Here is a 54257-nt window from a genome sequence, read left to right on the forward strand (position 1 = left end):
GAGCCGCTGGCGCTGCGCCGGATCGAGATTGCCGCCGACGCGATGCGGATGCGCGCCGAGAACGACCTGGCCGGCATCGCCGCGCTCCAGGGCAGGGCCGAGGGCCGCGGCCTCATGGACACGGTGATGCGCAATCTCGACCAGTTGAGCGCGGGGGAAGAACGCCTGCTCAAGGCGCGCTCCCAGGATTCGCGCCGCACCGGCATCGTGCTGCTCGGCATCGACGTTGCGGGCGCTGTGCTGATCCTGCTCCTCGTCGCGCTGGTCATGCGCGAGAGCCAGCGCGCGACGGGGGAGCTCCAGAGCACGCTGACCGAGACCACGGCCGCCAAGGAAGCCCTCGCCGCCGCGGTAGCCGAGCGCACGGAGCATCTGGTCACCGCGCATGACGAGTTGCGTTTGTCGGTCAACGTGTTGCAAAGCACGTTTCACAGCATGGCGGAGGCGGTGCTGGTGATCGATACCGACGGCAATGTCCTGCTATCCAACCCGGCCGCCGAGCGCATGCTGCTGCATCGCACCGGGATGAATTTGCGCAATTTGCGCGCGCTGTCCGACGTCTATCACGGCGACGGCGTCACGCCGCTGAAATCGGACGAGCTGCCCTCGGTGCGCGTGCTGCGCGGCGAGCAATTCGAAGACCTCGAGATGATCGTCCGCCCGCACAGCGGCGATCTTGCCCGCCATCTCATGATCAGCGGCCGGCCGATGCGAGATGGGCACGGCAACATCTCCGGCGCGGTTCTGGTCTATCACGACGCAACAGCCTCGCGGGAGACCGAGCGGCAGCTTTACCAGTCGCAGAAGCTGGACGCCATCGGCAAGCTGACCGGCGGGGTCGCGCACGACTTCAACAACATGCTGACCGTCATCTCCGGCAACACGGAGACGCTGGTGGAGAGCCTGAAGGGCCAGCCCGAGCTCCAGCGCACGGCGCGCCTGATCGACGACGCCGCCGAGCGCTGCGCCGAGCTGATCCAGCATCTGCTCGCCTTTGCGCGCCGTCAGCCGCTCGAGCCGCGCAACGTCGAGATCAACGCCGCGGTGGCGGACATCGCAAAGCTCCTGCGCCCGACCCTCGGCGAGCAGATCCAGATCGAGACCGTGCTCGAACCGGGCCGGATGACCGCCCACATCGATCCGTCCCGGCTCACCAATGCCGTGCTCAACATGGCCATCAACGCGCGCGACGCCATGCCGAACGGCGGCAAGCTGCTGCTGGAAACCCACCGCGTCGTGCTGGACGAGGCCTATGCACAGGCCAATGCCGACGTGACAGCCGGGCCTTACGTGATGCTCGCGGTCAGCGACACCGGCACCGGCATGTCGGTAGAAACCCAGCAAAAGGCGTTCGAGCCGTTCTTCACCACAAAGGAGGTCGGCAAGGGCTCGGGCCTCGGGCTCTCCATGGTCTACGGCTTCGTCAAGCAGTCCGGCGGTCACATCAAGATCTACAGCGAGGAAGGCCACGGCACCACGATCAAGCTCTATCTGCCGCCGGGCGAAGGTACGACGGACGTGGCAGCGGCCGTCGCGCCGCAGGCCGAAGGCGGCGCCGAGACCATCTTCGTCGTCGAGGACGACAATCTCGTGCGCAACTTCGTCACCGCGCAGCTCCAGAGCCTGGGCTACAAAACGGTGGCGGCGTCCGATGGCCCAAGCGCGCTGGAATTGATCGATGCCGGCGAGCCGTTCGACCTGCTGTTCACCGACGTCGTCATCCCCGGCGGAATGAGCGGGCGCGTGCTCGCCGAAGAGGTGGCCAGGCGCCGGCCCGGCGTGAAGGTGCTCTATACCTCCGGCTACACGGACAACGCCATCGTCCACCACGGCAAGCTGGATGACGGCGTGCTGCTGCTGACGAAACCCTACCGGAGAAACCAGCTCGCCGAGATGATCCGGAAGGCGCTGGGCTAGCTACCGCGTCGCCAGCACCACCGCCGCCAGCGTGAAGATCAGCGCCGCGATCTGTCCCGGCCCGAGCGGCTCGTGCAGCGCGATGGCCGAGGCGACGACGCCGATGACCGGCACCGCCATCGTCCCGATCGCGGCCACCGAGGCCGGCAGCCGCGCCAGCGCGGCGAACCAGCTCACATAGGCGATGCAGAACTGCACCACCGTCGAATAGACCAGCAGCCACCAGCCGAGCGGCGTCACGTTCGACAGATGCGTGGTCTCGACCAAGAGGCCGATGATCGAGATCGGCAGGCAGCCGATCCCGATCTGCCAGGCCGCGGCGGTGATCGGCGGCAGATGGATCGGGTACTTCTTGGAGAACACCGTGCCGACGGCAAAGCCGAACGCGCCGGCGAGCGCCATGATGATTCCAGGCAGCTTCTCGACGCTGGCGGTGATGCCGTTGCCGCCCATGATCGAGGCGAGCCCGACAAAGGCCATGACGAGCCCGAGCGTGCGGATCAGCGTCGGCCGCTCGCCCAGCACCGGCCAGGCGATGATCGAGGCCCAGACGGGCATGGTGTAGGCGATCAGCGCCGCCTCGCTCGCCGGCAGCCAGAGCAGCGCCAGGCCCATCAGCACCATCCAGCCGGTGACGTTGAGCGCGGCGGCGGTGATGAGGCGCGGCCAGATCGCCGGGTCGACCTTCAGGCTCTGCCGGCGCATGACCGCGAGCAGTGCCAGCAGCACCGCGCCCAGCACCCCGGTGACGCCACGGAGCGTCAGCGGCGGCAGCTCGGAGAGCAGGAATTTGGTCACCGGCCAGTTGAAGCCCCAGCCGATCGAGGTGATCGCGAGGAACATCAGGCCGGCCGGGGCGATGCGCGCTCGCGCATCCCGGCGGGTCGAATCAAGCATGAGGGCAGTCCGGCAAAATGGAACGTCAGCTTGGCGCGGATTCGCCGGGCAAACCACCACCCTGCCGGACATGCCTGCCCTCGCCTTCCGTAGGGCTACGTGAGTCCTGCTGTGGCAACCCCATCGCCTAAAAATATACCTGCCCTGTGAACAGCGGGATGAAGGCTCCGCATCACCACGGGATGCAAATTTTTTCAGTTGGGAATCCCTGAGGACTCACTGATACTTGGCTCCAGAACAGGCGCGGGCTAGCCCCCTGTTATCCCCCACAATCCACCATATTTAGTATTTGATTCAGGAACTCGCACTAGTTCTTGACGGGCGCAGCGGAGAGTCCTAGCTTTCGGTCCGTTCGGCGCGAGTGAGTTTGCGTCCCGCCGGCACTCCCCCAAAGGGTCTCGCAAATCGACACTCCGCCCGCCAGCCAAAGGCAGCGGATGAGGGCTTGTCTGCCCTCGGATAGCGGGGCTTTTCGGGCGCCAGAACGGGCCGGCAACAGGCTCGCATGGCAATTGTTGAAGTGACTGTGGGGCGTTGAACGCATGTCGGGCCCATCCCTTTGGGGGCGGATGTGCCTGGACATGCCGGCGGATGATCGATGCACGCATCGAAGAATCGCGTCGGGAGAACAAGGGCCGGGTCCACCGGCTGAACTGCGATGCCCGAGGCCGAATGGCCGAAGGAATTCGCGAAACGAAATGTCGACCCGGCACGCCCTCAACGAGGGGCGGGACCGGTCCAGAAATAAGGACGGGGCAAGACCATGCGGATTGAGCGGCGCCACACCAACTCGGGACAGTCACCTTACGCGGGAATCGATTTCCGCCTGACCACGTCGGAGATTCGCAATCCCGACGGCTCGGTCGTGTTCAAGCTGGAGAATGTCGAGGTCCCGACCGAATGGTCGCAGGTCGCCTCCGACGTGCTCGCCCAGAAATATTTCCGCAAGGCCGGCGTTGCCGCGCGCCTGAAGAAGGTCGAGGAGGAATCCGTCCCCTCCTTCCTGTGGCGCTCCGTGCCCGATACCGAGGCCCTCGCCGCGCTGCCCGAGAAGGAGCGCTATGTCAGCGAGCTCAGCGCAAAGCAGGTGTTCGACCGCCTCGCCGGCTGCTGGACCTATTGGGGCTGGAAGGGCAAGTATTTCTCGACCGACGAGGACGCCCAGGCCTTCTACGACGAGCTCCGCTACATGCTCGCGATGCAGATGGTCGCGCCGAACTCGCCGCAATGGTTCAACACCGGTCTGCACTGGGCCTATGGCATCGACGGCCCCGGCCAGGGCCATTATTACGTCGACCCCTTCACCGGCAAGCTGACCAAGTCAAAGTCGGCCTATGAGCATCCGCAGCCGCATGCCTGCTTCATCCAGGGCGTCGGTGACGACCTCGTCAACGAGGGCGGCATCATGGATCTCTGGGTCCGCGAGGCCCGCCTGTTCAAGTACGGCTCCGGCACCGGCTCCAACTTCTCGCGCCTGCGCGGCGAAGGCGAAAAGCTCTCCGGCGGCGGCCGCTCGTCCGGCCTGATGAGCTTCCTCAAGATCGGCGACCGCGCCGCCGGCGCCATCAAGAGCGGCGGCACCACGCGCCGCGCGGCCAAGATGGTCGTCGTCGACGTCGATCACCCCGACATCGAGACCTATATCGACTGGAAGGTGAAGGAGGAGCAGAAGGTCGCCGCCCTCGTCACCGGGTCCAAGATCAACCAGAAGCACCTCAAGGCGGTGCTGAAGGCCTGCGTGAACTGCGAAGGCTCGGGCGATGATTGCTTCGACCCCGAGAAGAACCCTGCCCTGCGCCGCGAGATCAAGCTCGCGCGCCGCAGCCTCGTGCCCGACAACTACATCAAGCGCGTCATCCAGTTCGCCAAGCAGGGCTACAAGGACATCCAGTTCGAGACCTACGACACCGACTGGGACAGCGAAGCCTATCTCACGGTCTCCGGCCAGAACTCCAACAATTCGGTGTCGCTGAAGGACGATTTCCTCCGCGCCGTCGAGACCGACGGCGACTGGAATCTCGTCGGACGCACGACGAAGAAGATCACCAAGACCCTGAAGGCGCGCGACCTCTGGGAGAAAATCGGTTACGCCGCCTGGGCGTCGGCCGATCCGGGCCTGCACTTCAACACCACCATGAACGACTGGCACACCTGCAAGGCGTCCGGCGACATCCGCGCGTCGAACCCGTGCTCGGAATACATGTTCCTGGACGACACGGCGTGCAACCTCGCCTCGGCGAACCTGCTGACGTTCTACAACACCGAGACCAAGCGCTTCGACGTCGAGAGCTATGAGCATCTCTGCCGGCTCTGGACCGTCGTGCTCGAAATCTCGGTGATGATGGCGCAATTCCCGTCGAAGGCGATCGCCGAGCTCTCCTACGAGTTCCGCACGCTCGGCCTCGGCTACGCCAACATCGGCGGCCTGCTGATGACCATGGGCCTGCCCTATGACAGCAAGGAAGGCCGTGCGATCGCCGGCGCGCTGACCGCCGTGATGACCGGCATCACCTACAAGACCTCCGCGGAGATGGCGGCCGAGCTCGGCACCTTCCCCGGCTACAAGAAGAACGCCGCGCACATGCTGCGCGTCATCCGCAACCACCGCCGCGCCGCCCATGGCCAGTCCAACGGCTACGAGGCGCTCAGCGTCAACCCGGTGCCGCTCGACCTCGTCTCCTGCCCGCAAGGAGATCTCGTCGGCCATGCCCAGGCGGCGTGGGATGCGGCGCTCGAGCTCGGCGAGAAGCACGGCTATCGCAACGCCCAGACCACGGTGATCGCGCCGACCGGCACGATCGGCCTCGTGATGGATTGCGACACCACCGGCATCGAGCCCGACTTCGCGCTGGTGAAATTCAAGAAGCTCGCCGGCGGCGGCTACTTCAAGATCATCAACCGCGCGGTCCCCGCGGCGCTGCGCGCGCTCGGTTATCGCGAGAGCGAGATCGCGGAGATCGAAGCCTACGCCGTCGGCCACGGCTCGCTCTCCAACGCCCCCGGCATCAACGCCTCGACCCTGAAGGCCAAGGGCTTCACCGATGAAGCCATCGCCAAGGTCGAGAAGGCCCTGCCGACCGCCTTCGACATCAAGTTCGCCTTCAACAAGTGGACCTTTGGCGAGGACTTCATCCGCGACCAGCTCGGCATCGGCGCTGAAGCCATTGCCGCTCCGGGCTTCGACCTGCTCCAGGCCGTCGGCTTCACCAAGCGCGAGATCGAGGCGGCCAACGTCCACATCTGCGGCGCGATGACGGTGGAAGGTGCCCCGCACCTCAAGGCCGAGCACTATCCGGTGTTCGACTGCGCCAATCCCTGCGGCAAGATCGGCAAGCGCTATTTGTCGGTCGAGAGCCACATCCGCATGATGGCAGCTAGCCAGCCCTTCATCTCGGGTGCGATCTCCAAGACCATCAACATGCCGAACGACGCCACGGTGGAGGACTGCAAGTCCGCCTACATGCTGTCGTGGAAGCTCGCCTTGAAGGCCAACGCGCTCTATCGCGACGGCTCGAAGCTCTCCCAGCCGCTCAACTCGCAGCTCATCAGCGACGATGAGGACGAGGACGATGCGGTCGAGAGCCTCTACGAGAAGCCGATGGCGGCGCGTGCCACGCAGGTCTCGGAGAAGATCGTCGAGAAGCTGGTCGAGCGCATCATCGTGATGCGCGAGCGCGAGAAGATGCCGGACCGCCGCAAGGGCTACACCCAGAAGGCGGTCGTCGGCGGCCACAAGGTCTACTTGCGAACCGGCGAATATGACGACGGCCGTCTCGGCGAGATCTTCATCGACATGCACAAGGAAGGCGCGGCGCTCCGCTCCTTCATCAACAACTTCGCCATCGCGGTGTCGCTCGGCCTGCAATACGGCGTGCCGCTCGACGAATATGTCGACGCCTTCACCTTCACCCGCTTCGAGCCGGCGGGCCCCGTGCAGGGCAACGACAGCATCAAGTACGCGACCTCGATCCTCGACTACGTCTTCCGCGAGCTCGCGGTGAGCTACATGTCGCGGTTCGACCTCGCCCATGTCGATCCCAACGAGACCGGCTTCGACGCGCTCGGCAAGGGCGTCGATGAAGGCAAGGAGCCGAACGAGGACGGCGGCCACCACGCCACCCGCCTGGTCTCGCGCGGCCTCACCCGCTCGCGGACCGACAACCTCGTCGTGATGCGCGGCGGCAGCACTGCGGTCACGCAAGGCAACGACAGCGCGCCCTCAGGCGGCAGCAAGGTCACGGCGATGGCCTCGCATGGCGCGAGCGCCCGCGTCGGCGATGTCCTCGAAGGCGCCGTCGCCCTGAAGCAGGAAGTCCAGCACGACCTCTCGCCGACGGAGAAGCTGGAGGCCCTGCAATGGAGCAAGGCCGGCACCGCCGCGACCGCCGTCCCCAGCAAGGCCGAGCGCCGCGCCGAGGCGAAGGCCAAGGGCTACGAGGGCGAGATGTGCTCGGAGTGCGGCAACTTCACGCTGGTGCGGAATGGGACGTGTATGAAGTGCGATACGTGCGGCAGCACGACGGGGTGTTCGTGAGGGGCTTGGTTTCACTCCAACCCCGACCCGCCGCTTGATCTACACGCTCGCCATCACCTAAAGTTGTGGCGAGCGTTTTTCTTGAGCGTGAGGAGTGGCATGTCGCGGGCATTCGAAGACAGCACGTTATGGCGTTCCGCCTTTGGATCTCGATCTAAAGATCGACTAGCGGACGACAGAAAATCGCTCGAACTGGCATATCGACAATTCCGAGAAGGCGTCCTTCCACTACTTCGACAAACTGCGATTGACCTCCCCGCGCTCACCGTGCACGACGAAACGCACGTTGACCAACTCTGGGACGTTGCCTCCGAGATCTGCGGCGAAGCGTATCCTCTAAATCCTTTGGAGGGGCTAATACTTGGCGGCGCATTTCTTCTGCACGACGCAGCCCTCTGCTTGGCGGCATATGAAGGTTCGATCAGCGGCTTGCTACAAAGTGATGAATGGAACGACTCAGTTGTCAGACTTTGGAGAGCGCATGGCGTGGAGCAGCCAAGCGCGGATCAAAGAACATCTCCGCCCGATGATATCAAGAACGCTGCTATCTTTGAGGTATTGCGAACCAAGCACGCACATCAGGCGTCCCGCCTCCTCGATAGGACTTGGCCTCACCCCACAACAGGTCGCCCAATTTCCCTTCTCGACAATAATCAACTGAACGAGGACTATGGGCCGCTTATTGGGCTAATTGCCGCCAGCCATCACTGGCATATCAAGCTCGTCGAAGACACCTTTGTAAACGTCATCCCCGCATCTTCGCGCTGGCCCAGAGAATGGCAGGTCGATCCATTGAAGTTAGCTTGCATCCTGCGTTGCGCAGACGCGGCTGCAATCGATGAGCGTCGAGCGCCGAGTCGACTGTTTGCGCTAAAGCCCCCAAGCGGAACTTCCCGGCGTCACTGGGCCTTCCAGAACAAGATGTATCCGCCACGTCTTGAAGATGAGACTTTAGTCTTCTTCTCCAAGATTGCCTTTGGCTTGGATGCTATGGACGATTGGTGGCTATGCTACGACGCGGCCAATATCGTCGATGAAGAGCTTCGGGCCAGCAACGCGCTGCTGGCTGCACATCGACGCCCCCCCTTTTCTGCCAGGCAGGTCTTCGGCGCAAGGATCGCCGAGGATTTTTGCAAAAAGGTCTTAGTGAGTGGCTGGACCCCCGTCGAGACCAGCCTTCGAATTACAGACATTCCTAGCATAGTAAGCCGCCTCGGAGGCACGAAGCTGTATGGCGAAGACCCAGAAGCTCTGCTTCGCGAAATGATTCAGAATGCGGCTGATGCAATCAGGGCGCGTCGGCGCCGAGACCATAGCTTTGCTGCTAAAGGAAAATATCCCGGAAAGATAAAAATCCGAACAAGGATTGAGGCAGACACAGTACACTTTTTTATCGAAGATGATGGCCTGGGCATGCCGGCAGCTGTCTTGACCGGCCCGTTGCTTGATTTCGGCACATCCTTTTGGAACTCCGAACTTGCCGCTGTTCTGTATCCTGGCCTGCAGGGCGACACCGAATTTCGCCCCTCGGGCAAGTACGGCATCGGGTTCTTCGCAGCCTTCATGTTCTCTAATCGAGTTACTGTGATCTCGAAGCCCTTCGCTAAAGGACGTGACGATTACCTTGTGTTGGCATTCGAACGCGGACTGAGTGGGAGGTCCCAACTTAGGAAATATGATCCACACATTGATGGCGAGCTTGGAGCGAACGTTTCAACAATCATCAAGACTCAACTTCCGCTCGATAGGCTCACTCGCTCGTTGCAATCATTCGCGCAAGCAAACCAATCACGATTTTCCCTTCATAAGCTGCTCTCCAGCCAACTTTCGCAATTGTGCTTCGCCTTGGATGTCTACGTCTCTCTCGAGTGGGAGGACGGCACTTCCACTTCACTCAACACACCACATTATCGAGACTGGACGAATGAGGAATTTGTTGTAAGGCTAGATCAAACATTTGGCCGAGAAGGCGCAGGAACGGCTAAACATTTTGCCAGTTGCGTCGAGCCTTTGATCAATGACGATGGACGATTTTGCGGCCGCGGGTATGTGTCGCCTGGATTTTCAGCTAGGATCCCAATTCGGGCCACTGACGGCTTCGCAAGAACGAACCCTGGCTACGTAATAGGAACTGGAGACCTATTCGAAGGGGTTGTTGAAGAGCGCCCTGTTATCGCCAGCCGGCGTTTAGGAGAGCTTACTGCAACTCCTACAGCGTGGAAGAAATGGGCCTCACGCCAACTGGAACATCTTACTCGAGAAAGGAGCAACCTTTCGGGGGAGGAGCTGTATTTTGCCGCCTGCCGTTTGGCCGAACTTGGTGTTGATGTCTCTTCGATTGCTCACTGCTATCTAGTAGATCGATACGCTCCAATTGCTGATTGCATAGATATTCTAAGAACCCGCGGCCAGATCGCATTTCTTGCGAAAAGACAATTCAGCTTCGTTGAGGAAGATGCGCGAGCATCGCGCGAGCTCGCAGCGATTGGAGATTTCTGTCGCTCAGTCAAAGATGGTGATGGGGAGCTGGTGCACTCCCTTCAGTTTATTCAATCGCGATCCTTCCAGCTTTCCTTTGAAGACTTCTCCGATGATCTTGAGGACACCCAATCTAACAATGTGCTGGCGTACTTTCTGAAGTTGCTCAATAAGCAGGGACTGAGCTATGCGGTTTCCTTCAAGGCTCGACTTCCTATCGGAGAGTATTCGGGGTATTCGACGAATTCCATCAAGGATGGTGACACTCTCTATTGTAGCGCTGTGCTCGTGGCGCTTCTGGATGGAAAAGCAAGCCAGTAACTACTCGACAACGAGAGAGCTGCTCGGCTGCGAAAGGCTCCTTTGGAGCGTCCAAAATCGTGACAATGCTCTGCACCCTAAATCAAGCGGCTCACGTACACCCCGTCACGCTGGGACGATAGCTGCAATCCCCAGACCGCAGCCATCCCCTCTCCGATCACCCCGCTCGCTTCACGGCGCCTTCGCCTGCTCCGGGAGTTAGTGACAGTGCACGAAATCAACTCGCTCTGGCCTGCGCCTCCGCCTCTTGCTTGGTGAGCGAAGTCAATCTCGTGCGTTGGCGCCGCAATTTCCAACCACTTTTGGCTTAGCTGCCCACAATCAAGCTCGTGCCCACAATCAAGCTCCAGACAAATTGCCTTTGCGGTCGCCCCCTTCCCCCCTAAACTCCCGACCACCGCCGGCATGAGTTCCGGCGGCCCCCCGGTAGAAGCGGAGTCACCTTATGCCCAAGCCGGAAAGCTTCCCGATCGAGACCATCTTCGTTCCCACGAAGCAGAAGAAAACCCTCAAGCCCGAGACCGTGGCGGAGATCGCGGAAAGCATGCTGGACATCGGGCAACAGACGCCCATTTCCGTTCGGCGCGACGGAGACCGCCTCGTTCTGGTCGAAGGATTGCATCGGCTGGAGGCCTGCAAGGCCCTCGGCGAGACGACCATCCTCGGCGTCCTGGTCCCGGCCGAGCTTGCTCAACACAAGCCGCTTCTCGCCGAGCGACCCGAAGTCGAGGCAGAGCGCATCAAGATGGCGCGATTGAAGCAGTTGCGCCTGGAAAAGGAAGCCGCGGAGGCATCGGCTTCTGCCTTGAGGGGCGCCAGGCAGGCGGAAGCGCCGCGCGCCCGTCCGGCGAAAGGCGTCCGCGACAATCCGAAGGCATCGCCGGGCCGGGCTGCGAAATCGGCACCGAAATCATTGTCGGCCTGGATCACGCAGCAAAAGAGCAGCGGCGACCGCTATTGATGATGGACGCCGTCATTCCGGGGCGCGCCCGCTTGGGCGCGAGCCCGGAATCCATCTGATGGCACGACGAGCGGCGCAATGGATTCCGGGCTCGCGCTTCGCGCGCCCCGGAATGACGGTGATTTCTTGCGTAGTTGCCGCGGCATGACGGCCGCAATCCTTCAATCGCGGCCACCTCCCCCTCGCCGATCAACCGCCACGCTCGTGCCCATGCGGGCCGAGATCGCTGATCCAGCTGCACTGCACAGTCTCCGTGTGGGTGCCTGCAAGCGCACGGCGTAGTCCATCAGGTCCTCTAAACATGCTAGCAGGAAGCTCCTGTTTAGATGCGAGGTCCCATGTTGAACTTTCAGCTCCCGTGGCACGAGATCTTTGCCCCGACGCATTCGCTCTTGGAAATGCTCGTGCGGGGCACCATCATGTATTTCGGCATCTTCGTGTTGATGCGCCTCATCCTGAAGCGACAGACCGGCGGGATCAGCATCCCGGATGTGCTCCTCGTCGTCCTTCTGGCCGATGCCGCACAGAACGGCATGGCAGGTGAATACCGATCCATCACGGAAGGTCTGGTGCTCGTTGCCACCATTATCTTCTGGAACTTTGCCATCGATTGGCTCGGCTATCACGTGCCCTTCCTGGAGCGGCTTGTTCGGCCCCCGCCGCTCCTTCTGATCAAGAACGGCCAGGTCCTTCGCCGCCATCTGCGACAGGAGCTGGTGACGATGGACGAGTTGCTGAGCAAGCTCCGGGAAGAAGGCGTCGATAGCCCTGCGGACGTGATCGAGGCCTATATCGAAGGCGACGGCAACATCAGCGTGAAAAAGAAGGAGAAGTGACGCGCGAGGTCGCGGCGGCCGGCGAGGCCGTCTCCATCGCGCGCATGTAGCGGTCGAGCAGGGTTTCGCGCTCGTTCTTGTCTTCCTTGCGCCGCTTGATGATCTGCCTTGATTTCACGTCAGCCGCCCTTGGCGCCAGCGCTCAAATTCGGGGCCCGGCATCGCAACGCGTCGAGATCTGAAGCTCCATCAGCGCCATGCGCTGCAGGACGATTGGGTCTCGCTCGCCCTCCTTCGCGGTGCGGAGTATCGATTCCGCGATCGCCTGAACGTGCGCGGAGCCGACCGGTGCAGGGAGTGACGCAACCGCCGCGTCCAGCGCCGCGTTCATCACCTCGATCGTTTCAGGCGAAAAGGATGCATTCGAGAAGTCTAGCATGGCGTCGATCCGGGGGTCACCGCGCGCGCCTGCGTCTTGCCGGCGCGCGACGTCGCTGCTTCAACATGGCTCACCAGCGTCGCCCCCAACTCCCGCGCCAGCTGCTTCCCCATCCACCGCCACCGCGGAGCAGGCGGACGACGAGGAGCAGCAGGACGGCGCCTATGGTGGCGTTGACGATGGCGCTGATGATACCGCTGCCAAGATGCACGCCGAGCTGAGGGAACAGCCAGCTGCCGAAAAACGCGCCGAAGATTCCGACAACGATATCACCGACGATCCCAAAGCCGGTGCCGCGGACGATCTGGCCCGCCAGCCAGCCGGCGACGAGACCTACAAACAGGATGATCAAAAGGCTTTCGCTCGACATATGCATTTTGATACCTCAATGGTTCGGTCGAATGACAGTTGAGCTGCGCAAAGCTGGCCGACCAGGCTCGTCGGGCGTTGGGGCCATTGGTCGTGTCCAGCCGAGCTTTCCTTCCAGATCACCAGGCCGAAGCCACGGTTGATCTGAACGGCATTGCCGGGCTGTTCGGACAGTTTCCGGTTGGTGCGGACGGAGGATTCAGGCGCCGTGCCGGACCTGGCAAGCGAGTGCGATCCTTGTGTCGCTGCAGGGAGTCAGGATCGACGTTCGATCCCGCTTGCGTACATATTTCAACATGCGCAAGGGCCGACGGTTCCTCTCGGCACAACTTATATTTGAATATTCTGATGGCGCTAAAGCCAGCGCCCAGGAATGAGACCGCGAATGCGCTGTTTTTTCGGCTTTTGCAGACATTTCCGATAAGGACGCATCAATCGTCATTAAACCACAAATAGAAACGGAACTTCGACTGGCCCGGCCCGTTTGCTCTCCATGGCTGACTCTCGTCGGCATCATACTTAGTCGAATTGGAAAATCAGATGAAACATACTTTGATGGCTTCTGTCGCCGTTGCGGCCTTGTTTGCAGCGACCGGTCTTGCGATGGCTCAAGGCGGAGCAAAGGCTCCTGAGTCTCCCGCTGCCGTTGCGCCGAAAGCCGACAGCGCGGCACCGATGAATGCGCCCGCAGCAAAGGGCGCGCCCGATGCAAAGCAGCTCGGCGACGCAAAGGTCGATGGCAAGCCGAAGGCCGCGGAAGGAATGGCCCCGGCGACCACGTCGAAGGACGTGAAGAATTCGGCTTCCGAAACCAAGCCGACCGCCGACAGCAAGATGACCGGCGAGATGAAGGCCGATGGGAAGGCCGATGGGAAGGCAAAGGCGACTGATTCCGCCACCACGTCCAAGGACCTGAAGACGCCAACTGCGGAGGGCAAGCCTGCCGCACCGGACGGCAAGACGACCGGCAATGCCGCGACCACGGCGGTCGCCGCGCCTCCCGCCGAAAAGCGTACCCAGATCACTTCGGCCATCAAGCAGGAGAAGGTCGAGGAAGTCACCAACGTGAACTTCAACCTGTCTATCGGCACCGTCGTCCCGACAAGCGTCCGTTATCACCCGTTGCCGAGCCGTATCGTCGAAATCTATCCGGCGTGGCGCGGATACGAGTTCATCCTGGTGCAGGGCAGGTACGTCATCCTTCGTCCGCACACCCACGAGATCGTCTATATCATCGAGGGCTAAGCGCAGTCCGACGGATCACGCACAAGACCAAGAGGGCGGCCCATGGCCGCCCTTTCGTCGTTCCGCCCGAGGCGATCCACCAGGCAGCTCCTGCCAGGCCGCGAAGCGATAGCCGCAAGCCACCGATCGCGGCGACCTCTCCTCGCCGATCAACCCGATCGTCTCACGCCGCCTTGGCCTGCTCCGGCGACGCCGTCTCCATCGCGCGCATGTAGAGGTCGAGCAGGCTTTCGCGCTCGTCGCGCTCGTTCTTGTCTTCCTTGCGCAGCTTGATGATCTCCTTGAGGATTTTCACGTCGAAACCCTCGCCCTTGGCTTCCGCGAAGACTTCCTTCTTCTGCTCGCTCAACTCCTGCATCTCCGTGTCGAGGTTCTCGATCCGCTCGACGAAGGAACGGATCTTGCCGCCGGGAATGGTGATGTCGGACATGGTGCCTCCTCGCTGACTGAGGTCGCGAAAATGCCCGCAAAGAAATAACCAATGTGTTAACCTCAGCCTCCTCCGCATTGTCCTGTGGAAAAGCCGAGGGAGCCGTTCCATGGCCGAGCTTCGCTTCGATGACGGTGCCGCCTATGAGCAGATGATGGGCGTCTGGAGCCGGTCGGTCGGCGAGATCTTTCTCGACTGGCTGAAGCCGGCACAGGGGCTGCGCTGGATCGATGTCGGCTGCGGCAGCGGCGCCTTCACCGAGCTCATCATTGCGCGCTGCGCCCCCAGCGACGTGCAGGGCATCGATCCCTCCGAGGGACAGCTCGCCTTTGCCCGCACGCGGCCCGGTGCGCGCGGCGCCGTGTTTCAGACCGGCGATGCCATAGCACTGCCATTTGAGGCGGCAAGTTTCGTTGCCGCAGTGATGGCCCTGGTTCTCGTCTTCGTGCCGGACCCCGCGAAAGGTGTGGCTGAACTGGCGCGGGTCGTTCGTCCCGGCGGGCTGGTCGCGACCTACATGTGGGACATGCTGGGCGGCCAATCTCCGCTCGATCCGATTCTCGACGAGATGCGCGCGATGGGGCTGTCGCCGACGCGTCCGCCGCATATGGAAGTGTCGACTCTTGCGGCGCTGCAGGACCTCTGGCGCGCGGCCGGGCTGCTGGAGCTCGAAACCCGCGAGATCACCGTGCAGCGGAATTTTGCCGATTTCGACGAGTTCTGGGCCGTGCAGACAAAGTCGCCCACCACCGCGCCCGTCATCGCGGCGATGCCGGCGGCCGATGTCGCCGAGCTCATGCGGCGCGTGAAGGCGCGTCTTCCCGCTGACGCGGACGGCCGCATCACCACCAGCGCCCGTGCGCACGCGATCAGCGGACGCAAGGCGGGATGTTGATAGCAGACGATTACGATGCTCGACCGGCTCGGGCGGTGCCGAAGGGTGGGCAAAGGCGCGCTTGCGCCGTGCCCACGAACTTTTCGATCCGGCCAGCGACGCGCGGGCACGCTTCCGCCTTCGCTCTTCGAGCTACGGCGGACAAGTCGCTTTGCCCACCTACGCGCTGTTGATTCCTACCACCAATACGGCCAGCGCCAGCCCTCGTAGCGGACATAGGACGGCACCAGCGGCGGGCCGTAGGGATCGACCTTGTCGTGTTCGGGGCGATAGCGATACCGCGGAACGACATTGTAGTCCCACGGCGTCGGCCGCAGCACGGGCGCGGTGACGATGAGGCGCTCTTGCGGCGCGCGGACGACGACGGCCTTGCGCGTCTGCGCTTCGGCGCCCGATGTTGCAAGGCTGCCCAGCACCAGGGCGGTTCCGAGCGCGCAGGCGGCGGTCATTTTTGCCATGCATTGGTCTCCTTCGTAGCGAGAGTGCAAAAGGACGCCGGGCAAGGCAAGCGAATTTCGTGTGAGACTTTTTCCGCGGCCATCCTTCGAGACGCCCGCTTTGAGCGGGCTCCTCAGGATGAGGGCGGAGTGCGCGGCAACAGCTTCGACAGCCGCGATGGCTGCTTAGCCTCATCCTGAGGAGACCGCGAAGCGGTCGTCTCGAAGGACGAGGCGCGCGCTCCGACGCTTGGGCGAGCGTAGCCCGCTTACGCCGTCTCGACCTCCTCCGGCACGGGCCCCGCCACGAGCCCGTCGAGACCGACCATCAGCAGATCCGCAATGTGCATCAACTGGTACAACGGAATGTCCGCCTCGCCCTGCTCGGCCAGCGCCACGAAGGCTGGCGTGACGCTGAGGCGCTCGGCGAGCTGGGCTTGCGTGTAGCCGCGGGTCTCGCGTGCGGCTTTGACGCGTGCGCCGATGCCGAGGCGATGCCGGGCCTGCTCGTCCGCGGTCATCATGGCGGCATGCTCGTCCACGCTGGCAAAGCCGTCCGCGAACGCAGCTCCGATCAGCCTTTCCTTGCGCCAGGCAACGCGGCAGGCCTTGCGCAGGCCGCTCGTGAAAACAAGCGTGAACTCGTCGGCGACCCATGCCGAGCTGTTGAGCTGAAGGCGCGCGCCGCTGCCGGAAACATCGCGGATCGTGCAGGGCACGCTGACGATGCTGCCGCTGCCGTTGTCGAATTCGACGATGCCGGTGCGCAGCGTGTGATGCCTGGCGGCGGCGCGATGATCGCTCATGACAGCTCCCGAATGCCCGCGGCGGCGTCGCATGGCGCATCCGACGCAGCCGCAATCGGGGCGAGACTATCGCAGAATTTTTTCCGCAGCTCCCAAGCTTGCTGCAGTCTGGTCGCGACCGGACGCCATGGTAAAGGAATTCCTCCCGGGCGGCGCCTTGTGCGTTCCTGTCTGCCGATCACTCCCGCGCGCGGCGCAGAGCCTGCTGCAGCTTCATCCGCTGCTTGTCCCAACGGGACTGCTCGGCCTCCGCGCGTTCCTCGAGCGCGGCGCGCTCGGCTTCGATCTTCTCCGCCTTCGCCTCGTGCTCCCGCCTCGCTTTGTCCAGCGCCACCTCGGCGGCGGCGACTGACTTGTCCCGGTGCGCGCGCGCCTTGGCGCGGGCCGCCTCCTCCCTGCGACGCTCGGCCTCGCGCCGCCGCTCCTCCTTCTCGAACGCGGCGGCGGCCTTGCGCGCGGCTCGATCGTCGATCTTGCGCGACGGCTTCTTCGCCGTCTTGGCCGGACGCTGCTTCGATGCCGGCTTGCCCTTGGCCTTACGTTTCGGCTTGGCGTCGTCATCGGCGAGATCAGTCGGCAGCGCGGCGCTCTCCGTGAACGGGCCATTCGAGCCGACCGGACGCCTGAGCACGACGCCCGGCTTTGCCATGGTCGCCGCGACGATGCCGGGGTCGTCAGTCTCCGTCGCTGCGCCCTGATGGAACAGATTGGAGCTGGCGCCCCAGGCCTCGAGCGCCGCCTTCATCGAGGGCGCGGCGATCGCCTGGTCGAAGAAACCGAGCGAGGTCTGGTAGGTCTTCAGTTTCCTTGGCATGTCGTCCCGTCAGCGAGCGCCGATCGTCGCCCGAACTACGAACTTCCCAACAACGCGTCATACCCTTTCTCGCTGAACGCCAGCAGACAAAATCCGTGCCCGAACGGGTCCCCCAGCATCGCGATCCGTCCATAGGGCGCATCGATCGCCGGCACTTCCAGGATCGCGCCGGCGCGCACCGCGCGTTCGACGGCAGCATCGACATCGTCGACGACGACGTCGATATGCACCGGCGTCCAATGCCGCTCGTAGCGGCGGAGGTCGCCGCCCGCACCGACCGTTCCGATCCGCTTGGTCAGGAGATAGACAGACGCGGGCCAGCCGAGCAGCTCGACGAAGTCAGCGCCGAAGCGGCGGCCGACCGTGAGGCCGAAGGCTTCGGTGTAGAAGCTGGTGGCTTTCGCAACGTCGGGGACGTCGATGTTGAGAAGGAAGGTCATGGCGGGCTCGTCACACGCTACGAGCGGAGGCTACGCATCGAGCGCCTGGACGTCGAGAGGGCTTTCACCGTGGCATCATGCGCCTGATTTGCCCGACGGCGCAAAGAGACTTCGGCATCGCCGAATCAAAATAAAATCTCTTGCAATTCCAATGGGATGCCTACTGTGCATGGGGTTGTTTTCGCGAAATTTGGTTTGGCCGGCCCCTCATCTGCTCTTCAGGCTCAGGATATAGGCCGAAAGCGCATCCGCCTGCTCCGGCGAGATCACCAGATTCGGCATGTTCCGGTGGCTGGTGCGCCAGAACACCTTGAGCGACAGCGCGGTGGTGCCGCTGCGGTCGGCGATGGCCTGGAAGCTCGGGGCCTCGTCGAAGAAGTCGGTGATGCTCCGCTCGACCGCGTGACACGACTGGCACCACGCCTGCGCCAGGCGCTGTCCTTCGGCAGTGCGCGAGGCAGGCCTCGGCGCCCCCGCGGCGGTGTGGACGACGCTGAAGAGAAACACCGCCGACAGGATGATCAGGATGACGATGCCGATGGAGATTCGAACACTGTGCGACATCGCCAGACCTCACCGCGATTGACTCATCGCGCCAGCCTAGATTTGCAGCGCAAGGCCAGGTTGATCTGCGTCAAGCATGGCAGCCTGGGCTGGCTCTACGTGATCTTCGTCGCACTGTTTCGGTGACATCGCACCGGCAGACGATGGCGGCGCGATGTGCCGGCAGCTTTCCCTTGCTTTCCTGTTCTCGGCCCCTACGGTCGCGCCACGAACGAGGCGCCGAGACGAGATAAGGGTGAGACGAGACCTGCCATGACCGACACGATGAAATGCCCCGCCTGCAACTCCGCGCACGCCTATCAGGACCGCGATCTCTGGGTCTGTCCGGAATGCGGCCATGAATGGAGCGGGGCGGCGGAGACGGCCGCGGATGCGTCGCAGGACGCCGGCGTGCGCGATGCCAACGGCAATGTGCTCGCCGACGGCGACAGCGTCATCGTGATCAAGGATCTCAAGATCAAGGGCTCGTCCTCGGTCGTGAAGGGCGGCACCAAGGTGCGCAACATCCGCCTGCAGGACGCCAGCGACGGACACGACATCGCCTGCAAGATCGACGGCATCGGCGCAATGAACCTGAAGTCTGAGTTCGTGCGGAAGGCGTAGCCCGCGCTAGCTTTGCCGCTGCGCGAGGTAGAACCCGCACAGCACGGTCACGAGGCCCGCGGTCTGCAACAGCGTCGGCGGCTCGCCGAGCAGCAGCCAGCCGGTGAGCAGCGTCAGCGCCGGCACGCAGGCCGGAAACACCGCGGCGCGGGCCACGCCGAGGCGTTGGACCGAGACGGCGTAGAGATACAGCGCGGCGGGGCCCGCGAGCACGCCCTGCGCCAGCGCCTGGATGGCGTTCTCGGTAAGGCCGATCGCCGCGACATGGGCAAGGCCGACGGTCGCGATGTAGACCGGCAGCAGCAGCAGCGACAGCACGTTGATGACCAGCGCAGCCGAGACGGCGGAGACGCGCCAGTGCCGCAGCGATGCGCCGAAGCCGGCGAACATCAATCCGGTGAGCACGAAGATCAGATCGCCCAGCACGCCGTCGGCACCGATATGGCCGATCGATTCCGCGCCGATCACACCGAGGCCGCCGACGATGACGATCGCGCCGGCAAGGCGCGAGACGGAGATATGCTCCTTCAGCAGCAGTGCTGCGAGCAGCAGGCCGCCGAGCGTTGCGCAAGAGGGCTGGATCACGCTGCCATGGCCGAGCGGCACGAACAGGAAGCCGGTGTAGGAGATCAGCGACATCACGGGGCCGCCGAGCACCATCAGCACGAGGCCCCTACTCCAGCCGATGCCACAGAGATCACTGAGGCCGGCGCGCAGCACCAGCGGCAGGAACGCGATTCCCGACCAGACATAGCGATGCACCAGCAGATCGACCGGCGTGAAGCCGACCTTGAGCCCATGCCGCGTGCCGGCAAAGCCGAGCGCCCAGAACAGCGCTGCGGCAAGGCCGCAAGTTACGCCGAGCAGGGCCGGCACTGCATCGTCGTTCCGAGAAAGAGCGCCAGCGCCGCTCGTCCGCTGATCCATGGATCAAGCGTTATGCCGGCGCGCCGGCCGGCTCAACCCTCGCGGCTGCAGGGCTGGCACGCGACGAAATAGAAATACAAGGCTTCTGCAGTCCGGCTGCGCGCGCGGAGAGCTTGGAAAGATCCCGGGCTGCGAGTCTCAAATCGGGTATCGGTGTCAATCACTGCGCCGGGACATTGAGCACGATCCTGCACCCGCGATCCGCGAGCGGCGCCGATGTGGAAGACGTCGGGCGAGGCAGTGGGTCCCGCTCTCCGCGGAACCCACCTGCCGTCACGCGACGTCAGATCAGCGGGTAGCGCCCGTGGTGACGTCGGCGGTCTTCACCTTGCGCGGGCTGAGGACCTTCGCCTGGTGGACCGAGGCGACCGTGGTCGGCGCAGCAGTCTGCTCGACATGCGCGGCGCCGAGCACGCGAACCTGCAAGGGCGAGACTGCAAATCCGTTGGCCTCGTAAGTCGGCAATTCGGCGGCGAAAGCCGCGGTGCTGCCCGCGATCGTCAGGATGGCGGCGGCGATCGACAGAGTTTTCTTGTTCATTGGTAGTGCTCCTGAGTGGAAGAGTCGGAGCATATTTAGGCGCGATTTGCTGCGTTGCGACATGCTTTGTTGCATTGCAACAGCGCGCGCGATGCATGGCGATATGTTTAATGCGTACAAGGCGTTGGCCGAATCGTGATCTGCGGCGACATGACGGTCTTATGGACAGTGCTCAGCCGCCGAGCACGTTGCCCCAGCCATCGAAGAGATAGGTCTTCCAAGCCACGGTTCCATCGCCACTGGGGCGGCTGGCCCGCCTGTAGTCGTCCGCCTGATCGGCGGTCCAGGTGATGATCGTGTCCGTGAGGCGATCGTGCAGGATAGCGGGTTCGGTAGGGTCGAAGGCGTCCATGGGACGAAGCGAGGGATGCGTCATGGGCCACCAAACGCCCCAGCCGCAACAAAGTTGCGCGCAACGCACAAGCAAAAACTCACTTGGGAGCAAACGGGAACCTTCGTGGCAGCTGTGCAACACCTCCTCGAAAAGCCCATTTTCGCCGATTTACGCCATTGCGCCGCCACACCATGCTCCGAACAATCGAGGCGCTGCGTGCCTTTCCATGCAAGACTGTTTCGTCAGACTGTTTGCATCATCACTGTCCGGCAAGTCGGGTTCGGGCAGAACCGTTTGGAGGCAGGGATCATGAACGATCGGCGGTCTCTTCTGGTGGCGGTCGCGTGCCCTTCGGCCGTGCTCGCCGGCTGGCTGGCACTTTCCCTCTCCGCCTATGCTCCTGCCCTGATCGAGAACAGCAGCGCCAATGCGGCTGCCGTCTCGCGCGCGAAGGATCTCAGCCGGCTCGACGTCGCCGACGTGCCGCGCGCTGCCATGATCGAGGACGGCATCGCCTTGACTGCCGAGATCGCCGCGGCCGTCGCAGCGGCACCGGCCCCGATGATCACTGAGACCGCACCTGAGACGCGCGCCCCCGCCGTCAGGCTCGCTGCGGCCGATCCGACGCTGATGCTGCCGACCGAGGCACCGCCCGCGCCGCAGATGTCGCCTGAACCGGAGCCCGTCGTCAGCGAGGCTACGCCGGCCGCGACGCAGGAGCCGGTCAAACTGGCATCCGCCGATCCCACCGAAATCGTGACGACGGACGCGCTGTCCTCCGCCGCGATCGCGAGCGGCCCGGTCACGGCTGCGAGCAAGGCATCACCTCCAGCCGATACCGTCGCCGTGCTCGACGAATGCTTCGTCATGGATGCCTGCATCGATCGCTATCTCTGGGAGCTCTATCAGCGCACCGCAAAGGAAGACTCGCTCAAGGTCCAGGAGCGCCGCGCCGTCACCGTCAAGCGCAAGGGCAAGACAGTCACGGTGATGCGCAGCTTCACGAAGCTGGTCGATCAGGATTTCGGCTGGAAGGATCCGAAGGCGGCCGAGCGCGCTGGCATGTCGATGATGGATTATGTCATCGGCGGCATGGACAAGAGCTTCAAGCGAAAGCTGTTTCGCACGCTGCTCGCCGCGGAAGCCGCCGGCCTCTCACCCGGCATCACCAGCGCGTTCCGCGACGACTATCGCCAGTCGATCGCGAGCGGCCTGAAGGCCGCCTCCGACCGTTCCTATCATGGCGGCAGCACGCGCGGCGGCTACGGCCACGGCATGGCGGCCGACATCGTCAGCACCCAGGGCAGCAACCGCGCGCAGCGCTGGGTCTCGACCGAAATCCTGTGGAAGTGGGTCGACGCCAACGGCAAGACGTACGGCATCGGCCGGCCCTATCTCGGCCGTGATCCGCCGCATGTCGGCCCCGTCGACGGCCAGGAGTACATGTCGCGCCGTGGCACGGGCGACGGGAAGCAGATCGCCAGCGCGAAGTCCAGGAAGGTGGTGCGCGCCGCGGCCCATGCGAAACCGCCGAAGGCCCAGGCCGTGCACGAGCAGAAGGGTGCCGCGAAGCCGCAGAAATCGGCGCAATCGACCGGCAAGCGCGCGACCTGAGACTTACGGCGCGCGGCCCGGCGTTGGCAGCGGCACGAGCCGCATCTCCGCCGTGCCGGCCTCCTGCGTACGCACCAGCACCGCAAAAACCGTGTCGACCGCAAGCCGCACCGCGGCCTCGATCGCTTGGCCCCTGGCCAGACGGGCCGCGATCAGACCGGTGAGGAGATCGCCGGTGCCGTAGGGTCGGATCGGCAGGCGCGGCGTCGCGAAGCGCGACAACCGGCCGTCGGCGCACAGGATCGTCTCCACCTGTCCCGCCGCCGTGTCGTTGAGCGTACAGCCGGTTGCCACGACGTCGATCTGGCCGGTTGCAGCCAGTGCCGCACACGCGGCCCGCAAGCCCTGCGCATCCGCAATCGTGAGGCCCGAGAGCAGCTCAAGTTCGAACTGGTTCGGCGTCGTCAGGTTTGCTGCCGGCAGCAGCCGGTGGCGGACCACGTCCAAAATGCCGTCGGCGACATAGACGCGGCCGTCATCGCCAATCACGGGATCGCAGAGATAGACGAGCTTCGCATTCCGCGTGAGCGCCCGCTCGACGAAATCGGCGATCACGGCGGCATTGCCGGGCGAGCCGAGATAGCCGGTCACCAGCACGGCGGCCTCGTCGACGAGCCCGCGCTCTTCCACACCCTTCAGGAGATCGGCGACGAGCTCGGTCTCCAGCACCCGCCCGCGCAGGCTCGGGTAGCGCGGATGGTTGGACAGCAGCGTCGTCGGCACCGCCGCAACGTTCACGCCCTCCGCCTGCATGGCATAGGCGGCCGCGCTGTTGCCGACATGGCCGTGGACTACCTGGCTTTGAATCGAGATGACGAGCATGAAGGAGGTCCGTAGGGTCTATTGTCGAGCGACACAAGCACGCATCGTAGCTCGTATGGCGCGCAGCGTAATCCGAGAATCGCGCGGCGGCGTCATGCCGCGTTTCCGCCAACGTCGCAGGCCCGTCACTCACATGTGATACCTGCTGCCGGCCAAAGCCGAGCGCCGCATGCTAAACATACCGTGCGGTATCTTTCTTTCGCACTAGGCCGACCATGACCTCCGCCTTCAATGCCTACGCAGCGCTCGCCCTCGCCATCGTTTTCGAGGTCACCGCATCGGCCTTCCTGCAGCAATCCGCGCAGTTCACCCGGCCGTGGCCGACACTGGCCATGGTGCTGTTCTATGTCGCCTCCTTCTACGCGCTGTCGGTCGCGATCCGCGTCATCCCCTTGAGCATCGCCTATGCGATCTGGGGCGGGGTCGGCATCATCCTGACCGCCACCGTGTCCTTCGTGCTGTTCCGCCAGATGCTGGACGCTGCGGCCTTCGTCGGCATCGCGCTGATCGTGTCAGGGGTCGTGATCATCAACCTGTTCTCGCAGACCACGGCGCATTGATGCCGGAAAACCGCTACACCCGCGCCAAGCAGCCCGAGCAGGTCCGGCGCGCCCTGCTCGACCACGCCGCGGCAATCGCCATGGACCATGGCGTCGCCGGTGTCACGGTGCAGGCGGTCGCAGCGGCGGCCGGCGTCACCAAGGGCGGGCTATTTCACCATTTTGGCAGCAAGCAGGCGCTGATCGAGGGCCTGTTTGCCGACCTCCTCGCTCGCGTCGATGCCGAGATTGACGCCGCAGTCGGATCCGATCCGAAGCCACGCGGCAGCTTCACGCGGGCCTATGTGAATGCGGTGTTCACCGGCAAGGCGTTCGGATTCGCGACCCCGTGGGCGGCATTGAGCATGGTCGTCGTCACCGATCCGCCGCTGCGCCGGCTCTGGAACGACTGGATCAAGGCGCGCCTGAAGCGTCATCGCACGACCGACGGCGCACCCGATCTGCACATCGTGCGCCTGGCCGCCGACGGCGCCTGGCTCTCCTATGTCACGACGGGACAAACGCGCATGAGCGCCGAGCTTCGCGCCGTGCACGCAAGGCTGCTTGCACAGACCTATCGACGCGGACAGTGGGGCCCGGCAGCCTAGCGGCCCTGCTCCGGCCTGGGCAGACGCGGTCGAAATAGCGATCTCAAATGTCGTCCGCTCGCCCAGCCCGCGGTCAGGCCGCCGACAGCTGATCGAACTCGGGCGGTGCGTAGGCCTTGCCGTCCTGATCGGTGATAACGACCCGCCACCCCTCGCTGGCCCACACTTTCGCCTTCGCCACGATGAGCAGCCGGCTCTCGCGGGCGAAACTGTACTTTTCGTTGTCGCGTTCTGCGATCATCTTGTAGGCCAATTCGCGTCCCCTTGCGTCGCCCTGCACCCAGCCTCCTCGTGGCAGCGGGCTTTGGCGGCAATTCGCCGGGAGCGTGGCAATTTGGTGCCATCCGCACAGCATGGCGGTGGCGGGCGGCAAAGCGTGCCCCGCAGGAATCCGATTCCATCCCTCGCAGGCTTGCCCGCCTGCGACGGCACGGGGCCGTCTTGATGTCGTCCTCGATCAGCCGCCGGGCGGTTCGTCCCGTCACATCAGCAATGAAACCGATCGTCCCACGCCCGAACTCCGCTAGTGCACGCGGATGATGTGGGGGCGGCCCAGATCGATCAGCCCCTGCACCGCCGAGAGGCGATCGTCGAGGGCTGCGATGGTGAGCAGCAGATTGTTGCGGCGCTCGTCGAGCATGCCCATCTCGGCGCCGGTGAGCTTCATGCTCGTCCGTTCCTTTTGAATCCCTTCGAGGGACTCGCGCAATCCGGCAATCAGGCCGGTCAGCTGTTTGGCCTCTTTCGTCATCGAACGCTTCGCGACATTCTGGCGGCGCGAGTCCGCCTGGCTCTGTCTCATGTCATCCTCCCGTGCCCCGCTGCCCCGAGTGGATACTTACAGCTTTGGATAGACATGTTACGATCGATGAAATCTGCCCGCGAAAAACCGACTTAAATTGTCGCGACCTCGACCTGGCGAAGAAAAGCCCGGCGCGGTGGCCGGGCTTTCCTTGGCGACGCTAGTGCTTCTGATGGCCACCGCCGGGGCCGCCGGCCGGTGCACCGCCGCCACGAGGGGCGGCATTGATGTGGGCAGCACCGCCGCCGCCGCCATGCGGCATTGCAGGTGCCGCCGCGCGCGGCGCCGGCATCTGCGCACGGGCATTCATCGGCGAACCGTGGCTGACACTCGGCTGGGCGACGCGGGGCGTCGCAGGCCGAGCCGCAGGCGTGGCCGAGACGCGCGGTGCCTCATGCCCACGCGTCATCGGCTGCGTGCGCACGGCGGTGCGGCCTGCAGCATGGTCGTGCATCATGCGCCCCTGCGCCTCACGTGGACCGCGGGTCTGCACGGCAGTGCGCTCGTTCACGATACGCTCGCTGCGTCCGGCGCGAGTCCGGTCGACCGTCACCGCAGCATCGCGCTTGGAGATGGCAGCATCCGGCCGCGCCGTCGCGGCATCACGTCCGGAGATCGCCGCCCCGGCCTTGCCGCGCACGCCGCTGCGTTCGAGCGCTATCGCCGCGTCGCGCGTTGCCGCGCGACCGATGCGAGCCGCGCGCGGATCGATCGTCATCCGCGTCGCGACGCTCCGATGCGAGCTCCAGTAATTATTCCAATAAGCGTGGCGGCGATACCAGGGACGTCCGCCATAGTGGCTCGACCAGTACGACGTCAGCACGAAGGGGACGACAGGAACGTCGATCACATCGACATAGTCGGGGAGATAGACGTAATGGTTGCGATAGAGATATTCGAGATATTGCGACGACACCCAGCCGCGATCGTCTGAGAAGCTGACGTCGCACCAGGCATTGCCGCGCAGGCAGCCATGGATGTTGACGCGGGCGCCGCCGGGGATGCGATCGACCAGCGGAAAGCCCGTGCCCGGCCCGGCCCTCAAGCCGGTCGAGACGGTGACGATGCCCGGCGCGGCCAGTGCGGCTGTTGGCGCGAGCAGCAATGCGGCAAGTAAAACACTCTTGAATTTCATGGCGTGTTCCTCCTCTTTTGAATCGGAACGCGCAAGCGGAACGGGCGTTCCGTTTCCGTAGGTCTCATCCGTCGAAAGACGAAGCACAGGCTCCGCGCGGTTCAATATTCATCCGCCGTTCATCGGCCCGGCGCCGGCAATGGTGCTGCCGGATCTCAGCTCACCTGCAGCATGAACCCGTCGAAATACGATGCAAGCCCGGCAAAATCATCGAGCGGCAGCACGGTCGCAACATACTGGTCGGGCCGCACCACGATCATGCAGCCGGCTGTCCGATCGATGCCCCGCATTGCGAAAACGTCGTGGCCGCTCTTGAGGTCAGGACAGAACATTTTCTCGTAGTCGCGCAAACCATAGCGCCCCTTGCGCGGGAGCAGCAATGGCGGCATTGCCTCGATGGCGAGTTCGCGATGGCCCTGCTGGAATATCGCGCGCAGATCGATCACGCTGTCGATGTCGGCGCCGCCAGGCGTATATCGCCGGACCGGCGACTTCGGGGACTCCGCGAGGAAATTGCACAGCGCGCGAATGGCCGAGCCTGCGGCGGCAGGATCTTCGGCGGGCGAGAACGCGTAGATGCGGAAGCGGCCGTCGGCGTGCGCGGCGTGACCGAGATGGACCGGCTTTGCATCGGCAAGCCGGATCACCGGGGCGGAATGGAAGCGCTTGCCGATCACGAAGCCTTGCGCGAGGTGCTGATGCGACCCGGCGCCGGTGAGAAGCGACGGCTTGTAATGCGTGGCCGTGCCGGCGGTGTAGCGGCCGTGCCTGACGAAATAGTCCTGCGTCCTGGCGGCATCGGCGCCGCCGGCCTTGGCGGCGGAGGCGAGAATTCCTGCCCACTCGCGGTCGAAGTCGATCAGCTCCTTGGCAACCGCCTGGCGCTCCTCCGAATAGGAATGCATCAGGTGTGGCGCGCACTGCTTCCGCATGACGGCGGCGAGCTTCCAGCCGAGATTGAAGGCATCCTGCATCGAGACGTTCATGCCCTGCCCCGCCTTCGGACTGTGGGTATGGCAGGCATCGCCGGCGATGAAGATGCGCGGTAGACGCGTCTCGATCGCGGCCTCCGGCACGTCGTCGAACTTGTCGGTCAGGCGCTGGCCGATCTCGTAGACCGACCACCAGGCGATCTCCTTCACCTCGAGCGTATGCGGCTTCAGGATTCGCTGCGCCTTGGCGATCACGTCATCGGCCGTGATATTGCGGTTGGCGACGCGTTCACCGGCCTCGAGCTTGGCGAGCTCGACATAGATGCGGACCATGTAGCCGCCTTCCCGCGGGATGATCAGCAGGCTGCCATCCTTCGCCGACTGGACGAGCGACTTGAAGCGGATGTCCGGAAAATCGGTCACGGCCAGCACGTCCATCACGCCCCAGGCGTGGTTGGCGGAATCGCCGTGCAGCTCGCGGCCGATCGACCTGCGCACGGTGCTGCGGGCGCCATCGCAGCCGACGACATAGCGCGCTCTGATCGTCTCGATCTCTCCTTCATGCGCGGTATCGATCCGCTCGAGCCGCACGGTCACGGCATGATCGTCGACAGCCGCGAACTGGTCGACCTCGAGGTTGATGAGGCGGCGGCTGTAAAAGGGCTCCAGCTTGGCCGGCGATTTGCGCATGACGTCGAGAAAGCCGTCATGGATGCGTGCCTGGTTGAGGATGACGTGCGGAAATTCAGATAGCCCGTCCTCGACGTCCTGCACACGGCCGCTGCGGATGACGGTCTCGGGCGAACGTTCGTCCGGCTTCCAGAACGTCGTTTCGTTGACCCAATAGGCCTCCTTCAGCACGCGCTCGCTGAAGCCGTAGGCGTGAAACATTTCCATGGTGCGGCAAGCGATGCCGTCGGCCTGCCCGACCAGCAGCCGATCGGGCTTCTGCTCGATGATGCAGGTCTTGATATCGGGGAACTGCGCAAGCTGGGCGGCGAGTGTGAGGCCCGCAGGGCCACAGCCGACGATGAGGACATCGACTTCGTCGGGCACGGCGCCCGTGGCGCCCGAGGCCTGAACGCGCTCGGCGGGATCGGCGAATTCAGGATCGCCCGGCTGAAATCCATTCAGATGGAATTGCATGAGCTCTCCCGTCAAACATTCTTGATATTGATCAGTATGCTGATGATCAGTATACTTGTCAACGATCGTACACGTCGCGCCCGGTCTGAGGAGAATGCGGTGAAAGACAACAACGACATGCCCGGGCATCTGGCGCGCCGGTTCCAGCAGATCGCGGTTGCCGTGTTTCTGGCCGAGGTCGAGGATGCCGGCTTCGACCTGACGCCGGTGCAATACGCCGCGCTGGCGACCATCAAGGCCAATCCGGGGCTCGACCAGGTGACGCTCGCAGGATTGATCGCCTACGACCGCACCACCATCACCGGCGTGATTGATCGCCTGGTGCAGAAGGGGCTGATCGAGCGCCGCGCCTCAAGCCGCGACCGCCGCGCCCGCGAGCTCGGGATTACCGACGAGGGTCGGCGTACCCTGCGCAAGGTCACGCCGGCCGTGGAATCGGCCCAGCGCATCATCCTGCGCGGCCTCAGCGCAAAGGAGGGCGAGGAATTGATGCGGCTGCTGCACAAGGCGATTGCCGCCGGCAATGAGCTCAGTCGCGCGCCGCTGCGCGAAGTGCAGGTCTGATTTCAGACGCGTCCGCAATTGTCGCGGCGGGCTAAACCAGGAACTAACTTTCAGCTGCTAACGTCGGCCGCATTGCACGCTTAACGCGCGATTAACTTTTGCGGGACGGAGTTCCGGATGTTCAGGTTCCTCGTTATGGCCGCAGCCATGACGCTCTCGGCCAGTCATGCTGTGGCGGGCGGCCATGGCGGCGGAGACCCTCCTCCGCCGAAGGTCGAGGCACCGGTGGCTCCAGCCAAAGTCATCCTGACCAAGCAGGGTCCCAAGCTCGTCAATCTCAACGGAATGACGCTCTATACCTATGAGCGCGACACTACCGGAAAGACGTCGAGCTGCAACGGCAAGTGCACCGAGAGCTGGGTGCCGCTCGCCGCTACGGCCGACGCCAAAGCCGTCGGCGACTTCACCGTGATCAGCCGCGACGACGGCAGCAGGATGTGGGCGTACCGCTACCGTCCGCTCTACACTTCACCGGCCGACAAGGCGCCGGGCGATGCCAACGGCAACGCCATGACGCTGCAATGGCGGGTCGCTCGGCCTGAGAACTAGCGCAAGATCGTCGCGCGAGAGTCGCAGCGCGCACGAATTTCCTTAGCCTCGCCAGCCTCCGCCGGCCTCCGCTCGCGCGCTCTGTCCGGGCGGCAGCACGACGACCATCGAATTGAGCTTCACCCGATCGTACAGATCGATCACGTCCTCGTTTCGCATCCGGATGCAGCCTGACGAGATTGCCTGCCCGATATATTCCGGCTGGTTGGTGCCGTGGATGCGGTAGAGCGTGTCCTTGTTGCCGGTATAGAGATAGATGCCGCGCGCACCCAGCGGATTGGCCGGACCGCCGGGAACGCGCGCCGGATAAGGTCCGAGCCGCGCCTGGATGTCTGCCGTCGGAACCCAGTCGGGCCATTCCGCCAGACGGCCAACCCGCGCAACGCCGGAGAACGCCATGGCTTCCTCGCCGACCGCAACGCCGTAGCGGATCGCCTTGCCTTCAGGCAGCACGTAATAGAGGTAGCGCGCGTCGGTATCGACGAGGATAGTGCCTGGCTGCTCCTTGCGGTGGTAATCGACGACGTGGCGGAGATATTGCTCGGGCACGTTCGCCTTCGCGTAAGGCGTATGCGCGAGCAACTGCCGGTCGCGCGGCGTCATGCTCGCGTCGCTCGACGGCGAAAGCGTTGCCTGCATGCAGCCGCCCAGCGGCAGCAAGGCAACAACGAACAAAGCGAGTATGGATCTTGGCACCCCCGGCCCCCGAATAGCGATAGCAACGCCCCCAGCCTCCCCAGATGCTGACAAAATCGTGCTGAAAACAAGGCGGCGCGGAACACATGCGCGTGTTCGACAAATTGGGTTCCATCACCACAAACGGCGGAAGAGCGTCGCATCATCTCCATCCCCTCGCCTTGCTTTGGTCAAACCCGGCTGGACTCGTGCGTCATCGGGCCGGGCTGATCGGATTTGCCCGGCTCGCCGCACCAGATCGGCTCGCGCCAATGCGACCAGGACTTAACACCCGGGCTTCAAGCACCCGGGCTTCAAAGGAGCTGCGATGCTCGCGACGCTGAACCCTAAGCAAATCGTCGATGAGATCGTGAAGGACACGGTCAAGGACAACGATCCGCACGACGCGATTCAGATTTCACCCGACATCGTGCGGGCTTCGCGTCCCATCAGCGTTGCGCCCGCGCTGGCACCTGACGTCACGACGCGTCCGGAACCGAAATTCGCGCCGGAGCCCAGGTTCTCGCTTGAGCGCAAAATCTCTCTGGAGCCCCGGTTCAGTCCTGTCTCGGAGCCGCCGGCGGCACCCCCACCCTCGGTTGATACTGCCGTACGCGTCGCAGCGAACGACGGTCATGGCCCGCGGAAGCGATCTGCCGTAGGCAACTGGATGCGCGGTGCATTCGTCACGTTCCTGTTTGCCGGAGGAAGCGTAGCCGCCACCATCGCGTGGGAGAAGCACGGCGATACCGCCAAACAAATGCTCGCCGAATGGACCCCGGTCTTGGCGTCGCTGCTGCCTCTGACATCGCAGTCCGCCACATCGCAGACCGCGCCGGTCGCCGCCGCCCAAGCCGCGCCGGCCGCGGAGCAAGCTGCCCCGCCTGCGGCACAAGCGGCGGTCGATCAAACGGCCGTTCAACCCATAGCGCCGCCTGCGACCCAGGTTGCAGCCGCCGCGCCTGCGGCAACACCATCCGATGCCGCGCAGTCGGTGCAATCGATGACGCGCGACCTCGCCGCGATGGCGCAGCAGATCGAGCAGCTCAAGGCCAACATCGCCGAGTTGAAGGCCGGACAGGAGCAGATGGCCCGCGAGATGGCAAAGCCGCCCGCGCCGAAGCCGACAGCGGAGGTCAAGCCTCTCGATCCGCGCGCACGCGCAGCTGCGCTGCCGTCACCGCCGCCGGTTCGCAAACCGAAACCGGTCGTGTCGCACACTTACATGCCGGCCTCTTCGCCTGCGCCGCTCGCGCCTCCGCCGCCGCCCTCGCGAGCTGCCGCGATTCCGCCGCCATCGGCCGCACCTGTCACCACGACTGAAGCCGTTGCCGATGACGACGGACCAATCGTGCGTCCGCCGATGCCGTTGCGCTAGAGGCACGCAACAGCACGGCGCCGCTACGACGTCGCGTAAGCTGTCCGAGTCGATGTCGTGCGTTGAGTCCGGGCAATTACGGAAAGCGACGCGCAGGTCATCTTTCGCTCAAGAGAAAAGGCCGTCGGGAGCTATGCCGGCGGCCTTCTCTTGCAGCTGCCGGTTCCCGGAGCCCGGTTCTGCTGCAATTCCATGCTTCATGATCACGCCACGTATTTAATAAATTCTTAATGGACCAACATGCTGCACATCATTTCTGCGCCATAAGCACAGAGATTGCGCGGCCTGTTCATCCGCTGGATATCGACTCAGTGGTACCATCCGACATGTGTTGAGACTTCCACCGAAGCTCAGCTCCTCACACCGGGGGAATTCTGATGCCTTACTACTCCTTCGATCTTGTGGTTGGTGAAGAGTTCAGGAACCAGGGCGGAATCATTCTCGAAGACATCGAGGTTGCCTCCGATCGAGCCGATCAACTGGCGACCGAGCTGTCGCAGGTGAAGCCGGAGCTGCAGCAGAAGGGCTGCGCGGTGCGAGTCACCGATCGCGATCACAACGAGCTCTATCGGACACCGCTCGATCCGGTGCCGGCCTGGCGACGCTGACTATTCAGCAAAGGACGGCGGCTCGAACCAGTTCGTCAGCGACAATCCGCCGTCGACGACGAAAGCCGCGCCGGTGACGTAACCGGAGAGCTTGTTCGACAGCACCGCGAGCGCCATCGGTGCGAGGTCATTGGCCTCACCGAGGCGCCCGAGCGGAATGTGCCGTGCCAGCGCGGGATCCGCAACGAACCCGCCGGCCGCGATCGCGCCGGGCACCAGCGCGTTGACGCGGATGCCGTAGCGGCCAAACGATTTGGCCAGCTCCTTCACCAGCATCGCCAGCCCCGCCTTCGCCGTTGAATAGTGCGGCAGGTTGCGCGGCGTGCCCGCATGCAGCGAGGTGAGAAACAGGAACGAGCCCGGCCGCTTCGCCGCGATCAGCCGCTTTGCGAGTTCGCGCGCCAGGTGAAAGCCGGCATCGAGATTGACGGCATGCATCTGCTGCCAGATCCTGCGATCGACCGCGAACACATGATCGGCCTCCCGCCGCGGTGGCGACGCGCTGTGGACCAAATGCGTGATCTCGCCCAATGCTGCGTTCGCGGCGGCAAGCAGCGCGTCGCACGCATCCAACTCGGCGAGATCGCCGACCCAGGGCACCGCCAATTCAGGCCGCCGGCTGGCGCCGATCGCGGCCGTCACCCGCTCGGCGTTCACATCGGCGAACACGGTCCGGACGCCCTCGCCGACCAAGGCCTGCGCGATCGCGCGGCCGATGCCGTTGCCCGCGCCGGTGACGAGTGCGGTGTCACGGGCAGGATCGAACGGGGTGCTGAACAGGCTCATGTCACTCTCCGCGGCCGGATTTCGGGCCACGATAGCGCACCGCAGGGGGAAGCGACAAATTCGCCCCGGCACCATTGCCGAGCGGCCCGCCGGACGCTAGCCTCTCAAAAAACGGAGGAGATACCTGAGGATGCGCTACGGTTTGCTGATCGCTGGCCTGTTGCTGATCGCCGCTCCGGCCCAAGCCGATGACCACACACGCTCGACCTATGTCACACTGGTCTTGCAGGCCTTCGCCGCCAAGGTCGAATGCCCGGGCACGGACGTGGCCTACCAGGACCTGGTGCAGAAGGCGGAGCAGATGCACCTGCCCCAAGGCACCACCGAGAAGGTGCGCAAGGCGATTGCATGGATGCACACCGGCGGCAAGATGGGAGAGAAGCAGGACGACGATTTGATGGCCGAGGTCGCCGTGGCGACCCAGGCGACCGATCTCAACCAGCGCCGCCTCGGCATGCCCAATTGGTGCGAGACTCAGAAGAGCAACCTCGCCGGCCTGATCCGCGCCAAAGGCGGCTAGCAGGCAGCTTTCGCGGCGTTAAGCACGCCGCAGGGAGATTTTGCGCCGGCCAAAAATTGTTCACAATTCTGGAAAGCATGCGGGCCTCTTCGAATTCGAACAGGAATCTCTCATGCGGATGATCCATGTCGTTTTCGCCGGCACGCTCGCGGCCGCCACGGTGCTGACGGGCCCTGTGCTGGCGAAGAATTCAGACAGCCAAAAAGCCGAGGGCAATTCGCCCTCCTCGAGCTGCAGCGCCTATCAGCAGGCGCCTGACGGGACTTGGGAGCAGCTTCCCTGCAAGGAGGCAGGGGACCGCAGCCAGCCGCAAACCCGCAGATCCTCATCGCAGGGAACCGAGCACGACGGCCGTTGAGGCGCCTGCCCCTGCAGGTGGTTCAGCTCTGGTGAGGCCCGCGTATGATCTTCATGGCATCGGCGATGTGACGCCACTCTCTGGCCTCTTCGCCCTCGCCGCGGCCCTCGCAGGCCTGGGCCTGCTCGGCGGCCTTGGCGATCGCAGCAAAACCGTGCTGTTCGAGCATCTGCCGCGCAACGGTATGGACCTGAACCTCGGACATCATGGGCGCTCTCCGTCTGATGAGGCCGCGGGGTCTGGCTCGACTCTCCCGCGGTCTCAGATAATGATCTTGCCGCAGGTCCCGTTCCGCCCGCCGTCGATCACATCGGCAGGCCGGGGAACGTAAGCGACACGAACGACAAAGGCGGCCCGCCATGCCCGGCGGACCGCCTTCTCACCCACCCCAAATGGGCCGCCGTCAGTCGCGCCCCCTACGCGACCGCCGCTTTCTTGCGCTCGAAATCATTGGGCACCTCGATATCGACCTCCAGGGTCGACACATCGTCGCCGCGCTCGAGCCGCACGATGACCTTGGTCGGATCCAGCGTCACATGCTTGGAGACGACAGCGAGAATTTCCTCACGCAGCACGCCGAGCAGATCGGGCTGGCCACGCATTCCGCGTTCATGGGCAAGCAGGATCTGCAGCCGTTCGCGCGCGACGGGTGCAGAGGCCTTGTTCCCGCGGAGAAGTCGGAGCAGACCCATGCTCATGCCGCCCTCCGTCGCAGCAGACGATCCATGAAGCCCTTGCGCTCGGTCGGCACCTGCATCGGAACGGTGTCGCCGCACAGCCGGCGCGCCGCGTCGATATAGGCCCGCGCCGGTGCGCCGTCCGCGTTCGACAGCGTGACCGGCGTGCCGACGTTGGAGGCGCGCAGCACGTCCTGGCTCTCGGGGATGATGCCGAGCAAGGGTGTCGCGAGGATCTCGAGGATGTCCTCGATCGTCAGCATCTCGCCGCGCGCGGCGCGTGAGGGATCGTAGCGGGTGATGAGAATGTGCTTCTCGACCCGCTCGCCCTTCTCGGCTCGCACGGTCTTGGAATCGAGCATGCCGATGATGCGGTCGGAATCGCGCACCGACGACACTTCCGGATTGGTGACGATCACGGCCTCGTCGGCGAAGCGCATCGCCATGGAGGCGCCGCGCTCGATGCCGGCCGGGCTGTCGCAGATCACCCAGTCGAAGCGGCCGCGCAAATCCTCGATGACCTTGCCGACACCCTCTTCCGTCAGCGCGTCCTTGTCGCGGGTCTGCGAGGCCGGCAGCAGCCACAAATTCTCCAGACGCTTGTCCTTGATCAGCGCCTGCGGGAGTTTGGCAACGCCCTGCACCACGTTGATGAGGTCGAACACGACGCGGCGTTCGGCCCCCATCACGAGGTCGAGGTTCCGCAGGCCGACGTCGAAATCGACGACGACGACCTTGTCGCCGCGCTGCGCGAGCGCGGCCCCCAGCGCGGCGGTGGTCGTGGTCTTGCCGACCCCGCCCTTGCCTGATGTCACGACCAGTACCTTGGCCATCTCGAAAATCTCCTTCTGGTCAGTTCAGCGCGGTAATTCGCATGGTGTTGCCTTGCAGGAAGGCTTGGGCCGGCCGCCCGCGAAGAGCGGCGTCGATATCGTCGGCGGTCTGATAAAATCCATCGATTGCAAGCAGTTCGGCCTCGATCTTCTGACAATAGATGCGCGCACTCGTGTGCCCGTTCACGCCCGCCATGGCGCGGCCGCGCAGGGCGCCGTAGACGTGGATCGAGCCGCCGGCGACGACTTCCGCGCCGGAACCGACCGAGCCGAGGATGGTGACGTCGCCTTCGGGGAAGATCACGGTCTGGCCCGATCGCACCGGGTTTTCGAGCAGCAGTGAGGTCGGCTTGGCCTCGGTCTTCGCCTCAGCCTTTTTGGGCGCGTTTGGCTCGACCACGCAGCTGCGTCCGCCCGACAGCAGCGGCGGCATCATCGGGGTCAACCTGGCCTCCTCCACGCCCTCGATCCCGAGCACGCGGATGTTGCGGTCCTGCAGGCTGGTGAGCAGATGGCCGATGCCGGACTGGCTGAGGTCGACCGAGGACAGGTCGATCACCACGGGCCGGCCGGCAAAGAAGCCCGGTGAGCGGGCGATGGTCGCGTCGATCTCGTGCAGCCAGTCCAGAACCGGAACCGTCGGCGTGAACACGAAGGCCACGTAGGAGCGCCCGCGCAGGCGCACCATTTGGCGTTGAGGTTTGACTGCAGCCTCCATAGCGGCCGACTCGTTCCCTGTTATTGAATGGTTAACGATGCGGCGGATATGGTTAATGGCCGGTTAATTCTCCGTGGGAATACCTGGGGGATGGGCAGGCTGGAGCCGCTTTCGTGTCCCGGACGGGCTGCAGCGTGCAACGCTGCTGCGCAGAGCCGGGACCCACGCCTCCCGGATCATGCTCTCGGTAAAATGGGCCCCGGCTCTGCAGCGCACCGTCTAAGGGACGCTGCGCTACGTCCGGGGCAGGTGCGGAGAACGGGGCAACGGCTGCCCCTTACCTCTTCACCTTGCTCGCGTCCATCTTGATGCTCGGATCCAGCATCTTCGTCGTGAACGCCGTCGTCACGTCGAATGGCTTCTCCATGCCGAGATAGGTGTGGACCAGATCGTAGTCCTTCTTCATCCGCTCGCCGTCGATCCAGCCGAGACCCTTGGTGGTGGTGAACTCGTCCGTCATCAGGAACTTGATGCGCTCCCACTGGCGCTCCTGGTTCTCCTTGTCGAGACCGGAGACCTGGTCGAGCAGCGCCTTCAGGCACGGCGTGGCGTCGGCGACGCAGGCGGCAAAGGCCTTCTGCGTGACACGCACGAAGTCTTCGACGACCTTCGGATTCTTCTGCAGGTAAGCGCCGTTGACGATCAGCGAGTTGCCGTAAGGATTGAGCCCGATGTCCTTCCAGTTGACGTAGCCGAGGTCCTGTCCGAACTCGATCACCTTCAGATCGTGCTCGTTGTAGAAGTCACTGATGATGTCGACGGTGTGGCTCTTCAACGCCGCGATCTTCGCGGTCGGCCCGACATTGACGAAGCCGACGGCATCGGGTGCAAGGCCTGCGGCCTTGGCGAAGGCCGGCCACATCACGCGCGAGGCATCGCCGGGCGGATTGCCGATCTTGTGGCCGGCAAAATCCTTCACCCCGTTCACGCCGTAGCTCTTCAGCCAGTAGAAGGTCTGTCCGGTATTGGCGTAGACGCTCATCACGGCAACGGTGTCGGCGCCCTTGCTCTTGGCCACCAGCATGGTGGCGAGATCGGCGACGCCGAAGGGCGAGCCGCCGGAGCCGACCTTGGCGGCGGAGACGCCGGAGCCCTTGCCGACCTCGATGGAGAGGTCGATGCCCGCCTTCTCGTACCAGCCCTGCGCCTTGGCGTAATAATACGGCGAGTGGTCGGCCGTCGGCGTCCAGTTGAGGATCAGGTTCACAGCCTCGCCCGCGCTCGCCGGCACCGCCGGCAAACCGAGCGCCAGCGCCAATACCAGGGCAGAGCCCGCCGCTTGCAAATGCTTCATCGCACCTCTCCTCATTGCCGCGACCCGGCTTGTCGCTCTCCCCATGGAAGGATACCAATGCAACAAGCCCGCCCTCAACTTGTCAACTGTTTGGTTGGAAATGACCGCAAAACGATCTGGCGACACCGTGCCGCAGCGGCGCGACCCCGTCGCCACCCGCAAGAAACTGCTCACCGCGGCGCGGCTGGAATTCGCCCGGCATGGCCTTGCGGGGGCCCGCGTCGACGAGATCGCCGAGCGCGCCGGCGTCAACAAGCAGCTCGTCTATCATTACTTCGGCGACAAGGACGCGCTCTACCTCGCCGTACTCGAATGGGTCTATGAGGACATCCGCGAGCAGGAGCGCCGGCTCAATCTCGAAGGCCTGCCACCGGAGAAGGCGATCCGCAGGCTGATCGAAGCCTCGTTCGACCATCTGGCCGCAAACCCCGATTTCATCGTGCTTTTGAACGACGAGAACCGCAGCGGCGCCCGCCACGTCCGCGGCTCGACCCGGCTGGAGGCGATGCATTCCCCGCTGGTCAAGAGCGTCTCGCACATCCTCAACGAAGGCGTGCGCGCGGGCGTGTTCCGCAAGGGGATCGATCCGGTCCAACTCTATATCTCCATTGCCGGCCTCAGCTATTTCTTCTTCTCCAACACGCCGACGCTGTCGGCGATTTTCGGCAAGGACCTGTCGAGCCGCGCCCAGCGCCGCGCCCGTCGCAGGCACGTCGCCGACCTCGTGCTCCACTCGCTCCGGCCATAATCAACCAACTGGTTGAAACTTTCCTCAAGGGCGGTTAGGCTTGCGGCTGCTTAGGCTGAAGATTTGCGGCATCGCCGCCGCGCCAACAGGGAGCAACCGGTGGCAGGAGACAGCGCACGCGCCTCGCGCAGGTTTGCGATCATCCTGATCGTGCACCTCGCCGTGCTCGTGCTCTGGCAGGTCCTGGTCGACGCCTTCCACGTGCCGAAATTCATCCTGCCCTCCCCGCTCGCGACCGTGCAGACGCTGGGAACCGCGAGCTATGCCTGGGGCGCCAACACGCTGGTGACGGCGATCGAGATCCTCGGCGGCTTCGCGCTCGGCGCCTTCGTCGGCGTCGCGCTCGCGGTGATCTTCAGTTGGGCGCCGCTGCTGAGCCTCGTGCTGCTGCCGCTGTTCGTGACACTGAACATGATCCCGAAGGTCGCGCTCGGCCCGCTCTTCATCGTCTGGTTCTCCTACGGCATCGTGCCGAACATCCTGATCGCCTTCAGCATCTGCTTCTTTCCGATCCTGCTCACCACCGCGCGGGGCCTGCGCGAGGTCGAGCCGGACCTGCTCGACCTCGTGAAATCGCTGCGCGGCTCGCGCTGGACGTTGTTTCGCAAGATCCAGCTGCCGGGATCGCTGCCTTACATATTCTCCGGCATGAAGGTCGGCGCCATCCTCGCGGTCGCCGGCGCCATCGTCGGGGAATTCATCGCCTCCGAGCGCGGGCTCGGCTACCTCATGATCCAGGTGCAGTCCTCGCTCGACACGCCCGCGATGGTGATGGCGGTCGTGCTGCTGACACTGCTCGGGGTCGCGCTCTACGGCCTGGTGCTCGCCCTCGAACGCATGTTCGTGGTCGGCGACGCAAGACAGACCTGACAACGACAGAACTAGGACCGGGGACCAGATCCATGCTGCTCACACGCCAGACGCTGCCCAAGACCATCCCCGATATCGCTGCCCTCGACGATCTCCTGTGCCGGCCGAGCCAGGCGCTGATCGACGACCTCAAGAAAGTCGAGGGCGACATCATGATCCTCGGCGTCGGCGGCAAGATGGGGCCGACGCTGGCGGGGCTCGCAAAAGCCGCCGTCCCGGATCGCCGCGTGATCGGCGTCGCCCGCTTCAGCGAAGCCGGTGTTGAGGAGTGGCTGCAGGCGCGCGGCGTGGAGACCATCAGTTGCGACCTGATGGACGAGCGCGCGATCCAGGCGCTGCCGAAGACACCCAACATCATTTTCATGGCCGGTAGAAAATTCGGCGCCGAGGGCGATCTGTCGCTGACTTGGGCCATGAACGCGCACGTGCCGGCGCTGGTCGCGCAGGCCTTCCCGTCCTCGCGCATCGTCGCGTTCTCGACCGGCTGCATCTATCCGTTCGTGCCGGTCGACGGCAAAGGCTCGACCGAGGACATGGCGCCGAACCCGCCCGGCGAATACGCGCAATCCTGCGTCGGCCGGGAGCGGATGTTCGAGTATTTCTCGCATAAGTTCGCAACGCCGGGACGGCTGTTCCGCCTCAATTACGCAATCGACATGCGCTACGGCGTCCTGCACGACATCGCGACGAAAGTGCTCGCGGGTACACCGATCGACGTCAGCCTCGGCCATGTCAATTTCATCTGGCAGGGCGACGCCTCGGCGCAGGCACTGCGCTGCCTCGCGCATTGCACGACGCCGACCTCGCCGATCAACGTCAGCGGCCACGAGATTTTGGCGGTGCGCGATCTCGCCCAAAAATTCGGCGCAAGGTTCGGCCGCGCACCGGTGCTGACAGGCAAGGAGGAGCCGACGGCGTGGCTGACCGACACGTCAAGGGCGGTCGAACTGTTCGGCCTGCCTGTCGTCGACACCGAGCAACTGATCGCCTGGACCGCGGATTGGGTCTCGCGCGCCATGCCGAGCCTCGGCAAGCCCACCAAATACGAGGTGCGCGATGGCCGTTACTGACGCCCCGCCCATCCTCAAGCTTGGCGTCGACGACGCGCTGGCAGGGCTCGCGCTATCGACGGAGGCGCACTGGAACCAGATCGAGGACGATTGGCGCATCTTCCTGCGTGAAGGCGTCGTGTTCGGCATTCGTGACGGTGCGCGACTGGTCGCGACCGCAGCCCTGCTGCCCTATTCCGGCAACAACGCCTGGATCAGCATGGTGCTGGTATCAGGCACGCATCGCCGCCGTGGCCTTGCCACCCGTCTCGTCGACGCCTGCCTGGAAACCGCGCGCCAGAACGGCCTGACCAGCTGGCTCGACGCCACGCCCGACGGCGCCGAGGTGTACGGACCGCTGGGGTTTACACCGACGCTGCAATTGCGCCGCCTGAAGCTGATGAAACCCGCGCGAGCCGAAGCGCCGCCCCCGTCATCCGCAACACTCGATGCGCTTCGTATGCGGGACCGGCGGGCCACAGGTTTCGACCGGTCTGCCCTGCTCTCCGCCTTCGCACAGCGCACCGGCTCGCGGATCGTGTCCGCGAACGGCGCCATCGCGCTGGTTCGCGACGGCAGAACCGCCCGCCATATCGGCCCGTTGTTCGCGGACGACGCCGCGGCAGCTCTGGCCTTGGTTGACGCGATCGTGCGCTCCGAGACCAGTCCGATGCTGCTCGACGCCGTCGCCGCGCAAGGCGTACTCCTGGATGGATTGCTGGCTGCCGGCTGGACCATCGAGCGTCCGTTCCAGCGCATGCGGTTCGGCGCCGCCACCATCGCCGCCGAAGAAATGCCATTCGCCGTCGCCGGCCCCGAATTCGGATAGGACATCATGCATCACAGCCAGATCCACAGCGACATCCGCAAGCTGATCGCCGACGGCACCGTGATGCCGGCGCATCCCCTCGCCCTCACCGCCGAGCGCCAGCTCGACAAGACGCATCAGCGCGCGCTGACGCGCTATTACATCGACGCGGGCTCAGGCGGCCTTGCGGTCGGCGTGCACACCACCCAATTCGCGATCCGCGACGTCGGCCTCTACCGCCCCGTGCTCGAGCTCGCCGCCGAGACGGCAGCACACTGGACCAAGCGTGCGCTGGCAATGGTCGCAGGCCTTGCCGGCCCAACCAGCCAGGCAACCGCCGAAGCCCGCACCGCGCGCGACATCGGCTATCACGCCGGCCTGCTCAGCCTCGCCGCGATGAAGAGCGCCTCCGAGGACGAGATCATCGCCCACTGCACGGCGGTCGCCGCCGAAATCCCGCTGATCGGCTTCTATCTTCAGCCGGCCGTCGGCGGGGTTGTCCTGTCGAGCCGTTTCTGGCAGCGCTTCGCCTCGATCGACAATGTCATCGCCATCAAGATCGCGCCTTTCAACCGTTACCGGACCCTCGATGTGCTGCGCGGCGTCGCGGCGGCCGGCGCGCTCGACCGCGTCGCGCTCTACACCGGCAATGACGATCACATCCTGCTCGACCTGATGCTGCCGTTCGACCTTCGCGAGAACGGCAGCACCACGCGGACCTATTTCAAAGGCGGCCTGCTCGGCCATTGGTCGGTTTGGACCGCGAGCGCGATCAAGCAGTTCGAGCGTTGCAAGGCAACGCGGCACAAGGACAGCGTACCCGCGGACCTGCTCGCGCTTGATGCCCGCGTCACCGACTGCAACAGCGCTTTCTTCGACGTCGCCAATGATTTTCACGGCTGCATCGCAGGCTGCCATGAAGTTCTGAGGCGCCAGGGCCTGATGAAAGGTCTGTGGTGCCTCGATCCGAACGAAGGCCTCAGCCCCGGCCAGAAGGAGGAGATCGATCGCGTCACCCGTGAGCACGCCGACCTCAGCGACGATGCCTTCGTCGCCGCCAACCTGAATAAATGGCTGGCATGAGCTCGGCCCCCTTCATCAGCCTGCAAGGCGTCCGCAAGGTCTATCGCAGCGGCGGCGCCGAGTTTCTCGCGGTGTCCGACGTCACCATGGACGTGCAGGAGGGTGAGCTGGTCTCACTGGTCGGCCCGTCCGGCTGCGGCAAGACCACGGTGATGAAGATCCTGGCCGGCCTGCACGACGCCGACGGCGGCACCGTGACGATCGGCAACGCGAAGAGCCCGTTCGACCCGACCCGCGACGTCGGCATGGTGTTTCAGCAGGCGCTGCTCCTGAAGTGGCGCACCATCCTGGACAACGTGCTATTGCCGGCCGAGATCGTCGGCCTGCCCATGAAGGCCGCGCGCGAGCGGGCGCGCGATCTGCTCAACCTGGTCGGGCTCGCCGGCTATGAGCAGAAATATCCGCAGCAGCTCTCCGGCGGCATGCAGCAGCGCACCGCGATCGCGCGCGCCTTCGTCCACGATCCCAAGCTGATCCTGATGGACGAGCCGTTCGGCGCGCTGGATGCGCTGACGCGAGAGCAGATGAATCTGGAAATGCTGCGGATCTGGCGCCAGAGCGGCAAGACCATCATCTTCGTCACGCATTCGATCCAGGAGGCCGTGTTCCTGTCCTCGCATTGCGCCGTGCTGACCGCAGGACCTGCGAAGATGGCCGACTATTTCCCGATCGACCTGCCCTTCCCCCGCGACCTGCCGCTCAAGACCACCGACGCATTCGGTGCCTATGCGCGAAGGATCTATGCGAAGCTTGGATTGGGAGCGGTGTAAGCTGCTCCCTCCGCCGTCATTCCGGGGCGCGACGAAGTCGCGAGCTATGATGCGCAATTGCGCATCTGAGAATCCACCGGGCAACACAACGCGCGGTGAAATGGATTCCGGGCTCGCGCCAAGCGGCGCGCCCCGGAATGACAGTGTCCTTTTGGATCACGCCCGAGAACACCGCGCCCCTGTGCCTGTGCTCAGCTCTTGTTGCGCATCTTGCTGAGCAGGTAATTGTCGTAAAAATTCTCCGCGATCTGCGTATAGAACAGCAGCTCCTTCATATACGCGTCGTGGCTGTCCTTGGTCCGCTTGAACAGCTCGCTCTTGGCGGCGAGCTCGTTCAAATGCTCCTGGGTCGCGTTATAGCAGGCCTCCAGCACCGGTTGCGGGAACGCTTTCAGCTCCGCGCCGTTGGCGAGCAGCCGCTTCAGCGCCGCCGGATTCACGCTGTCGTATTTCTCGAGCATCCAGGCGCCGGCCGCCGCGCCCGCCTGGTTGACGATCGCCTGGTACTGCTTGGGCAGCGAGGCCCATTTCTCGTCGTTGACGATCATGTGCAGCATGGCGCCGCCTTCCCACCAGCCGGGGAAGTAGTAGTACTTGGCGACCTTCTGGAATCCGAGCTTCTCGTCGTCATAGGGACCGACGAACTCGACCGCGTCGATCGTGCCCTTCTCCAGCGCCGGATAGATGTCACCGCCTGCGATCTGCTGCGGAACGACCCCGAGCTTTGCCAGCACATGGCCGCCCATGCCGGCGATGCGGAATTTGAGACCCTTCAGGTCGTCGACGGTCTTGATCTCCTTGCGGAACCAGCCGCCCATCTGGGTGCCGGAATTGCCGCAGAGAATCGCGTGCGCCTTGAACGGTTTCAGCGCCTCATTGGTGAGGTCGGCGCCACCGCCGAAGTGCCACCACGATTCCTGATGGCGATGGTTCATGCCGAAGGGCGCGCCGGTGGCATAGGCCAGCGCAGGCTCCTTGCCGATGTAGAAATAGAGCGGGGTCTGCGCCATCTCCACCGAGGACGTGCTGACGGCATCGAGCGCCTGCAAGCCCGGAACGATCTCGCCGGCGCCAAAGGTCTGGATCTGAAATTTGTTGTCCGTGGCCTCGGCGATATATTTCGCGAAGGTCTGCGCCGTGCCGTAGATGGTGTCGAGCGATTTGGGGAAGCTCGAGGTCAGGCGCCATTTGATCTCGGGCATGCTCTGCGCGATCGCAGGTGCAGCAACCAGCGTCGTCGCGCCGGCGGCCGCGCCGCCCGTGAGAAATGTACGGCGTTTCATGGTGGGTTCTCCCTGAAAGCAAGTTTGAAACTTATGGGCTTGCGGCAACGGTCTTTGCCGACCGTTTGCCCGTTCCTGGAACGGAGTTCAAGTTGTGAAAGCCTAGCCTATAGCTCCGATGGAGCGCCGCTAGAGCAGCTTCGCGCTCACGAACAGCGCGCGCACGGCGTTGGTCGCCTGCACCGCCAGCATCGCGTTACCGGCCGCGCCTTCGAGGGCCGCGACGGCGTCCTCATGCAGGGAACGGAATTCCATCCACTCGACCGACTTGAAGTTGGTGAGGAATTGATAGGCCTGGCCGACGGTCGCGATCGCCAGCGTGTCACCGTTCAACTTGATCTTGAACGTCGTACGCAGCGGGGTCTCGGAATTCGTTGGATCACTCATGGGCTGCTTCTGGACGATGACGGCTTAACGAACGGGAAACGGCAGCCCCGCCGCAGCAGGCAAATATCAGGAGTTGGTGCTCGCGCGCTGCGAGGCGGTCGCCGATCCGCTCAGGCTCGGCACCACGACGAGGCGATTGAACTCGCCATTGTCGTAAGCTTTGAGGAAACGATCATAGTCCTTGATCGAGACGCAGCCGTTGGAATCGCCGCGCGGTCCCAGCAAGTAGTTGTGCGTGAGCAGACCGACACGGCCAAGCGCGCTGGTGCCTTCGACCGGGGTCATACGCAGCGCACGGACGCCGTGAAAAAGCTTTTCACGCGGCTTCAGGTCGTAGATCGCGGGCGGGGTCGCCCCCACCATCCGCCGGTCGACATGGTCGGGATCGTCCATCAGCGCGCCCAAGCCTGAATGGGCTTCCAGCGCCACGCCGCTCGGCAGGTAAAGCGCCTTGGCCTTGATGTCGTAGACCGCCGTTCGCGAATCGTAGCCGAGGGCGGCGAGATCCGGAGCCCTGCCGAGCAGGCCATCGCCGGGGGTCAGCGAGGCCAGCTTGATCTTGTCGGTGAATTTTTCGAAGAAATTGCGATTATCGGCCCTGGGACCGGTATCGGCATAGGCTTGGCTGGAGGCGATCTGGGCGGCGAGGTCCGCCTGGACCGGCCTCGAGCGCGGCATCGGGACGACGTCGGCGCGATGCGAGGGCCTCCTCTCGTCGACCGCGGTCCGATCGTCATCGGTCAGCATCGAGCGCCAGTCGTCGCCCTGAAGCTTCTGCGCGAGCATCGCCTTGGCATCGCGAAGCTTGAGCTGGACCGCATTCAGGGCGGAACGCTCCAGTGTCCGGAGGCCGAGGTCCCGAGCCGGCGGATTGCCGGATGCCGAAGCGAAACGATCTTCGAAAGACGGCGTATTGCCAGGCGGCAACGCGGCGGAGACCAGCGGGCTCGAAGCGCCCAGATTCGAATCCCCGACGATGTCCACGACCCAGGCGGCGGCGCCCAGTGCCAGCGCGACGGCGGCAAGAGACAGCAAAACGCGCTCGGCCCGCCCGATTCGGCGGCGCGACAACAGCCTCTCGGCGTGTCCTGCGTCGGAAACCATCAGATCCCCAAATAACCCCCCGGGGGACCCAACCCCCACCCGGAGACTCTATATCAGCTACCACATTGGGAGCCAAAAGTTAGGCATAATCGCGGCCGGTAAGGGTCCGGAGTGGACATTCCGAGGTATCCAATGACCGATCCTTTCGATCTAGACCGGTTTGTCCGGGCCCAAGACCCGGTCTATCGGGACGTTCAGGGGGAGCTGATCCGAGGGCGGAAGCAGAGCCACTGGATGTGGTTCGTCTTCCCCCAAATCGCAGGCCTCGGCTTCAGCCCCATGTCGCAGCGCTACGCCATCGGCTCCCCCGAGGAGGCGAAGGCCTATCTCGCCCATCCCGTGCTCGGCGCGCGGCTGATCCAATGCACCCGCCTCGTCCTCACCGTTCAGGGGCGGAGCATCAACGCGATCCTCGGCGCGCCCGACGACGCCAAATTCCGCTCGTCGATGACGTTGTTCGGCGCGGTGTCCGATGAGCCCATTTTCGACGAGGCGCTCGCCCGCTATTTCGCAGGCGAGCGCGACACCGCGACGCTGGAGATCCTGTCGAGGCTGGATCGGAATGCCTAGCGCCTGCGATCAACGCCCCTGGAAGACGGCCGCACGACGCTCGATGAAGGATTGAATTCCCTCCTTCGCGTCCGCGCTGCCGAGCACACGGGCGCGCATCTCGGGGATGTAGGCGATCGCCGCCGCCTCGCCGCCTTCGACGTACTTGGCCGCCGCTTCCTTGGTGACCTGGATGCCGAGCGGCGCATTGCGCGCGATGATGTCGGCGAGCGCCATCGCACGCACGATCTGCTCTCCCGGCGGCACGATCTCCTGGACGAGGCCGATCGCATGAGCGCGGTCGGCCGAAAATTCGTCGCACAGGAACAGATGATACATCGCGTCGCCCCAGCCGGCGCGCGACAGGAAACGGAAATGCGCGCCGCCGAGTGGCGCAATGCCGCGCCTGGATTCCATTTGGCAGAAGCGTGAATCCGCTGCGGCCACCACGATATCGCCGGCGAGCATCAGCTCGATGCCGACGGTGAAGACGATGCCCTGCACGGCGGTGATAACAGGCTTGCGGCAGCGCTTGGCTAGGCCGAACGGATCGACGTTACCTTCCCTGACGTTGCGCTTCTCCGCTGCAGGCCCGAAGAATTTCGGCATGTCGAGACCAGCGGTGAAATCCCTGCCCTCGGCGCAGATCACGCCGACGCGGTAGGCCTCCTTGTCGTGCAGCTCGGTCAGCGCATCGGACAATTGCTCCATCATCACCGGCGTGAACGCGTTCTTCTTCGCGGCATTGTCGATGATGATCTTGAGAACGTGGCCGTGCACCTCGGTACGAATTTGTCCTTCGCTCATGCGCTTCTCTCCGTGATCGTCATTTGGGTTTTGGTGAACGTCAGGCCGGCAGCTGAACCGCCGCGCGGATTGCCTTGATTCGCTCCGGCGTGAACACGCCGGATTCGAGCAGCTGAAGGATCGAGAGCACGCCGCCCCGCGACCCCCAGCTTCCTTCCTCGATGATCTCGAAATTGACCCACCAGGTCGGCGCCGGTTTCTGCATTCCGCAGGCCTCCGCGAGCCGCGCGAGCACGTTGCGGATCACCTCGGCGCGCACCTCGGCCGGCCAGGCCGCGTTCATCACCGCGATCCTGACGGTGATGATGTCGCGCGGGGTGTCCTGATCGGACAGGAGCTGGCCGCCGACCGCCATGCGGTCGGCTGGAAGTTCATGGAAATGGACCTGGAAGCCCATCCGCGCAGCCGGCACGTGCTGGCCGATCTCGGGCTCGAGCACGGCATCGGTCAGGGTTTCCGCGAGGCAGCGGCGCTGCGTCAGGCTGAGCCGGCCCGGGGGGGCGGTCACGGTGATGATGGTCAAGGTCGCCTCTGGAAAATCTATGACACTCGTCATATTTCAGCACGGCTTGCCTATGTCAAGCGTCATAGTCTAGATGGGGCGCCAACCATGGGACTTCCGATGACCTCCAGCACGCGCGACAAGATGATCGCCGGCGCCGCCGATCTGATGAGCCGCCGCGGCTTGAATGCCACCAGCATGCGCGACGTCGTTCGCCACACGTCGACGCCCCGCGGCTCGATCGGTCACCACTTTCCGGAGGGCAAGCAGCAATTGATCGCCGAAGCCGTGACCTTCGCCGGCAAGGAGGTGTCCATTCCCCTGGAGAAGGTCATGAGCGACCGCGGCGCGATCGGCGGCTTGCGGGCCTTCGTTGCGTCCTGGCGCCGCCGGCTGGAGGCAACCGGCTTCGAGGCCGGGTGTCCGGTGCTCGCCGTTGCCGTCGACCGCTATGTCGGCGAGGCGTCCGACAAGGACGATGAGGCGGCGCAGCAGCACCTGCTCGACCTCGCCGACGGCGTGTTCGCCGAATGGCGGCGGATCATGCGTGCGGCCCTGCTGCGCGAAGGGCTGGCTGCGGAACGCGCGGAACGGCTGGCAACGCTCGTCGTCGCCTCGATCGAAGGCACGGTCGCGATGTGCCGGGCAAACCGTAGCGCAGACGCGCTCGATCAGGTCCAAGAAGAGCTGGAGGCGGTGCTGTTCGCCGCCCTCGCCCCCACCCGCAGATAGATTGGAGACGCATCGTGGACCTTTCCCGACAGCGCGAGCTCGCCCGTCATCTCGCCAAATTGCGCCGCGAGGGCCGGCAACAAAGCGGCCTCGAAGAACGGCTGGTCCCGCCGGATGCAGATACGGCGTACCATGTTGCCAGGATGGTGGAAGAGGAGTTGGGCTGGGTTGTCGTCGGATGGAAGATCGCAGGCATGAAGTCCGGACTCCAGCGCCAGCTTCGCATCTCCTCGCCGATTTATGGGCGGGTGTTCGCGCCCCTGATCAAGAGCTCGCCCGCCAGCGTCGAGCACGCCAGGCAATGCAGCCCGATACCGGAAGTCGAGTACCAGGCGCGCCTCGGCGCCGACCTGCCACCGCGCGCGAAGCCCTATACGGCGGACGAGGTCGGGGACGCCGTCGCCTCGTTGCATCCCGGCATCGAGCTAGCGGAGTGCCGCTTCGTTCACGATGCGGCATTTCCGCCAATGCCGGCGATCATGGCGGACGGCTCTGGATCGGGAACGATCGTGCTCGGGGAGCCTATCGCCGACTGGCGCAACCGCGACATCGCCAATCAGAACGTCGTCCTCAATTGCAATGGCATCGAGAGGCGCCGCGGCTCCGCTGCGGAGGCGATTGACCACCCGCTGGTGCCGCTGGCCTGGCTTGCCAACGAGCTGTCGCGGACAGGCATCGGTCTCAAGGCCGGCCAGACGATCAGGACGGGCACGCTGACCGGCATGCTGCGGCCGAAGGCCGGAGAAACCTACGTTGCCGATTTCGGTGCGCTGGGATCGGTGAGCGCGACCTACGGTTGAGAGGGCGCCATCGCGCCGAGAGCGTAAACCCAAGATTAACACGGGCAAACTATGGTCCGGGCAAGATAATTCCCCGTTATTTGCCGGACAGATCATGAAAATCGGTACACTGCTGACCTCTGCCATCGTCTCGCTCTCGACCGTGGGCGGCGGCCTTGCCGTGTACGTCGCCGTGACCAAGTACCAGACGATGGAGCGGATCACCGAAGCCCAGGGCCGGCTCGCGATCGCCCGCGCCGTCAGCGACATCCCGCGCTATCTCAATCCCGAGCGCGGCTTCTCCACCAACATCCTCTTTGGGCCTGCGGCCATCGACCCTGCGCTGCTTGTCGAGCAGGACAAGCTGCGCAAGCAGACCGACGGCGCCCGCGACAAGATGAACGCACTGCGCAAGGAGCTGCCCGGCCCGTTTGACGACGGCACCACCATCGGCAACAGCATCGACGGCATCAATGCGAAGTTCACGGCGTTGCGCGAGGCCATCAACAAGGCAATGGTTGGGCCGGCCGAGGCGCGCAAGGACGCCGCCAGGAAGATCGTCGCCGACAATGCGGTGCTCAACGGTGGCGTGACCGCGCTGCTCAACGAGCAGGTCCGCCGCATGGCGATCCTGAACGGTGACGCCTACCGGCAGGCCAGCTACGCCAACACCGCGATGACGTTGCGCGACGTCGGCGGTTTCAACTCCAGCCTGCACAAGAATCTCGTCGGCGGCAAGAAGCCGGCGACCGACGCCGAGAAGGCCGACATCGGACGCTCGCAGGGCCGCAACGACCAGCTGGTGATGGCGCTGCTGGAACTGCGAGGCAATCCGGCAACTCCGGCCAACGTCGCCGCAGCGCTGGAGAAGTTCAACTCGATCTATGTCGAGGAGTTCGGCCGCGAGCTCAAGCTCGTCAAGGACGGGGCGATCAGCGGCAAGTACGAACACGACATGGATACCTATTATGCCGCCACGCAGCGCGGGCTCAGCACCATCATCGAGGTTCGCGACGCCTTCTACGACAACGCCGAACAGATCCTCTCCGGTGCTTCTTCGTCCGCGCGGACCAGCTTCACCGTCGCGCTTGCAGGCCTTGCCGCCGTGTTGATCGCGAGCGTCGGGCTCATCGTGATGGTTCGCCGCCGCGTCTGCGCTCCGATCGTCAAGCTGACGACGCGGATGTCGCGGCTTGCGGAGGGCGAGGTTGCGGACAGCATCCCCGGCGCCGAGCGCTCCGACGAGATCGGGGCAATGGCCGCGGCCGTGCAGGTCTTCAAGGACAACATGATCCGGGCCGACCGGCTCGCGGCCGAGAAGCAGGCCGAGAGCGACGGCAAGATGCGGCGCGCGCAGGCGCTCGACGAGCTGACCCGCGCATTCGAAGCCAAGGTCACCGAGCTCGTCGGCGGCCTGTCTCGCGCCTCCTCGACCATGGAAAGCACCGCTCAATCGATGACTTCGACGGCGGCCCAGACCAACAGCCAGGCCGCGGTCGTCGCCGCCGCCTCCGAGCAGACCTCGACCAATGTACAGACCGTCGCCAGCGCCACCGAAGAGCTGACCTCCTCCATCTCCGAGATCGGCCGTCAGGTCGCACAGAGCACCGAGATTGCCGCCCGCGCGGTCGACAACGCGCGCCGCACCGGCGATACCGCCCGTACGCTCGCGGAGGGCGCCCAGAAGATCGGCGACGTCGTCACGCTGATCCAGAGCATCGCCGAGCAGACCAACCTGCTCGCGCTGAACGCGACCATCGAGGCCGCCCGTGCCGGCGATGCCGGCCGCGGCTTTGCGGTGGTTGCTTCCGAAGTGAAGTCGCTGGCGGGCCAGACCGCAAAGGCGACGACCGAAATCTCCGAGCAGATCACGGCGATCCAAACCGCGAGCGACGAAACCGTGGCCGCGATCCGCAACGTCGCCGACGTCATCGGCGAAATCGACCAGATCGGCACCGCGATCGCGGCGGCGATCGAGGAACAGGGCTCGGCCACCAAGGAGATCGCCCGCAGCGTCCAGGAGGCCGCCCGCGGCACCCAGGAGGTCAACACCAACATATCAGGCGTGCAACGCGCGGCCGACGATACGGGCGCCGCCGCGAGGGAAGTTCTGGTCGCCGCCGAGCAGCTCTCGACCCAGTCGCGCGATCTCGCCGGACAGTTCGACCGCTTCCTCGGCGAGGTCAGGGCGGCGTAGCGCGATTCAATACGGCGGCGCCTTGCGCGCCCGCTGGGCTTTCGCCGCTTCGATCCACCACGTCAGGTCATCAGCAAAGCGCGGGAACGAGCGTTCCAGTGCCTTGCCGCCCTCGCCGATCGGCTCGCCGTCCGCGGACAGGGTCTGCGCGATCGGGCCGACGCCGATGGTGCTCGACACCACCACCATGCCCATCTCCGAGAGCGTGCCGTGCCAGGCGGTAGCGGCGCGTGCGCCGGACAGGCGGCCGGCCGAATAGCTCACGATCGCCGCCGGACGCCAGAACCACTCTTCGAGGAAATGGTCGGTGAGATTCTTCAGGCCGGGCTGGATGCCCCAATTGTATTCGCCGGTGACGAAGACGAAGCCGTCGGCGCCGCGGATCTGTCCGGCGAGCTTTTCCAGCGCCTCGGGCGCCGAACCCTGAGGATATTCCTTGTACATGCGATCGAGCATCGGCAGGCCGATCGCCTTTGCGTCGATGAACTCGACGTCCTCGCCGCGGCGGCGCAGACGATCGATGACGAAGTTCGCAAGGCGGATGCCCATGCGATCGGAACGGTAGGAACCGTAGAGGACGAGGATGCGATTGCTCATGATGGTCGCATGCTACCACGTAACCGGCGCGCGCGGCGATTTCCTTTGTCGTGGCGTTTCGTGCGTGGGCGGTTCAGTGCGTCGCGCGATAGCTGGCCCGGCGCGGTATCGACCGGCATGCCAATCCTTCGGCCAGCACCTTCATGTCCTCATGCCGGCCGCTGCGAATCAGCCGCCCGAACTCGTCGGGTGAGAAAGGAAGACTTGGATCATCATCAATCGGGCGCCGCATTCGTGGACCGAAGAACCGCCGAACCAGGCTAGCCAGCCGCCGCATGTCAATTCCCTCGCGCCAGCAACAAACCTCTCAGTCTGCACATTGTTCCTCCCGCACCTCTGAGATTGCAAGAGGTCGCTGAGGACTCCGCACCAAAAAAAATCTCGGAGAATAATCTCCTCTTCGTCGTGCTCGTCGGCAAAACGACGTAGCGTACAAACTCCTGATTGTGCTCGCGGTCCGAGCGCACCGCGTTCGCGGCGAAGCCGTGGTCGGGCTAGCCCATCGCGACGCAGGTCACGATGACTTCGTCCTCCGGAATTCTCCGCGACCTCGCACACGACGTGAACATGCCAGGGCTCGATCTTCATCGACGACGGCGCGCGCTTGGCGCTCTCGATGATGACCTCGATCACCGCACGACCGGTTGCCGAGGCGGCGGGCAAAACCTATGCTAACCCGCAAGCAAGACCAAGAACCCTGGAGGAGCCGCCATGGCCGCGCCACTCGACCCCGTCATCGCCCAGATCATTCCGCTCATGCCGATGCGCGATCTCGCGGTCATGACACCGCAGAGCGCCCGTGATTCCTTGCGCCAGCTGGCTGCCTCGCGCGCCGCCATCCCGCCACCGCCGGTCGATCACGTGCAGGATATCAAGGTGAAAGGCGGCGTCGGCCCGCTCGACGCGCGTGTCTACCGGGTCGGCACCACGCCCGCGCCGACCGTGGTGTTCTTCCATGGCGGCGGGTGGGTTGCTGGCGATCTCGAAACCCACGACCGGCAGGCGCGCAATCTTGCGATCGAGACCGGCGCGGTCGTCGTCTCCGTTGACTATCGACGCCCGCCCGAGACGCGCTTTCCGGGCGCGTTCGAGGATGCCTTCGCTGCTGCAAGCGACATCTTCAACCGTGTTGCGGAATTTGGTGGCGATGCAAAACGCCTCGGCGTTTCCGGCGACAGCGCCGGCGGCAATCTCGCGGCGACCACCGCGATCGCCTGCCGGGACGCCGGCATCAAGCTCGCCGCGCAATTGCTGGTCTATCCCGTGACCGACGTCGTCGGCGCTTATGCCGATGCCCACGAGAACGCACGCTACCCCTCGCGCGCCGAGAATGCCGAGGGCTACTTCCTGACGCGCGCCACGATGGAATGGTTTTGCGGCCATTATCTCGCCGATCCCGCTCACGCCAGCGACTGGCGCGTCTCGCCGCTGCGGACGGCATCCCTCGCCGGTGTCGCCCCTGCGATCGTCACCACCGCCTGGTTCGATCCCCTGCGCGACGAGGGCGCGGCCTATGCGCGGGCACTGGAGGCGGCCGGCGTCCGCGTCAAGCACCACGAGGGCCCCGGCCTGATCCACGGTTATTTCGGCATGGGCGATGCCTCGGACGTCGCGCGCGCCGAGGCACAACGCGCACGCGCCGACTTCAAGGCGCTGCTCACGCGGGGGGTCTGATCTGCTAGGGCCCGTGCGTCCGCTGCGCGCCAGTGTGCCCCCAAGTCTCGTCCCAATCCTGGCCGGCGGCGTCGACGACGCGGCCGTCGGCTTCGAAGAACTTGTTCGGCACCTGGAAGATTGCCAGGATCAGGGCCCCGTCCGGACACCAGGCGGCATGCCGGCTGCCTGCCTCGCGCCAGATGAATTCGCCGGCTTTGCAGGCGATGCCCCGAGCGGGCCCCTCCTTGTCGACGAGCGCGCCTTCGATGACGTAACTCTGCTCGATGCCGACATGCTCGTGGTCGGGCAGCACCGATCCCGGCGCAAAGCGCATCAAGGCGGTCATCAGCCCCGTGCCGCGGTCGAACAGCAGCGTCTTGGCCTCGCAGCCGGGAAAGCGCGTCTTCTGCCAGTCCATGTTTTGCGGCTGAACCAGATGAGAATGCCGGTCGGTGGCTTCCTGGTCCTTCGGGATCGCGGCGTCCATCACGATACTCCTTCCATCTCGACCGCCGGAAGCTAGCAGGATCGTCCGGCTGGGTCAGCGAGCGGTGCAACACGCCGGACGAACGCCGATCGCGCGAAAATCGGCAGGCAAACCGGACGACCGGGCGCCATCCTGCTTGATTGCGCCACGATTCCCGGCTCCAATCCGCCCCGCCATTTCTGGTTCTGGGAGACACTCATGATGAAACGGATTTTCCTCGCTGCGGTCGTCGCCACCTTCGCGGCAGGCTCGGCCTTCGCGCAAGAAACCTGCGAGAGCAAGGCCGTCGGCAAGGACGGCAAGCCGCTGGCCGGCGCCGCCAAGACTTCGTTCCTGAAGAAGTGCAAAGCCGACGCCTGCACGCCCAAGGCCGTCAGCGCCGACGGCAAGCCGCTCGCTGGCGCCGCCAAGAACAGCTTCATGAAGAAGTGCGAAGTCAGCGCGTAAGGCGCTCCTTCCTTAGCGAACAAGACCGCCACGAACTCGTCATGCCCGGGCTTGTCCCCGGGCATCACGGAGGGAGTTAGTCCCGCCTGAACCGATAGTCGAACGCCCCATCCAGCG

The 54257-nt window shown here is 64.5% G+C and carries 62 protein-coding genes (2 of these 62 cut by a window edge); 29 read left to right on the forward strand and 33 right to left on the reverse strand.

The genetic code is table 11. The features are described 5' to 3' along the window. Positions 1-1917, forward strand: partial view of a CHASE3 domain-containing protein gene (locus RX330_RS21200; protein ID WP_317239686.1) — the 3' portion only. It extends 321 nt beyond the left edge of the window; 1917 of the gene's 2238 nt are visible here — the last part of the coding sequence; its start codon lies beyond the left edge, outside the window; it ends in the stop codon at positions 1915-1917. On the opposite strand, the gene RX330_RS21205 is transcribed toward RX330_RS21200, so the two are convergent. Next, positions 1918-2814, reverse strand: a complete 897-nt coding sequence (locus RX330_RS21205) for a DMT family transporter (RefSeq protein WP_212085763.1) — start codon at positions 2812-2814, stop codon at positions 1918-1920. It abuts the gene before it with no gap. Between the two features lie 763 nt (positions 2815-3577). Here RX330_RS21205 and RX330_RS21210 point away from each other — a divergent pair. From RX330_RS21210 to RX330_RS21225, 4 genes are all read left to right on the forward strand, one after another. Further along, a complete protein-coding gene (locus tag RX330_RS21210; RefSeq protein WP_317239687.1) occupies positions 3578-7348 on the forward strand; it encodes a vitamin B12-dependent ribonucleotide reductase in 3771 nt (1256 codons plus the stop codon). A 99-nt stretch (positions 7349-7447) separates the two neighbouring features. After that, positions 7448-10147: an ATP-binding protein gene (locus RX330_RS21215; protein ID WP_317239688.1), complete on the forward strand. Its 2700-nt coding sequence runs from the start codon at positions 7448-7450 to the stop codon at positions 10145-10147. A gap of 445 nt (positions 10148-10592) precedes the next feature. Beyond that, entirely contained in the window at positions 10593-11108 is a 516-nt protein-coding gene (locus RX330_RS21220) for a ParB N-terminal domain-containing protein (RefSeq protein ID WP_317239689.1), read from the forward strand. A gap of 338 nt (positions 11109-11446) precedes the next feature. Next, positions 11447-11944: a DUF421 domain-containing protein gene (locus RX330_RS21225; protein WP_212085787.1), complete on the forward strand. Its 498-nt coding sequence runs from the start codon at positions 11447-11449 to the stop codon at positions 11942-11944. On the opposite strand, the gene RX330_RS21230 is transcribed toward RX330_RS21225, so the two are convergent. From RX330_RS21230 to RX330_RS21240, 3 genes are all read right to left on the reverse strand, one after another. Then, positions 11919-12062, reverse strand: a complete 144-nt coding sequence (locus RX330_RS21230; protein ID WP_317239690.1) for a hypothetical protein — start codon at positions 12060-12062, stop codon at positions 11919-11921. The two genes, RX330_RS21225 and RX330_RS21230, sit on opposite strands and share 26 nt — an antisense overlap. 24 nt (positions 12063-12086) lie before the next feature. Further along, on the reverse strand, positions 12087-12323 hold the full coding sequence (locus RX330_RS21235; RefSeq protein WP_317239691.1) for a hypothetical protein: 237 nt from the start codon (positions 12321-12323) through the stop codon (positions 12087-12089). A 70-nt stretch (positions 12324-12393) separates the two neighbouring features. Beyond that, positions 12394-12699 (reverse strand): GlsB/YeaQ/YmgE family stress response membrane protein, encoded by a 306-nt coding sequence (locus RX330_RS21240; protein WP_317239692.1) that lies wholly within the window; start codon positions 12697-12699, stop codon positions 12394-12396. Positions 12700-13232: 533 nt separating this feature from the next. On the opposite strand from RX330_RS21240, the gene RX330_RS21245 reads away from it, so the two are divergent. Continuing rightward, positions 13233-13937 carry a DUF1236 domain-containing protein gene (locus RX330_RS21245; protein WP_317239693.1) on the forward strand — a complete coding sequence of 235 codons (705 nt, stop codon included), beginning with the start codon at positions 13233-13235 and terminating at the stop codon, positions 13935-13937. A 163-nt stretch (positions 13938-14100) separates the two neighbouring features. Here the strand turns inward: RX330_RS21245 and RX330_RS21250 are convergent, their stop codons facing one another. After that, entirely contained in the window at positions 14101-14367 is a 267-nt protein-coding gene (locus RX330_RS21250; RefSeq protein WP_061848285.1) for a DUF2312 domain-containing protein, read from the reverse strand. Positions 14368-14476: 109 nt separating this feature from the next. On the opposite strand from RX330_RS21250, the gene RX330_RS21255 reads away from it, so the two are divergent. Further along, positions 14477-15262: a class I SAM-dependent methyltransferase gene (locus RX330_RS21255; protein WP_317239694.1), complete on the forward strand. Its 786-nt coding sequence runs from the start codon at positions 14477-14479 to the stop codon at positions 15260-15262. Between the two features lie 176 nt (positions 15263-15438). Here the strand turns inward: RX330_RS21255 and RX330_RS21260 are convergent, their stop codons facing one another. The 5 genes from RX330_RS21260 to RX330_RS21280 all read right to left on the reverse strand — a co-directional run bounded on the left by RX330_RS21260 (position 15439) and on the right by RX330_RS21280 (position 18323). Continuing rightward, positions 15439-15720: a hypothetical protein gene (locus tag RX330_RS21260; protein WP_317239695.1), complete on the reverse strand. Its 282-nt coding sequence runs from the start codon at positions 15718-15720 to the stop codon at positions 15439-15441. Positions 15721-15968: 248 nt separating this feature from the next. Next, positions 15969-16505, reverse strand: coding sequence for a helix-turn-helix domain-containing protein (locus tag RX330_RS21265; RefSeq protein WP_317239696.1), 537 nt, complete (start codon positions 16503-16505; stop codon positions 15969-15971). A gap of 178 nt (positions 16506-16683) precedes the next feature. After that, positions 16684-17319: a cell envelope biogenesis protein TolA gene (locus tag RX330_RS21270; protein ID WP_317239697.1), complete on the reverse strand. Its 636-nt coding sequence runs from the start codon at positions 17317-17319 to the stop codon at positions 16684-16686. 35 nt (positions 17320-17354) lie between these two features. After that, complete coding sequence (locus RX330_RS21275; RefSeq protein ID WP_317239698.1) at positions 17355-17759, reverse strand: VOC family protein; 405 nt, start codon at positions 17757-17759, stop codon at positions 17355-17357. A 207-nt stretch (positions 17760-17966) separates the two neighbouring features. Further along, positions 17967-18323, reverse strand: coding sequence for a c-type cytochrome (locus RX330_RS21280; protein WP_317239699.1), 357 nt, complete (start codon positions 18321-18323; stop codon positions 17967-17969). A gap of 252 nt (positions 18324-18575) precedes the next feature. On the opposite strand from RX330_RS21280, the gene RX330_RS21285 reads away from it, so the two are divergent. Beyond that, positions 18576-18926 (forward strand): zinc ribbon domain-containing protein YjdM, encoded by a 351-nt coding sequence (locus tag RX330_RS21285; RefSeq protein WP_317239700.1) that lies wholly within the window; start codon positions 18576-18578, stop codon positions 18924-18926. A 6-nt stretch (positions 18927-18932) separates the two neighbouring features. On the opposite strand, the gene RX330_RS21290 is transcribed toward RX330_RS21285, so the two are convergent. The 3 genes from RX330_RS21290 to RX330_RS21300 all read right to left on the reverse strand — a co-directional run bounded on the left by RX330_RS21290 (position 18933) and on the right by RX330_RS21300 (position 20745). Next, positions 18933-19853: a DMT family transporter gene (locus RX330_RS21290; RefSeq protein ID WP_317239701.1), complete on the reverse strand. Its 921-nt coding sequence runs from the start codon at positions 19851-19853 to the stop codon at positions 18933-18935. A 288-nt stretch (positions 19854-20141) separates the two neighbouring features. Then, the gene (locus RX330_RS21295; RefSeq protein ID WP_212085816.1) at positions 20142-20393 is read right to left on the reverse strand and encodes a hypothetical protein; all 252 of its coding nucleotides are present in this window, start codon (positions 20391-20393) and stop codon (positions 20142-20144) included. 172 nt (positions 20394-20565) lie between these two features. Then, positions 20566-20745 (reverse strand): hypothetical protein, encoded by a 180-nt coding sequence (locus RX330_RS21300; RefSeq protein ID WP_317239702.1) that lies wholly within the window; start codon positions 20743-20745, stop codon positions 20566-20568. Positions 20746-21036: 291 nt separating this feature from the next. Between RX330_RS21300 and RX330_RS21305 the strand changes: the two genes are divergently transcribed. Then, on the forward strand, positions 21037-22341 hold the full coding sequence (locus RX330_RS21305) for a hypothetical protein (protein ID WP_317239703.1): 1305 nt from the start codon (positions 21037-21039) through the stop codon (positions 22339-22341). Between the two features lie 3 nt (positions 22342-22344). Here the strand turns inward: RX330_RS21305 and pdxY are convergent, their stop codons facing one another. Then, on the reverse strand, positions 22345-23163 hold the full coding sequence (pdxY, locus tag RX330_RS21310) for a pyridoxal kinase (protein WP_317239704.1): 819 nt from the start codon (positions 23161-23163) through the stop codon (positions 22345-22347). Between the two features lie 215 nt (positions 23164-23378). Here pdxY and RX330_RS21315 point away from each other — a divergent pair, with 215 nt between their 5' ends. Together RX330_RS21315 and RX330_RS21320 are read left to right on the forward strand one after the other, a co-directional pair. Then, on the forward strand, positions 23379-23723 hold the full coding sequence (locus RX330_RS21315; protein WP_212085831.1) for a DMT family transporter: 345 nt from the start codon (positions 23379-23381) through the stop codon (positions 23721-23723). After that, complete coding sequence (locus RX330_RS21320) at positions 23723-24310, forward strand: TetR family transcriptional regulator (RefSeq protein ID WP_317239705.1); 588 nt, start codon at positions 23723-23725, stop codon at positions 24308-24310. The genes RX330_RS21315 and RX330_RS21320 overlap by 1 nt, the downstream gene beginning before the upstream one ends. A 73-nt stretch (positions 24311-24383) precedes the next feature. Here the strand turns inward: RX330_RS21320 and RX330_RS21325 are convergent, their stop codons facing one another. The 4 genes from RX330_RS21325 to RX330_RS21340 all read right to left on the reverse strand — a co-directional run bounded on the left by RX330_RS21325 (position 24384) and on the right by RX330_RS21340 (position 28325). Next, positions 24384-24590 carry a hypothetical protein gene (locus RX330_RS21325; RefSeq protein ID WP_128920735.1) on the reverse strand — a complete coding sequence of 69 codons (207 nt, stop codon included), beginning with the start codon at positions 24588-24590 and terminating at the stop codon, positions 24384-24386. A 243-nt stretch (positions 24591-24833) separates the two neighbouring features. Further along, positions 24834-25112, reverse strand: a complete 279-nt coding sequence (locus tag RX330_RS21330; RefSeq protein ID WP_212085841.1) for a hypothetical protein — start codon at positions 25110-25112, stop codon at positions 24834-24836. Between the two features lie 160 nt (positions 25113-25272). Continuing rightward, on the reverse strand, positions 25273-26247 hold the full coding sequence (locus tag RX330_RS21335) for an SH3 domain-containing protein (protein WP_317239706.1): 975 nt from the start codon (positions 26245-26247) through the stop codon (positions 25273-25275). Positions 26248-26402: 155 nt separating this feature from the next. Next, positions 26403-28325 carry an FAD-binding monooxygenase gene (locus RX330_RS21340; protein WP_317239707.1) on the reverse strand — a complete coding sequence of 641 codons (1923 nt, stop codon included), beginning with the start codon at positions 28323-28325 and terminating at the stop codon, positions 26403-26405. 99 nt (positions 28326-28424) lie between these two features. Here RX330_RS21340 and RX330_RS21345 point away from each other — a divergent pair, with 99 nt between their 5' ends. Together RX330_RS21345 and RX330_RS21350 are read left to right on the forward strand one after the other, a co-directional pair. Further along, a complete protein-coding gene (locus tag RX330_RS21345) occupies positions 28425-28889 on the forward strand; it encodes a MarR family winged helix-turn-helix transcriptional regulator (RefSeq protein ID WP_317239708.1) in 465 nt (154 codons plus the stop codon). 117 nt (positions 28890-29006) lie between these two features. Further along, entirely contained in the window at positions 29007-29438 is a 432-nt protein-coding gene (locus RX330_RS21350; RefSeq protein WP_317239709.1) for a hypothetical protein, read from the forward strand. A gap of 42 nt (positions 29439-29480) precedes the next feature. Here the strand turns inward: RX330_RS21350 and RX330_RS21355 are convergent, their stop codons facing one another. Then, entirely contained in the window at positions 29481-30134 is a 654-nt protein-coding gene (locus RX330_RS21355; RefSeq protein ID WP_375847717.1) for a L,D-transpeptidase, read from the reverse strand. A 307-nt stretch (positions 30135-30441) separates the two neighbouring features. Between RX330_RS21355 and RX330_RS21360 the strand changes: the two genes are divergently transcribed. Both RX330_RS21360 and RX330_RS21365 read left to right on the forward strand, forming a co-directional pair. Next, the gene (locus RX330_RS21360; RefSeq protein ID WP_317239711.1) at positions 30442-31491 is read left to right on the forward strand and encodes a hypothetical protein; all 1050 of its coding nucleotides are present in this window, start codon (positions 30442-30444) and stop codon (positions 31489-31491) included. A 377-nt stretch (positions 31492-31868) separates the two neighbouring features. Beyond that, positions 31869-32099 (forward strand): DUF6894 family protein, encoded by a 231-nt coding sequence (locus RX330_RS21365; protein WP_200454753.1) that lies wholly within the window; start codon positions 31869-31871, stop codon positions 32097-32099. Here the strand turns inward: RX330_RS21365 and RX330_RS21370 are convergent, their stop codons facing one another. Continuing rightward, positions 32100-32885, reverse strand: coding sequence for an SDR family NAD(P)-dependent oxidoreductase (locus RX330_RS21370; protein WP_317239712.1), 786 nt, complete (start codon positions 32883-32885; stop codon positions 32100-32102). It lies immediately after the preceding gene. A gap of 130 nt (positions 32886-33015) precedes the next feature. Between RX330_RS21370 and RX330_RS21375 the strand changes: the two genes are divergently transcribed. Together RX330_RS21375 and RX330_RS21380 are read left to right on the forward strand one after the other, a co-directional pair. Next, positions 33016-33405, forward strand: coding sequence for a hypothetical protein (locus RX330_RS21375; protein WP_212085865.1), 390 nt, complete (start codon positions 33016-33018; stop codon positions 33403-33405). 112 nt (positions 33406-33517) lie between these two features. Beyond that, a complete protein-coding gene (locus RX330_RS21380; RefSeq protein WP_212085867.1) occupies positions 33518-33763 on the forward strand; it encodes a hypothetical protein in 246 nt (81 codons plus the stop codon). A 22-nt stretch (positions 33764-33785) separates the two neighbouring features. Here RX330_RS21380 and RX330_RS21385 read toward each other — a convergent pair whose 3' ends face one another. From RX330_RS21385 to RX330_RS21405, 5 genes are all read right to left on the reverse strand, one after another. After that, a complete protein-coding gene (locus RX330_RS21385) occupies positions 33786-33971 on the reverse strand; it encodes a hypothetical protein (RefSeq protein ID WP_212085869.1) in 186 nt (61 codons plus the stop codon). Positions 33972-34179: 208 nt separating this feature from the next. Further along, a complete protein-coding gene (gene minE, locus RX330_RS21390; protein ID WP_212085871.1) occupies positions 34180-34461 on the reverse strand; it encodes a cell division topological specificity factor MinE in 282 nt (93 codons plus the stop codon). Further along, positions 34458-35273, reverse strand: coding sequence for a septum site-determining protein MinD (gene minD / locus RX330_RS21395; RefSeq protein ID WP_212085873.1), 816 nt, complete (start codon positions 35271-35273; stop codon positions 34458-34460). The genes minE and minD overlap by 4 nt, the downstream gene beginning before the upstream one ends. A 19-nt stretch (positions 35274-35292) precedes the next feature. Beyond that, positions 35293-35991, reverse strand: a complete 699-nt coding sequence (minC, locus tag RX330_RS21400; protein ID WP_212085875.1) for a septum site-determining protein MinC — start codon at positions 35989-35991, stop codon at positions 35293-35295. A 277-nt stretch (positions 35992-36268) separates the two neighbouring features. After that, on the reverse strand, positions 36269-37285 hold the full coding sequence (locus tag RX330_RS21405; RefSeq protein WP_317239713.1) for an ABC transporter substrate-binding protein: 1017 nt from the start codon (positions 37283-37285) through the stop codon (positions 36269-36271). 100 nt (positions 37286-37385) lie between these two features. Here RX330_RS21405 and RX330_RS21410 point away from each other — a divergent pair, with 100 nt between their 5' ends. The 6 genes from RX330_RS21410 to RX330_RS21435 all read left to right on the forward strand — a co-directional run bounded on the left by RX330_RS21410 (position 37386) and on the right by RX330_RS21435 (position 42613). Beyond that, entirely contained in the window at positions 37386-38033 is a 648-nt protein-coding gene (locus RX330_RS21410; protein WP_212085879.1) for a TetR/AcrR family transcriptional regulator, read from the forward strand. A gap of 99 nt (positions 38034-38132) precedes the next feature. Beyond that, positions 38133-38903, forward strand: a complete 771-nt coding sequence (locus RX330_RS21415; protein WP_317239714.1) for an ABC transporter permease — start codon at positions 38133-38135, stop codon at positions 38901-38903. A 32-nt stretch (positions 38904-38935) separates the two neighbouring features. Next, positions 38936-39973: an NAD-dependent epimerase/dehydratase family protein gene (locus tag RX330_RS21420; RefSeq protein ID WP_212085889.1), complete on the forward strand. Its 1038-nt coding sequence runs from the start codon at positions 38936-38938 to the stop codon at positions 39971-39973. After that, entirely contained in the window at positions 39960-40781 is an 822-nt protein-coding gene (locus tag RX330_RS21425; RefSeq protein WP_317239715.1) for a GNAT family N-acetyltransferase, read from the forward strand. The genes RX330_RS21420 and RX330_RS21425 overlap by 14 nt, the downstream gene beginning before the upstream one ends. Positions 40782-40787: 6 nt before the next feature. Further along, entirely contained in the window at positions 40788-41843 is a 1056-nt protein-coding gene (locus RX330_RS21430) for a dihydrodipicolinate synthase family protein (RefSeq protein ID WP_317239716.1), read from the forward strand. Continuing rightward, positions 41831-42613: an ABC transporter ATP-binding protein gene (locus tag RX330_RS21435; RefSeq protein ID WP_212085901.1), complete on the forward strand. Its 783-nt coding sequence runs from the start codon at positions 41831-41833 to the stop codon at positions 42611-42613. Before RX330_RS21430 ends, RX330_RS21435 begins: the two co-directional genes overlap by 13 nt. A gap of 191 nt (positions 42614-42804) precedes the next feature. Here the strand turns inward: RX330_RS21435 and RX330_RS21440 are convergent, their stop codons facing one another. The 3 genes from RX330_RS21440 to RX330_RS21450 all read right to left on the reverse strand — a co-directional run bounded on the left by RX330_RS21440 (position 42805) and on the right by RX330_RS21450 (position 45387). After that, positions 42805-43896 carry a TRAP transporter substrate-binding protein gene (locus RX330_RS21440; RefSeq protein WP_212085903.1) on the reverse strand — a complete coding sequence of 364 codons (1092 nt, stop codon included), beginning with the start codon at positions 43894-43896 and terminating at the stop codon, positions 42805-42807. Positions 43897-44025: 129 nt separating this feature from the next. After that, a complete protein-coding gene (locus RX330_RS21445; protein WP_212085905.1) occupies positions 44026-44283 on the reverse strand; it encodes a hypothetical protein in 258 nt (85 codons plus the stop codon). Positions 44284-44349: 66 nt separating this feature from the next. Then, the gene (locus RX330_RS21450) at positions 44350-45387 is read right to left on the reverse strand and encodes a DUF2778 domain-containing protein (RefSeq protein ID WP_375847715.1); all 1038 of its coding nucleotides are present in this window, start codon (positions 45385-45387) and stop codon (positions 44350-44352) included. Positions 45388-45519: 132 nt separating this feature from the next. On the opposite strand from RX330_RS21450, the gene RX330_RS21455 reads away from it, so the two are divergent. After that, positions 45520-45957 carry a DUF1810 domain-containing protein gene (locus tag RX330_RS21455; RefSeq protein ID WP_317239717.1) on the forward strand — a complete coding sequence of 146 codons (438 nt, stop codon included), beginning with the start codon at positions 45520-45522 and terminating at the stop codon, positions 45955-45957. A 9-nt stretch (positions 45958-45966) separates the two neighbouring features. On the opposite strand, the gene RX330_RS21460 is transcribed toward RX330_RS21455, so the two are convergent. Beyond that, a complete protein-coding gene (locus tag RX330_RS21460; protein WP_317239718.1) occupies positions 45967-46743 on the reverse strand; it encodes a crotonase/enoyl-CoA hydratase family protein in 777 nt (258 codons plus the stop codon). A 40-nt stretch (positions 46744-46783) separates the two neighbouring features. Continuing rightward, a complete protein-coding gene (locus tag RX330_RS21465) occupies positions 46784-47266 on the reverse strand; it encodes a tautomerase family protein (RefSeq protein ID WP_317239719.1) in 483 nt (160 codons plus the stop codon). Between the two features lie 123 nt (positions 47267-47389). Between RX330_RS21465 and RX330_RS21470 the strand changes: the two genes are divergently transcribed. From RX330_RS21470 to RX330_RS21480, 3 genes are all read left to right on the forward strand, one after another. Next, a complete protein-coding gene (locus tag RX330_RS21470) occupies positions 47390-47977 on the forward strand; it encodes a TetR/AcrR family transcriptional regulator (protein ID WP_249153281.1) in 588 nt (195 codons plus the stop codon). A gap of 14 nt (positions 47978-47991) precedes the next feature. Continuing rightward, positions 47992-48777, forward strand: coding sequence for a 2-keto-4-pentenoate hydratase (locus RX330_RS21475; RefSeq protein WP_317239720.1), 786 nt, complete (start codon positions 47992-47994; stop codon positions 48775-48777). 94 nt (positions 48778-48871) lie between these two features. After that, a complete protein-coding gene (locus tag RX330_RS21480) occupies positions 48872-50953 on the forward strand; it encodes a methyl-accepting chemotaxis protein (protein WP_317239721.1) in 2082 nt (693 codons plus the stop codon). A 6-nt stretch (positions 50954-50959) separates the two neighbouring features. Here RX330_RS21480 and RX330_RS21485 read toward each other — a convergent pair whose 3' ends face one another. Next, entirely contained in the window at positions 50960-51550 is a 591-nt protein-coding gene (locus RX330_RS21485; protein ID WP_317239722.1) for an NADPH-dependent FMN reductase, read from the reverse strand. A gap of 711 nt (positions 51551-52261) precedes the next feature. Here RX330_RS21485 and RX330_RS21490 point away from each other — a divergent pair. Further along, positions 52262-53224, forward strand: a complete 963-nt coding sequence (locus RX330_RS21490) for an alpha/beta hydrolase (RefSeq protein WP_317239723.1) — start codon at positions 52262-52264, stop codon at positions 53222-53224. Between the two features lie 4 nt (positions 53225-53228). On the opposite strand, the gene RX330_RS21495 is transcribed toward RX330_RS21490, so the two are convergent. Beyond that, positions 53229-53693, reverse strand: coding sequence for a cupin domain-containing protein (locus RX330_RS21495; RefSeq protein ID WP_317239724.1), 465 nt, complete (start codon positions 53691-53693; stop codon positions 53229-53231). 198 nt (positions 53694-53891) lie between these two features. On the opposite strand from RX330_RS21495, the gene RX330_RS21500 reads away from it, so the two are divergent. Further along, the gene (locus RX330_RS21500; protein WP_212085930.1) at positions 53892-54140 is read left to right on the forward strand and encodes a hypothetical protein; all 249 of its coding nucleotides are present in this window, start codon (positions 53892-53894) and stop codon (positions 54138-54140) included. A gap of 76 nt (positions 54141-54216) precedes the next feature. Here RX330_RS21500 and RX330_RS21505 read toward each other — a convergent pair whose 3' ends face one another. Further along, a protein-coding gene (locus tag RX330_RS21505) for an MBL fold metallo-hydrolase (RefSeq protein ID WP_317239725.1) crosses the window boundary here: on the reverse strand, positions 54217-54257 show its 3' end. Its footprint extends 835 nt past the window's final position; the window shows 41 of its 876 coding nt (coding positions 836-876); the start codon falls outside the window, past its right edge — the gene reads right to left on this strand; the stop codon is at positions 54217-54219.

It is taken from the genome of Bradyrhizobium sp. NDS-1 (assembly GCF_032918005.1).
GTDB lineage: Bacteria > Pseudomonadota > Alphaproteobacteria > Rhizobiales > Xanthobacteraceae > Bradyrhizobium > Bradyrhizobium tunisiense.

Bases quoted from the DNA above. Each gene is read 5' to 3' on its own strand.
- RX330_RS21205 (WP_212085763.1), bottom strand. From the start codon at position 2,814: ATGCTTGATTCGACCCGCCGGGATGCGCGAGCGCGCATCGCCCCGGCC.
- RX330_RS21210 (WP_317239687.1), top strand. From the start codon at position 3,578: ATGCGGATTGAGCGGCGCCACACCAACTCGGGACAGTCACCTTACGCG.
- RX330_RS21215 (WP_317239688.1), top strand. From the start codon at position 7,448: ATGTCGCGGGCATTCGAAGACAGCACGTTATGGCGTTCCGCCTTTGGA.
- RX330_RS21220 (WP_317239689.1), top strand. From the start codon at position 10,593: ATGCCCAAGCCGGAAAGCTTCCCGATCGAGACCATCTTCGTTCCCACG.
- RX330_RS21225 (WP_212085787.1), top strand. From the start codon at position 11,447: ATGTTGAACTTTCAGCTCCCGTGGCACGAGATCTTTGCCCCGACGCAT.
- RX330_RS21235 (WP_317239691.1), bottom strand. From the start codon at position 12,323: ATGCTAGACTTCTCGAATGCATCCTTTTCGCCTGAAACGATCGAGGTG.
- RX330_RS21240 (WP_317239692.1), bottom strand. From the start codon at position 12,699: ATGCATATGTCGAGCGAAAGCCTTTTGATCATCCTGTTTGTAGGTCTC.
- RX330_RS21245 (WP_317239693.1), top strand. From the start codon at position 13,233: ATGAAACATACTTTGATGGCTTCTGTCGCCGTTGCGGCCTTGTTTGCA.
- RX330_RS21250 (WP_061848285.1), bottom strand. From the start codon at position 14,367: ATGTCCGACATCACCATTCCCGGCGGCAAGATCCGTTCCTTCGTCGAG.
- RX330_RS21255 (WP_317239694.1), top strand. From the start codon at position 14,477: ATGGCCGAGCTTCGCTTCGATGACGGTGCCGCCTATGAGCAGATGATG.
- RX330_RS21260 (WP_317239695.1), bottom strand. From the start codon at position 15,720: ATGGCAAAAATGACCGCCGCCTGCGCGCTCGGAACCGCCCTGGTGCTG.
- RX330_RS21265 (WP_317239696.1), bottom strand. From the start codon at position 16,505: ATGAGCGATCATCGCGCCGCCGCCAGGCATCACACGCTGCGCACCGGC.
- RX330_RS21270 (WP_317239697.1), bottom strand. From the start codon at position 17,319: ATGCCAAGGAAACTGAAGACCTACCAGACCTCGCTCGGTTTCTTCGAC.
- RX330_RS21275 (WP_317239698.1), bottom strand. From the start codon at position 17,759: ATGACCTTCCTTCTCAACATCGACGTCCCCGACGTTGCGAAAGCCACC.
- RX330_RS21280 (WP_317239699.1), bottom strand. From the start codon at position 18,323: ATGTCGCACAGTGTTCGAATCTCCATCGGCATCGTCATCCTGATCATC.
- RX330_RS21285 (WP_317239700.1), top strand. From the start codon at position 18,576: ATGACCGACACGATGAAATGCCCCGCCTGCAACTCCGCGCACGCCTAT.
- RX330_RS21290 (WP_317239701.1), bottom strand. From the start codon at position 19,853: ATGGATCAGCGGACGAGCGGCGCTGGCGCTCTTTCTCGGAACGACGAT.
- RX330_RS21295 (WP_212085816.1), bottom strand. From the start codon at position 20,393: ATGAACAAGAAAACTCTGTCGATCGCCGCCGCCATCCTGACGATCGCG.
- RX330_RS21300 (WP_317239702.1), bottom strand. From the start codon at position 20,745: ATGGACGCCTTCGACCCTACCGAACCCGCTATCCTGCACGATCGCCTC.
- RX330_RS21305 (WP_317239703.1), top strand. From the start codon at position 21,037: ATGAACGATCGGCGGTCTCTTCTGGTGGCGGTCGCGTGCCCTTCGGCC.
- pdxY (WP_317239704.1), bottom strand. From the start codon at position 23,163: ATGCTCGTCATCTCGATTCAAAGCCAGGTAGTCCACGGCCATGTCGGC.
- RX330_RS21315 (WP_212085831.1), top strand. From the start codon at position 23,379: ATGACCTCCGCCTTCAATGCCTACGCAGCGCTCGCCCTCGCCATCGTT.
- RX330_RS21320 (WP_317239705.1), top strand. From the start codon at position 23,723: ATGCCGGAAAACCGCTACACCCGCGCCAAGCAGCCCGAGCAGGTCCGG.
- RX330_RS21330 (WP_212085841.1), bottom strand. From the start codon at position 25,112: ATGAGACAGAGCCAGGCGGACTCGCGCCGCCAGAATGTCGCGAAGCGT.
- RX330_RS21335 (WP_317239706.1), bottom strand. From the start codon at position 26,247: ATGAAATTCAAGAGTGTTTTACTTGCCGCATTGCTGCTCGCGCCAACA.
- RX330_RS21340 (WP_317239707.1), bottom strand. From the start codon at position 28,325: ATGCAATTCCATCTGAATGGATTTCAGCCGGGCGATCCTGAATTCGCC.
- RX330_RS21350 (WP_317239709.1), top strand. From the start codon at position 29,007: ATGTTCAGGTTCCTCGTTATGGCCGCAGCCATGACGCTCTCGGCCAGT.
- RX330_RS21360 (WP_317239711.1), top strand. From the start codon at position 30,442: ATGCTCGCGACGCTGAACCCTAAGCAAATCGTCGATGAGATCGTGAAG.
- RX330_RS21365 (WP_200454753.1), top strand. From the start codon at position 31,869: ATGCCTTACTACTCCTTCGATCTTGTGGTTGGTGAAGAGTTCAGGAAC.
- RX330_RS21370 (WP_317239712.1), bottom strand. From the start codon at position 32,885: ATGAGCCTGTTCAGCACCCCGTTCGATCCTGCCCGTGACACCGCACTC.
- RX330_RS21375 (WP_212085865.1), top strand. From the start codon at position 33,016: ATGCGCTACGGTTTGCTGATCGCTGGCCTGTTGCTGATCGCCGCTCCG.
- RX330_RS21380 (WP_212085867.1), top strand. From the start codon at position 33,518: ATGCGGATGATCCATGTCGTTTTCGCCGGCACGCTCGCGGCCGCCACG.
- RX330_RS21385 (WP_212085869.1), bottom strand. From the start codon at position 33,971: ATGATGTCCGAGGTTCAGGTCCATACCGTTGCGCGGCAGATGCTCGAA.
- minE (WP_212085871.1), bottom strand. From the start codon at position 34,461: ATGAGCATGGGTCTGCTCCGACTTCTCCGCGGGAACAAGGCCTCTGCA.
- minD (WP_212085873.1), bottom strand. From the start codon at position 35,273: ATGGCCAAGGTACTGGTCGTGACATCAGGCAAGGGCGGGGTCGGCAAG.
- minC (WP_212085875.1), bottom strand. From the start codon at position 35,991: ATGGAGGCTGCAGTCAAACCTCAACGCCAAATGGTGCGCCTGCGCGGG.
- RX330_RS21405 (WP_317239713.1), bottom strand. From the start codon at position 37,285: ATGAAGCATTTGCAAGCGGCGGGCTCTGCCCTGGTATTGGCGCTGGCG.
- RX330_RS21410 (WP_212085879.1), top strand. From the start codon at position 37,386: ATGACCGCAAAACGATCTGGCGACACCGTGCCGCAGCGGCGCGACCCC.
- RX330_RS21420 (WP_212085889.1), top strand. From the start codon at position 38,936: ATGCTGCTCACACGCCAGACGCTGCCCAAGACCATCCCCGATATCGCT.
- RX330_RS21425 (WP_317239715.1), top strand. From the start codon at position 39,960: ATGGCCGTTACTGACGCCCCGCCCATCCTCAAGCTTGGCGTCGACGAC.
- RX330_RS21430 (WP_317239716.1), top strand. From the start codon at position 40,788: ATGCATCACAGCCAGATCCACAGCGACATCCGCAAGCTGATCGCCGAC.
- RX330_RS21435 (WP_212085901.1), top strand. From the start codon at position 41,831: ATGGCTGGCATGAGCTCGGCCCCCTTCATCAGCCTGCAAGGCGTCCGC.
- RX330_RS21440 (WP_212085903.1), bottom strand. From the start codon at position 43,896: ATGAAACGCCGTACATTTCTCACGGGCGGCGCGGCCGCCGGCGCGACG.
- RX330_RS21445 (WP_212085905.1), bottom strand. From the start codon at position 44,283: ATGAGTGATCCAACGAATTCCGAGACCCCGCTGCGTACGACGTTCAAG.
- RX330_RS21450 (WP_375847715.1), bottom strand. From the start codon at position 45,387: ATGGTTTCCGACGCAGGACACGCCGAGAGGCTGTTGTCGCGCCGCCGA.
- RX330_RS21455 (WP_317239717.1), top strand. From the start codon at position 45,520: ATGACCGATCCTTTCGATCTAGACCGGTTTGTCCGGGCCCAAGACCCG.
- RX330_RS21460 (WP_317239718.1), bottom strand. From the start codon at position 46,743: ATGAGCGAAGGACAAATTCGTACCGAGGTGCACGGCCACGTTCTCAAG.
- RX330_RS21470 (WP_249153281.1), top strand. From the start codon at position 47,390: ATGATCGCCGGCGCCGCCGATCTGATGAGCCGCCGCGGCTTGAATGCC.
- RX330_RS21480 (WP_317239721.1), top strand. From the start codon at position 48,872: ATGAAAATCGGTACACTGCTGACCTCTGCCATCGTCTCGCTCTCGACC.
- RX330_RS21485 (WP_317239722.1), bottom strand. From the start codon at position 51,550: ATGAGCAATCGCATCCTCGTCCTCTACGGTTCCTACCGTTCCGATCGC.
- RX330_RS21490 (WP_317239723.1), top strand. From the start codon at position 52,262: ATGGCCGCGCCACTCGACCCCGTCATCGCCCAGATCATTCCGCTCATG.
- RX330_RS21495 (WP_317239724.1), bottom strand. From the start codon at position 53,693: ATGGACGCCGCGATCCCGAAGGACCAGGAAGCCACCGACCGGCATTCT.
- RX330_RS21500 (WP_212085930.1), top strand. From the start codon at position 53,892: ATGATGAAACGGATTTTCCTCGCTGCGGTCGTCGCCACCTTCGCGGCA.